54 protein-coding genes (1 of these 54 running past the window's edge) are annotated in these 57,671 nt (G+C 57.4%); 28 read left to right on the top strand and 26 right to left on the bottom strand.

What is annotated here, in order from left to right:
• From AC2D8P_RS07175 to AC2D8P_RS07140, 8 genes are all read left to right on the top strand, one after another.
• Window positions 1–840, top strand: partial view of a 2-aminoethylphosphonate--pyruvate transaminase gene (locus tag AC2D8P_RS07175; protein ID WP_484701589.1) — the 3' portion only. 333 nt of this gene lie to the left of the window's left edge; 840 of the gene's 1,173 nt are visible here — the last part of the coding sequence; its start codon lies off the left edge, out of view; the stop codon is at window positions 838–840.
• 21 nt (window positions 841–861) lie between these two features.
• Window positions 862–2,106 carry a phosphonoacetate hydrolase gene (gene phnA / locus AC2D8P_RS07170; protein ID WP_484701588.1) on the top strand — a complete coding sequence of 415 codons (1,245 nt, stop codon included), beginning with the start codon at window positions 862–864 and terminating at the stop codon, window positions 2,104–2,106.
• 13 nt (window positions 2,107–2,119) lie between these two features.
• On the top strand, window positions 2,120–3,568 hold the full coding sequence (gene phnY / locus AC2D8P_RS07165; protein ID WP_484701587.1) for a phosphonoacetaldehyde dehydrogenase: 1,449 nt from the start codon (window positions 2,120–2,122) through the stop codon (window positions 3,566–3,568).
• A gap of 79 nt (window positions 3,569–3,647) precedes the next feature.
• On the top strand, window positions 3,648–4,997 hold the full coding sequence (gene pbfA / locus AC2D8P_RS07160) for a (R)-1-hydroxy-2-aminoethylphosphonate ammonia-lyase (RefSeq protein ID WP_484701586.1): 1,350 nt from the start codon (window positions 3,648–3,650) through the stop codon (window positions 4,995–4,997).
• Entirely contained in the window at window positions 4,994–6,010 is a 1,017-nt protein-coding gene (locus tag AC2D8P_RS07155) for a 2-hydroxyacid dehydrogenase (RefSeq protein ID WP_484701585.1), read from the top strand. Before pbfA ends, AC2D8P_RS07155 begins: the two co-directional genes overlap by 4 nt.
• Window positions 6,011–6,113: 103 nt before the next feature.
• On the top strand, window positions 6,114–6,914 hold the full coding sequence (locus AC2D8P_RS07150) for a DeoR/GlpR family DNA-binding transcription regulator (RefSeq protein ID WP_484701584.1): 801 nt from the start codon (window positions 6,114–6,116) through the stop codon (window positions 6,912–6,914).
• A complete protein-coding gene (locus AC2D8P_RS07145; RefSeq protein ID WP_484701583.1) occupies window positions 6,911–8,584 on the top strand; it encodes a Na/Pi cotransporter family protein in 1,674 nt (557 codons plus the stop codon). The genes AC2D8P_RS07150 and AC2D8P_RS07145 overlap by 4 nt, the downstream gene beginning before the upstream one ends.
• Window positions 8,585–8,654: 70 nt before the next feature.
• A complete protein-coding gene (locus AC2D8P_RS07140) occupies window positions 8,655–10,166 on the top strand; it encodes a YifB family Mg chelatase-like AAA ATPase (protein ID WP_484701582.1) in 1,512 nt (503 codons plus the stop codon).
• On the opposite strand, the gene AC2D8P_RS07135 is transcribed toward AC2D8P_RS07140, so the two are convergent.
• The 4 genes from AC2D8P_RS07135 to rsmI form a co-directional block, all read right to left on the bottom strand.
• Window positions 10,135–11,079, bottom strand: coding sequence for an alpha/beta hydrolase (locus AC2D8P_RS07135; protein WP_484701581.1), 945 nt, complete (start codon window positions 11,077–11,079; stop codon window positions 10,135–10,137). The genes AC2D8P_RS07140 and AC2D8P_RS07135 overlap by 32 nt on opposite strands.
• Window positions 11,079–12,017, bottom strand: a complete 939-nt coding sequence (gshB, locus tag AC2D8P_RS07130) for a glutathione synthase (protein ID WP_484701580.1) — start codon at window positions 12,015–12,017, stop codon at window positions 11,079–11,081. The genes AC2D8P_RS07135 and gshB overlap by 1 nt, the downstream gene beginning before the upstream one ends.
• A gap of 73 nt (window positions 12,018–12,090) precedes the next feature.
• Window positions 12,091–12,444, bottom strand: a complete 354-nt coding sequence (locus AC2D8P_RS07125) for a YraN family protein (RefSeq protein WP_484701579.1) — start codon at window positions 12,442–12,444, stop codon at window positions 12,091–12,093.
• A complete protein-coding gene (gene rsmI, locus AC2D8P_RS07120; protein WP_484701578.1) occupies window positions 12,441–13,301 on the bottom strand; it encodes a 16S rRNA (cytidine(1402)-2'-O)-methyltransferase in 861 nt (286 codons plus the stop codon). The genes AC2D8P_RS07125 and rsmI overlap by 4 nt, the downstream gene beginning before the upstream one ends.
• Window positions 13,302–13,391: 90 nt before the next feature.
• On the opposite strand from rsmI, the gene AC2D8P_RS07115 reads away from it, so the two are divergent.
• The 3 genes from AC2D8P_RS07115 to murJ are packed head-to-tail and all read left to right on the top strand — an operon-like array spanning window position 13,392 to window position 18,866.
• On the top strand, window positions 13,392–14,561 hold the full coding sequence (locus AC2D8P_RS07115; protein ID WP_484701577.1) for a penicillin-binding protein activator: 1,170 nt from the start codon (window positions 13,392–13,394) through the stop codon (window positions 14,559–14,561).
• A gap of 1 nt (window position 14,562) precedes the next feature.
• Complete coding sequence (locus tag AC2D8P_RS07110; RefSeq protein WP_484701687.1) at window positions 14,563–17,337, top strand: [protein-PII] uridylyltransferase; 2,775 nt, start codon at window positions 14,563–14,565, stop codon at window positions 17,335–17,337.
• Entirely contained in the window at window positions 17,334–18,866 is a 1,533-nt protein-coding gene (murJ, locus tag AC2D8P_RS07105) for a murein biosynthesis integral membrane protein MurJ (RefSeq protein WP_484701576.1), read from the top strand. Before AC2D8P_RS07110 ends, murJ begins: the two co-directional genes overlap by 4 nt.
• Here the strand turns inward: murJ and AC2D8P_RS07100 are convergent.
• The 5 genes from AC2D8P_RS07100 to AC2D8P_RS07080 all read right to left on the bottom strand — a co-directional run bounded on the left by AC2D8P_RS07100 (window position 18,863) and on the right by AC2D8P_RS07080 (window position 23,858).
• Window positions 18,863–19,876, bottom strand: a complete 1,014-nt coding sequence (locus tag AC2D8P_RS07100; protein ID WP_484701686.1) for a GlxA family transcriptional regulator — start codon at window positions 19,874–19,876, stop codon at window positions 18,863–18,865. The two genes, murJ and AC2D8P_RS07100, sit on opposite strands and share 4 nt — an antisense overlap.
• Window positions 19,877–19,954: 78 nt before the next feature.
• Complete coding sequence (gene nhaC / locus AC2D8P_RS07095; RefSeq protein WP_484701575.1) at window positions 19,955–21,430, bottom strand: Na+/H+ antiporter NhaC; 1,476 nt, start codon at window positions 21,428–21,430, stop codon at window positions 19,955–19,957.
• 133 nt (window positions 21,431–21,563) lie between these two features.
• Entirely contained in the window at window positions 21,564–21,977 is a 414-nt protein-coding gene (locus tag AC2D8P_RS07090; protein WP_484701574.1) for a universal stress protein, read from the bottom strand.
• A 70-nt stretch (window positions 21,978–22,047) separates the two neighbouring features.
• Complete coding sequence (locus tag AC2D8P_RS07085) at window positions 22,048–22,971, bottom strand: DMT family transporter (RefSeq protein ID WP_484701573.1); 924 nt, start codon at window positions 22,969–22,971, stop codon at window positions 22,048–22,050.
• Window positions 22,968–23,858 (bottom strand): LysR family transcriptional regulator, encoded by an 891-nt coding sequence (locus tag AC2D8P_RS07080; RefSeq protein ID WP_484701572.1) that lies wholly within the window; start codon window positions 23,856–23,858, stop codon window positions 22,968–22,970. Before AC2D8P_RS07080 ends, AC2D8P_RS07085 begins: the two co-directional genes overlap by 4 nt.
• A 105-nt stretch (window positions 23,859–23,963) precedes the next feature.
• Here AC2D8P_RS07080 and AC2D8P_RS07075 point away from each other — a divergent pair, with 105 nt between their 5' ends.
• Together AC2D8P_RS07075 and AC2D8P_RS07070 are read left to right on the top strand one after the other, a co-directional pair.
• Window positions 23,964–24,545 carry an FMN-dependent NADH-azoreductase gene (locus AC2D8P_RS07075; protein ID WP_484701571.1) on the top strand — a complete coding sequence of 194 codons (582 nt, stop codon included), beginning with the start codon at window positions 23,964–23,966 and terminating at the stop codon, window positions 24,543–24,545.
• Between the two features lie 70 nt (window positions 24,546–24,615).
• Complete coding sequence (locus AC2D8P_RS07070) at window positions 24,616–25,089, top strand: hypothetical protein (protein WP_484701570.1); 474 nt, start codon at window positions 24,616–24,618, stop codon at window positions 25,087–25,089.
• A 108-nt stretch (window positions 25,090–25,197) separates the two neighbouring features.
• On the opposite strand, the gene AC2D8P_RS07065 is transcribed toward AC2D8P_RS07070, so the two are convergent.
• The 11 genes from AC2D8P_RS07065 to AC2D8P_RS07015 form a co-directional block, all read right to left on the bottom strand.
• Window positions 25,198–26,604 (bottom strand): PepSY-associated TM helix domain-containing protein, encoded by a 1,407-nt coding sequence (locus AC2D8P_RS07065; protein WP_484701569.1) that lies wholly within the window; start codon window positions 26,602–26,604, stop codon window positions 25,198–25,200.
• 59 nt (window positions 26,605–26,663) lie between these two features.
• Complete coding sequence (locus tag AC2D8P_RS07060) at window positions 26,664–27,110, bottom strand: DUF2946 family protein (protein ID WP_484701568.1); 447 nt, start codon at window positions 27,108–27,110, stop codon at window positions 26,664–26,666.
• A gap of 29 nt (window positions 27,111–27,139) precedes the next feature.
• The gene (locus AC2D8P_RS07055) at window positions 27,140–28,495 is read right to left on the bottom strand and encodes an NAD(P)/FAD-dependent oxidoreductase (RefSeq protein WP_484701567.1); all 1,356 of its coding nucleotides are present in this window, start codon (window positions 28,493–28,495) and stop codon (window positions 27,140–27,142) included.
• Between the two features lie 5 nt (window positions 28,496–28,500).
• Window positions 28,501–29,262, bottom strand: a complete 762-nt coding sequence (locus AC2D8P_RS07050; protein ID WP_484701566.1) for an NAD(P)-binding domain-containing protein — start codon at window positions 29,260–29,262, stop codon at window positions 28,501–28,503.
• Entirely contained in the window at window positions 29,262–30,761 is a 1,500-nt protein-coding gene (locus AC2D8P_RS07045; RefSeq protein WP_484701565.1) for an aldehyde dehydrogenase, read from the bottom strand. The genes AC2D8P_RS07050 and AC2D8P_RS07045 overlap by 1 nt, the downstream gene beginning before the upstream one ends.
• Before the next feature lie 5 nt (window positions 30,762–30,766).
• On the bottom strand, window positions 30,767–31,684 hold the full coding sequence (locus tag AC2D8P_RS07040) for a dihydrodipicolinate synthase family protein (RefSeq protein WP_484701564.1): 918 nt from the start codon (window positions 31,682–31,684) through the stop codon (window positions 30,767–30,769).
• Window positions 31,685–31,691: 7 nt separating this feature from the next.
• The gene (locus AC2D8P_RS07035; RefSeq protein ID WP_484701563.1) at window positions 31,692–32,402 is read right to left on the bottom strand and encodes a GntR family transcriptional regulator; all 711 of its coding nucleotides are present in this window, start codon (window positions 32,400–32,402) and stop codon (window positions 31,692–31,694) included.
• Between the two features lie 123 nt (window positions 32,403–32,525).
• Window positions 32,526–32,948, bottom strand: a complete 423-nt coding sequence (gene arsC / locus AC2D8P_RS07030; RefSeq protein WP_484701562.1) for an arsenate reductase (glutaredoxin) — start codon at window positions 32,946–32,948, stop codon at window positions 32,526–32,528.
• Between the two features lie 113 nt (window positions 32,949–33,061).
• Window positions 33,062–33,847, bottom strand: coding sequence for a carnitinyl-CoA dehydratase (locus AC2D8P_RS07025; RefSeq protein ID WP_484701561.1), 786 nt, complete (start codon window positions 33,845–33,847; stop codon window positions 33,062–33,064).
• Window position 33,848: 1 nt separating this feature from the next.
• Window positions 33,849–35,882, bottom strand: coding sequence for an acetate--CoA ligase family protein (locus AC2D8P_RS07020; RefSeq protein WP_484701560.1), 2,034 nt, complete (start codon window positions 35,880–35,882; stop codon window positions 33,849–33,851).
• Between the two features lie 3 nt (window positions 35,883–35,885).
• Window positions 35,886–37,049 (bottom strand): acyl-CoA dehydrogenase family protein, encoded by a 1,164-nt coding sequence (locus AC2D8P_RS07015; protein WP_484701559.1) that lies wholly within the window; start codon window positions 37,047–37,049, stop codon window positions 35,886–35,888.
• 125 nt (window positions 37,050–37,174) lie between these two features.
• Here AC2D8P_RS07015 and AC2D8P_RS07010 point away from each other — a divergent pair, with 125 nt between their 5' ends.
• The 9 genes from AC2D8P_RS07010 to AC2D8P_RS06970 all read left to right on the top strand — a co-directional run bounded on the left by AC2D8P_RS07010 (window position 37,175) and on the right by AC2D8P_RS06970 (window position 45,107).
• Window positions 37,175–38,080, top strand: coding sequence for a GlxA family transcriptional regulator (locus AC2D8P_RS07010; RefSeq protein ID WP_484701558.1), 906 nt, complete (start codon window positions 37,175–37,177; stop codon window positions 38,078–38,080).
• The gene (locus AC2D8P_RS07005; RefSeq protein ID WP_484701557.1) at window positions 38,077–38,682 is read left to right on the top strand and encodes a nucleotidyltransferase family protein; all 606 of its coding nucleotides are present in this window, start codon (window positions 38,077–38,079) and stop codon (window positions 38,680–38,682) included. The genes AC2D8P_RS07010 and AC2D8P_RS07005 overlap by 4 nt, the downstream gene beginning before the upstream one ends.
• Before the next feature lie 86 nt (window positions 38,683–38,768).
• Complete coding sequence (locus tag AC2D8P_RS07000) at window positions 38,769–39,566, top strand: S49 family peptidase (protein ID WP_484701556.1); 798 nt, start codon at window positions 38,769–38,771, stop codon at window positions 39,564–39,566.
• Window positions 39,567–39,738: 172 nt separating this feature from the next.
• A complete protein-coding gene (locus AC2D8P_RS06995; RefSeq protein WP_484701555.1) occupies window positions 39,739–40,698 on the top strand; it encodes a calcium/sodium antiporter in 960 nt (319 codons plus the stop codon).
• A 10-nt stretch (window positions 40,699–40,708) separates the two neighbouring features.
• Entirely contained in the window at window positions 40,709–41,479 is a 771-nt protein-coding gene (locus AC2D8P_RS06990) for an SDR family oxidoreductase (protein ID WP_484701554.1), read from the top strand.
• Window positions 41,480–41,796: 317 nt separating this feature from the next.
• A complete protein-coding gene (gene uvrC / locus AC2D8P_RS06985; RefSeq protein ID WP_484701553.1) occupies window positions 41,797–43,677 on the top strand; it encodes an excinuclease ABC subunit UvrC in 1,881 nt (626 codons plus the stop codon).
• A 71-nt stretch (window positions 43,678–43,748) separates the two neighbouring features.
• Window positions 43,749–44,414, top strand: coding sequence for a CDP-diacylglycerol--glycerol-3-phosphate 3-phosphatidyltransferase (pgsA, locus tag AC2D8P_RS06980; protein ID WP_484701552.1), 666 nt, complete (start codon window positions 43,749–43,751; stop codon window positions 44,412–44,414).
• Window positions 44,411–44,662 (top strand): molybdopterin converting factor subunit 1, encoded by a 252-nt coding sequence (gene moaD / locus AC2D8P_RS06975; protein WP_484701551.1) that lies wholly within the window; start codon window positions 44,411–44,413, stop codon window positions 44,660–44,662. The genes pgsA and moaD overlap by 4 nt, the downstream gene beginning before the upstream one ends.
• A 1-nt stretch (window position 44,663) precedes the next feature.
• Window positions 44,664–45,107: a molybdenum cofactor biosynthesis protein MoaE gene (locus tag AC2D8P_RS06970; protein ID WP_484701550.1), complete on the top strand. Its 444-nt coding sequence runs from the start codon at window positions 44,664–44,666 to the stop codon at window positions 45,105–45,107.
• A 13-nt stretch (window positions 45,108–45,120) separates the two neighbouring features.
• On the opposite strand, the gene AC2D8P_RS06965 is transcribed toward AC2D8P_RS06970, so the two are convergent.
• The 4 genes from AC2D8P_RS06965 to ubiA all read right to left on the bottom strand — a co-directional run bounded on the left by AC2D8P_RS06965 (window position 45,121) and on the right by ubiA (window position 49,767).
• Window positions 45,121–46,431 carry an FAD-dependent oxidoreductase gene (locus AC2D8P_RS06965; protein ID WP_484701549.1) on the bottom strand — a complete coding sequence of 437 codons (1,311 nt, stop codon included), beginning with the start codon at window positions 46,429–46,431 and terminating at the stop codon, window positions 45,121–45,123.
• Window positions 46,432–46,549: 118 nt separating this feature from the next.
• A complete protein-coding gene (locus AC2D8P_RS06960; RefSeq protein WP_484701548.1) occupies window positions 46,550–46,882 on the bottom strand; it encodes a hypothetical protein in 333 nt (110 codons plus the stop codon).
• Complete coding sequence (locus AC2D8P_RS06955) at window positions 46,869–48,740, bottom strand: OmpA family protein (protein ID WP_484701547.1); 1,872 nt, start codon at window positions 48,738–48,740, stop codon at window positions 46,869–46,871. Before AC2D8P_RS06955 ends, AC2D8P_RS06960 begins: the two co-directional genes overlap by 14 nt.
• Window positions 48,741–48,801: 61 nt before the next feature.
• A complete protein-coding gene (gene ubiA, locus AC2D8P_RS06950) occupies window positions 48,802–49,767 on the bottom strand; it encodes a 4-hydroxybenzoate octaprenyltransferase (protein WP_484701546.1) in 966 nt (321 codons plus the stop codon).
• Window positions 49,768–49,779: 12 nt separating this feature from the next.
• Here ubiA and AC2D8P_RS06945 point away from each other — a divergent pair, with 12 nt between their 5' ends.
• Genes AC2D8P_RS06945 through AC2D8P_RS06935 form a run of 3 tightly spaced genes read left to right on the top strand, consistent with a single transcriptional unit; the run spans window position 49,780 to window position 52,445 of the window.
• Window positions 49,780–50,505, top strand: a complete 726-nt coding sequence (locus AC2D8P_RS06945) for a 16S rRNA (uracil(1498)-N(3))-methyltransferase (RefSeq protein ID WP_484701545.1) — start codon at window positions 49,780–49,782, stop codon at window positions 50,503–50,505.
• Window positions 50,502–51,014: a hypothetical protein gene (locus tag AC2D8P_RS06940; RefSeq protein ID WP_484701544.1), complete on the top strand. Its 513-nt coding sequence runs from the start codon at window positions 50,502–50,504 to the stop codon at window positions 51,012–51,014. Before AC2D8P_RS06945 ends, AC2D8P_RS06940 begins: the two co-directional genes overlap by 4 nt.
• A gap of 60 nt (window positions 51,015–51,074) precedes the next feature.
• Window positions 51,075–52,445 (top strand): glutamate--cysteine ligase, encoded by a 1,371-nt coding sequence (locus AC2D8P_RS06935; RefSeq protein WP_484701543.1) that lies wholly within the window; start codon window positions 51,075–51,077, stop codon window positions 52,443–52,445.
• Between the two features lie 141 nt (window positions 52,446–52,586).
• Here the strand turns inward: AC2D8P_RS06935 and AC2D8P_RS06930 are convergent, their stop codons facing one another.
• Complete coding sequence (locus AC2D8P_RS06930) at window positions 52,587–53,915, bottom strand: uroporphyrinogen decarboxylase/cobalamine-independent methonine synthase family protein (protein WP_484701542.1); 1,329 nt, start codon at window positions 53,913–53,915, stop codon at window positions 52,587–52,589.
• 96 nt (window positions 53,916–54,011) lie between these two features.
• On the opposite strand from AC2D8P_RS06930, the gene AC2D8P_RS06925 reads away from it, so the two are divergent.
• Window positions 54,012–54,911: a LysR substrate-binding domain-containing protein gene (locus AC2D8P_RS06925; RefSeq protein ID WP_484701541.1), complete on the top strand. Its 900-nt coding sequence runs from the start codon at window positions 54,012–54,014 to the stop codon at window positions 54,909–54,911.
• Here AC2D8P_RS06925 and ubiG read toward each other — a convergent pair.
• Window positions 54,908–55,666 carry a bifunctional 2-polyprenyl-6-hydroxyphenol methylase/3-demethylubiquinol 3-O-methyltransferase UbiG gene (ubiG, locus tag AC2D8P_RS06920; RefSeq protein WP_484701540.1) on the bottom strand — a complete coding sequence of 253 codons (759 nt, stop codon included), beginning with the start codon at window positions 55,664–55,666 and terminating at the stop codon, window positions 54,908–54,910. The genes AC2D8P_RS06925 and ubiG overlap by 4 nt on opposite strands.
• A 64-nt stretch (window positions 55,667–55,730) precedes the next feature.
• Here ubiG and pip point away from each other — a divergent pair, with 64 nt between their 5' ends.
• Complete coding sequence (gene pip / locus AC2D8P_RS06915; RefSeq protein ID WP_484701539.1) at window positions 55,731–56,711, top strand: prolyl aminopeptidase; 981 nt, start codon at window positions 55,731–55,733, stop codon at window positions 56,709–56,711.
• A 154-nt stretch (window positions 56,712–56,865) separates the two neighbouring features.
• Window positions 56,866–57,480, top strand: a complete 615-nt coding sequence (locus AC2D8P_RS06910) for a CDGSH iron-sulfur domain-containing protein (protein ID WP_484701538.1) — start codon at window positions 56,866–56,868, stop codon at window positions 57,478–57,480.
• Window positions 57,481–57,671 lie beyond the last annotated feature (191 nt).

Raw genomic sequence — 57,671 nt, 5'->3', positions numbered from 1 at the left:
CACGTGGTGCTGGATAAAGGAGATTATCTGCCCCCGCGCGGCGAAGAGGTCGCGCAGATCCTCGCCGATGATCCCGCCATCACCCACGTGGTTGCCATCCATTGCGAAACCTCTTCGGGCATTTTGAACCCGGTTGAAGAGATTTCAGAGGCGACATACGCCGCCGGGCGCAAATTGCTGGTTGATTCGATGTCGGCCTTTGGTGCGGTCGAACTGAAACCGTCTGAAATCCGGTATGAGGCGATGGTCTCATCGGCCAATAAATGTATCGAGGGCGTTCCCGGTTTCGGCTTTGTCATCGCGCGCAAATCGGAACTTGAGGCCGCCAAGGGCAACTGCGCCTCGCTCAGTCTCGACGCCCATGCCCAATGGGCGCATATGGAAAAAACTGGCCAGTGGCGCTTTACCCCGCCCACCCATGTTGTTGCCGCCTTTCTGGAAGCCCTGCGTGGGCATGAGGCCGAAGGTGGCGTTCAGGGTCGTGGTGCACGCTACACCCGCAACCGTGATGTGATGGTGTCTGGCATGCGCGATCTGGGTTTTGAAACCCTGCTGCAAAACCGCTGGCTCAGCCCAATCATCGTCACTTTTTTCTGCCCGGAAAGCCCCGCTTTTGAGTTTGACCGGTTCTACGAGCTGATGAAGGACAAAGGCTTCATCATCTATCCTGGCAAACTGACCGTGGTCGACAGTTTCCGCGTCGGCTGCATCGGGCAGATGGATGAACATGTGATGCGTCAGGTTGTTGCTGCGGCTGCGGCGGCTCTGTCTGAAATGGGCGTCAACAGCGCCGCCCCCCCTGCTATCGCTTTAGAAGAACGCGCCAAATTGGCCGCTTGAGAGAACGAAGGAACTGTATTGATGACTATCCAATCCCCGGTCGTGGCCAACGGCCGCGCCTATGCCACACCCAAAACCTGCGCGATCGCGATCTGTCTGGACGGGTGCGAGCCGGAATATCTGGACAAGGCAATTGCCGACGGCCTGATGCCAACCCTGCAGCGGATGCGCGCAGAAGGCACCGACCGTCTGGCCCATTCGGTTGTGCCCTCCTTCACCAACCCCAATAACCTGTCCATCGCCACTGGCCGCCCACCGGTCGTGCACGGGATCTGCGGCAACTACCTGATCGACCCGGACACCGGTGAAGAGGTGATGATGAACGACGTGCGCTTCCTGCGCGCACCAACCGTGTTCAAAGCTTTCTATGACGCAGGCGCTCGTGTGGCCGTTGTCACCGCTAAGGACAAGCTGCGTGCACTCTTGGGCGCTGGTCTGGAATTTGGCGATGACCGCGCGATCTGCTTTTCGGCCGAGAAGTCGGACACATCGACTCAGGCAGAGCACGGAATGGCTGAAGGCAGCAAATGGTTGGGCATGGCGCAGCCCGAGGTTTACTCGGCTGAACTCAGCGAGTTTGTCTTCGCCGCTGGTGTGAAACTCCTGAAAGAATGGGCGCCGGACGTGATGTACCTGACCACGACCGACTATGTGCAGCACAAGTACAGCCCCGATCAGGCAGAGGCTAAATCCTTTTACGAGATGTTCGATCGCTACCTGACCGAACTGGATGCTCTGGGGGCCGCCATCGTTGTCACCGCTGACCACGGCATGAAGCCCAAGCACCACGCCGATGGGTCGCCCTCCGTGATCTACGTCCAGGACCTGATGGATGAATGGCTGGGCGAGGGCACAGCCCGCGTCATCCTGCCAATCACCGACCCCTATGTCGTGCACCACGGCGCGCTTGGCTCCTTCGCCACCGCCTACCTGCCCGAAGGGGCCGACCGTGACGACATCATGGCCAAACTCTCAAGCTATGACGCGATCACCGATGTCCTGACCAATGCAGAGGCGGTCGCCCGGTTTGAACTGCCCTCAGACCGGATCGGCGACATTGTCATGGTCTCTGGCGAAAACATCTGCATCGGCACGTCCGAACATCGCCACGACTTGGCTGCGCTGAATGAGCCTCTGCGCAGCCATGGCGGCCTGACCGAACAAGAAGTGCCCTTCATCTGCAACCGGGTTCTGCCCTTGCCGGAACGCCCGGTTCTGCGTAACTTCGATGCCTTCTTCTATGCAACCACCGCTGCGGCCCAATAAGATGGATGGATCAATGAACAAAACTGAAATTCGCAACGAAGGCATGCGCATCGGTGGAGAGATCGTCTTCACCGACGACGTGATCGAAGTCAAATATCCCTATACGGATGAGGTGATCGGCACCGTGCCTGCGGGCAAGGCCGAACATGCAAAACGCGCCTTTGAAATCGCCGCCAACTACAAATCCAAGCTCACCCGATATGAACGCAGCCAGATTCTGCAGCGCGCTGGCGAGCTGATTGGCGAACGTCGCGAGTATCTGGCCAAATGGCTGACGCTGGAACTGGGCATCTGCCACCAGCACGCGATTTACGAGACCAAACGCGCCCAGGACGTCTATCAATTCGCCGCCGCGCAGGCGCTGAATGATGATGGGGAGATTTTTTCCTGCGATCTGACCCATAACGGCAAGGATCGCAAGATTTTCACCAAGCGCGAACCTGTGGGGGCGATTTCTGCCATCACCCCGTTCAACCATCCCCTGAACATGGTCAGCCACAAAATCGCGCCCTCGATTGCCACCAACAACTGCATGGTGTGCAAGCCCACCGAACTGACCCCTCTGACCGCCATCGCATTGGCCGATATCCTTTACGAGGCCGGCCTGCCGCCAGAGATGTTCCAGATCGTGACCGGCTGGCCACAGGACATCGGCGAAGAGATGATGGTGAATGAACATATCGACATCATCACCTTCACCGGCGGTGTGCCCGTGGGCAAGCTGATTGCATCGAAGGCTGGCTATAAACGTCAGGCGCTGGAACTGGGCGGCAATGACCCGCTGATCGTCCTGAATGACCTCTCTGATGCCGATCTTGAAAAGGCCGCAACCATCGCTGTTGCAGGTGCCACCGGCAATTCCGGCCAGCGCTGCACGGCGATCAAACGTATCTTGGTGCAAGAAAGCGTCGCCGACAAATTTGTCCCGCTGGTTCTGGAAAAGGCCAAAAAGATCAAATTCGGCGACCCGCAGGACCCGGAAACCGAACTAGGCTGCGTGATCCATTCCCAGGCGGCGGAACTGTTTGAAAACCGTGTCTATCAGGCCGAAAAAGAAGGGGCGGAAATCCTCTACCACCCCGGTCGTCAGGGCGCCCTTTTACCGCCGATCGTGGTCGACAAGGTCCCCCATGACAGCGAATTGGTGATGGAAGAAACCTTTGGCCCGATCGTGCCCATCGTGCGCGTGCCCGACAATGACGATGAGGTCATGGCGATCTCTAACGGCACGCAATTTGGCCTTTCCTCCGGGGTCTGCACCAACGATCTGAACCGCGCCATTGCCTATATCAACGGGCTGGATGTCGGCACCTGCAACATCTGGGAACAACCGGGATATCGCATCGAAACCTCCCCCTTTGGCGGCATCAAGGATTCGGGCAATGCCGTCAAAGAGGGCGTCACAGAGGCGATGAAGTTCTTCACCAACGTGAAAACCTATTCTCTGCCCTGGCCCCGCTGATCCCAGCCAGACAGATTGTCCGGGCCGCTTCTGGCCCGGACCCAAAATATATAAAACGCCCAACAGGCGAGGTTTCCCCATGTCCACCCATACCGAAGGCGAATCCAACACCTCCGCCGCCCGCGCAGAATGGGCCGCACGAGAGGACAACGCCGCCACAAAATCCCTGTTGAAACGCGATGCGGATGTGTTTCTGCATCAGGCCCTGTCCTCGCCCTGCGTGTCGACCATTGCCAAGGCCGAGGGCATCTGGATCGAGGACACCTCGGGCCGCCGCTACATGGATTTCCACGGCAATTCCGTCCACCATATCGGCTATGGGCACCCGCGTCTGGTCCAGGCGATCAAGGATCAATTGGACGACCTGCCATTTGCCCCACGTCGTTTCACCAACGAACCAGCCGTGGCGCTGGCTGAAAAACTCACCGCAATAGCGCCCGGTGATCTGGACAAGATACTCTTTACCACTGGCGGGTCAGATGCCAACGAGGTTGCCCTGAAAATTGCCCGCGCCGCAACAGGCCGGTTTAAAACCGTCAGCTTCTGGGATTCCTTCCATGGCGCTGGATTGGGGGCCGCGTCGGTCGGGGGCGAGGCCACGTTCCGCAGCCATATCGCGGGCCCGCTGCTCCCCGGCACCGAACATGTCGCGCCCTTTGCCTGCTATCGCTGCCCCTATAACCACGCTGGCCCCGATGTCTGCGGGCTGGCCTGCGCCAAGATGGTCGAGTTTGCGCTAGAGCGCGAAGGCGACGTTGCCGCCGTTATTGCCGAACCGATGCGCGCGGTGCCTTACGTTCCGCCCCCCGGATTCTGGAAGGCCGTGCGCGAGGCCTGCAATCGTCACGGCGCCCTGTTGATCATGGACGAAATCCCCACTGGCCTTGGCAAAACCGGGCGCATGTTCGCCTTTGAACATGACGACATCATCCCCGATATCGTCACCATGGGCAAAGCGCTTGGCGGGGGCATCCTGCCCATCGCCGCCTGCGTTGCCCGGCGTGATCTGGACGTCTGCGGTGACTATGCCATCGGCCACTACACCCACGAAAAAAACCCGGTCACCGCCCGCGCCGCCCTGACCACGATCGAGATTATCGAGGATGAGGGTCTGGTCGACCGCTCCGCCGAATTGGGCGCCTATGCTATGGAGCGCCTGCAAAACAGCATCGGTGGTCTGCCGACAGTGGGCGATATCCGCGGTCGCGGCCTGATGTTCGGGATCGAGGTCGTTGAGGACCGCACCACCAAAGAACCGGGCAAGGACCGGGCAGAGAAAATATACTATGCCTGTCTAGAGGCGGGTCTTAGCTTCAAGATCTCCCAAGGCTGCGTTCTGACCCTGTCACCTCCTCTGACCATCTCTCGCGAGGATCTGGATCGGGCACTAACCATCGTCGAGGACGCCATTCGCGCGCATGCGGCATGAGGATCGTTCGCACAGATGCCGAACTGGCCTGCCCCCTGATCGATAAAACCCTGCGCGATTGGGGGCATGACCTGATCCTGCTGCCCGATGGTATTGCCGAGGACGCCCTGATCAACGCCACCCGCGACGCCGATCTGATCCTGATGTGCTACACGCCCATAACCGCGCGGGTGATCAACAGCGCCCCACGCCTCAGGGGCATCGTCAAATACGGGGTCGGAATCGACGCCATCGACATCCCCGCTGCAACCGCCCGCGGCATTCCCGTGGTCAACATCCCCGAATATGCCGAAGAAACGGTGGCAGAGGGCGCCTTTGCAATGATGATCGCCTTGGCCAAGCGGCTAAAATCCATTGGCAAGGCAATGGAACGCGACGGCTGGGTTTGGCCCGAAACCGGTTGGCTAGCCAGCGATCTGGCGGGCAAGACCCTAGGCATCGTCGGGGCCGGACGCATCGGTCAATCCATGGCGCGCATGGCCGGGGCCGGGTTCCGAATGTGCGTTCTGGGCTTTGACCGCAGCAAATCCGCCGATGATCTCGCCGCTTCTGGCATCCAGAAATGTGACGATCTGCACGCGATGCTGCGCGAATGCGATTTCATCTCGCTCCACGCCACCCTGTCTGCCAGCTCCCACCATTTGATCGGTCGGGCAGAGCTGGAGTGTTTGCCCGCCCATGCCATCGTGATCAATTCGGCCCGGGGCGCCCTGATAGATGAGGCCGCGTTGGTGGACAAACTGGTTGGTGGCCAATTGGGTGGGGCGGGGCTCGATGTATTTTCCACCGAACCGCTGAACCGCACCGATCACCTGCTCAGCCCGCTTTACGATCTGGACAATGTGATCCTGCACCCACATCTGACCTTCTTTACCCACGAGGCGATGGAACGCCTGGAACTGGAAGTGCTCGATCGTTGTCAGGAAATCCTGACAGGCCGCCCCGTCGAAGTAAAATCCCGCGACCCGCGCTTGCGCAGCCAGAAACACGGGGTCACCTTTCGGGATGAATGATTTTGCCTTCACGATAGATTTTCAGCATAAAAACACACAAAATCACACAAACGCTTATAGACAAGCGATCAAAATCCCGAATAATTGCGGCAAGGAGGCCCCGATGCCGCATCTGGAAAACCACGCGACCCACAGAGAAGTCGAACTTCTGGACACACTACGGTCTTTCGGTGGCTCCGCCCGAACATCCAACCTGGCAGAAGCGCTGAATGTCAGCGAGGAAACCATCCGCCGAACCGTCAAGGCATTGGCAAAATCCGGTCTTGTGCAACGGGTTCATGGCGGGGTGTATCTGTCCAACAGCGAGGCCCTGTCACCGGTCGGTGCGCGTATTAGCACCCGCTCTGCCGAAAAGGCCAAAGTTGCGGAAAAAGCGGCAGAGCTTATCCCCAACGGATCCTGCGTTTTTCTGGATGTCGGTAGCACGACAATCTATCTGGCGGAATGCCTTAGAAACCATCGCGATCTGACGGTGGTCACCAATAGCCTCCAGGTGGCTCAGATTTTTCTGAACTCCGGCAATACCCGCGTTTTCATGGCCGGTGGGCAGCTCAGCCTGGTTGAGGCCGGAACATTCGGCCCTGACACCATCGCCTTTGTCGAACGCTTCAACATCGACACGGCCGTGATCAGCATCGACGGGTTTGACGACACATCCGGCTTTCTGCTCTCCAGCCCGGCAGAGGCTGATCTGTCACGCATGGTCGCGTCACATGCCCGGCGAACCATCGTCATCACCGACACGATCAAGTTTGGCCAAAGCGCCCCGATCATCGCCTGCGACCCGACCGAAGTGGATATTGTCGTCACCGACAAGGCCCCCGGCAAATCCTTCCGGGCCTGCCTGACTGAATGGGAGGTAGAGCTGATCACCTTACCCAAGGACACAAAGACGAAATCATGATCATTCTGTCGTTCCTTTTCCAACTTTTTGGCGCCACGATGCTGCTGCTGTTTGCGGTTCGCATGGTGCGCACCGGGATTGAGCGGGCCTTTGGCGCCTCTTTCCGCCGGTTGTTGACCGCCAGCAAAACCCCGATCAGCCTCGCCCCTGTGGGCGTTGGTCTCGCGATTGTTTTGCAAAGTTCCGCAGCGGTTACATTGCTGGTGGCCGGGTTTGCCGGGTCCGGCGCGCTGGCCTTTGCACCGGGGCTGGCCATTGTTCTGGGCGGTGATCTGGGGTCTGCCCTGATCATTCAGATCCTGTCCTTGAAACTGGATTGGCTGATCCCGGTCCTTCTGACCGTGGGTGGCGTGTTTTTCCTGAAAACCGAACGCCGTCCGTTGCGACAAGCGGGCCGCATCATTCTAGGCGTGGCCTTTGTCCTGCTGTCCCTGCAGCTGTTGCGCGAAACCATGGAGCCCATCCGTGATGGCAGCTTCCTGCCCGCCGTGTCAGCTTATCTGGAACGCGATATCCTGACAGCCTTCATCACAGGTGCGGTACTGGCCTTTGTCATGCACTCGTCGGTCGCGGCGATCCTGATGTGCGTCACGATCGTCGCCATCGGGGCGCTGCCGGTCACAGTTGGGGCATCTCTGGTGATGGGGGCCAACCTTGGCTCTGCCATCATCCCAATCTGGCTCAGCCGCGGAATGGAACCAGAGGCCCGCCGCATCCCCCTCGCCAATCTTGTGATCCGGGGCAGTGCTGCCTTGGTTGTGTTGTTTCTTCTCAACAGCTTTCCATTGCTGGGATATCTGAACATCATGGGGGAGGCGCAGAGCCTCGTGAACCTGCATATCCTGTTCAATGCAGCACTCTTGTTGACCATCCCCTTCGTTGGCGTGCTAGAGGGGCCGATCACCGCCTTTCTGCCCTCTGCCGTCACACCAATGGAACAGCAAAACCCCTTGCACCGGTCGGTCCTGTCAGAGGCCGCGCTCAACTCCCCGCAACAGGCACTGGCCAATCTGCGGCGCGAGGTTTTGCGCATGGCTAGTATCGTCGGCGAAATGTTCAGCCCGGTGATGGAACTTTACACCTCTCATGATCCGAACCGGACTCAAGCCATCACCGCCCAGGATCGCATCGTCAATGCCGCATTGGATCAGGTACGCCGGTATTCCGCCGCCATGCCGCGCGACAAGATGGACAAGGCGCAGCGCAAGGAATTGCGCGCGCTCGTCGATTACGCCATCGCGTTGGAGGCTGCGGGCGACATCATCGTCAAACGCCTGCTGCCCCTGACCGAAGAATTACACCACAAAGGCCACCGCTTCAGCGCCTCTGGCCGTGGGGAATTGCAGGATATTCACGAACGTGTCGCCGCCAATTTGGCAACGGCAACAAATGTCCTGATCAGTTCGGATGTCGAAAGCGCCCGGTTGTTGCTGGAAGAAAAGGCCGAAATGGGCCGCCTGGAACGCGCCAGCCGCAAAAAACACCTCAAACGGCTTAGCGACAATGATGCCGACAGTTTTGCCTCCAGCGATATTCACCTGGAAACTGCCTATTCACTGAAAGAGTTCAATTCCTGGATCGTCACCGTCGCTCATCCCATTCTGGTGCGAGAGGGGCAATTGCTGGAAACCCGCCTGATTCAGGACATGGAACCTGAACAACCGTCTTAACTGGCACTTGTTTACCCTTCATTAACCATCTTCCCGTCATCACTGAACCAGTAATCTGGAAGGAGGCGGAATGGTCGCCCGTGCCTATACCGTTGCCTTTGACGGCATTGACCCCCGCGAGGTAGAGGTGCAATGCGCCACCGCACCGGGTTTGCCGGGCTTCTCGATCGTCGGCCTGCCGGACAAGGCAGTCAGCGAGGCCCGTGAACGGGTGCGCGCGGCACTTTCGGCCATGTCCATTGCGCTGCCCTCAAAACGGATCACGATCAACCTGTCGCCCGCCGATTTGCCCAAGATCGGGTCACATTTTGACCTGCCCATCGCTCTGGCCCTGCTGGCCGCGATCGACATCATTCCCAAAGAGGATATCGCCCAGACCGTATCCCTGGGGGAGCTGTCCCTGGATGGCAGTCTGGTACAGGTGGCCGGTGCCCTACCCGCCGCCATGTGGGCTGGCGAAACCAACCGCGATCTGATCTGCCCGAAACCCTGCGGGGCAGAGGCCGCCTGGGTCGACAGCACCCGCGTCCTTGCAGCCACATCCTTGCTGGAAACGATTCAGCATTTCACCGGCCAATCACCGCTTGCCCCGGCCACGCCCGGCGAGGTGCGCACCGACCCCGGTGATCGCGATTTTCGCGATATCAAGGGGCAGGAACGCGCCAAACGAGCCTTGGAAATCGCTGCCGCTGGTCGGCATCATGTGCTTTTCACCGGGCCGCCGGGGGCCGGTAAATCCATGCTCGCCGCCCGCCTGCCGGGCATCCTGCCGCCCCTATCCCCGGCCGAGGCGCTGGAAACCTCGATGGTGCATTCGCTGTCTGGCCTGTTGGATGAGGGCGGCATTTCCCGCACACGCCCATTTCGCGAACCCCATCACACTGCATCGATGGCCGCGATTGTCGGTGGTGGGCGCGGGGCGAAACCCGGGGAAATCTCACTCGCCCATAACGGCGTGTTGTTCATGGACGAATTTCCCGAATACAGCCGTGCCGTTCTGGAAACCCTGCGCCAGCCGATTGAGACAGGCGAGGTCGTCGTCGCCCGCGCCAACGCCCATATCCGCTATCCCTGCCGGTTCATGCTGGTCGCCGCCGCCAATCCCTGCAAATGCGGGCAGTTGACCGACCCGGATCGCGCCTGTTCCCGCGCGCCGCTCTGCGGTGACGATTATCTGGGCCGCATCTCTGGCCCGCTGATGGATCGCTTTGATTTGCGGATCGAGGTTCCACCAGTGGCCTTCACCGATCTCGACCTGCCCGACAGTGGCGACAGTTCAGAAACCATCGCCGCGCGGGTGACCCAAGCGCGCGACATTCAGTCGGCAAGGTTCACCGCCTCCCCCAACCTGCGCGTCAATGCCGATGCTGAAGGTAAGATGTTAGAGGATATCGCCACCCCCGACACAGAAGGCCGTGACCTGCTGATCCGGGCCGCCGACCGGTTCAAACTGTCGGCTCGCGGCTATCACCGCATCCTGCGCGTGGCCCGCACCATTGCCGATCTGGATGGGGTGGCGCAGGTCGCCGCCCCCCATGTGGCAGAGGCGCTCAGCTATCGCCTTCCGGGCTCAGCGGGGTAAGCACAGCTGCGGCAAATTCTGCTGCCCGCGTCAGCAGTGCATCGGCCTCTGGCAGCACCCCGTAAAACAGCGGCAGTACATGCGGCGCATCAGGGGCGACATCCAGCGTGACCTCACCCCCCACCGCCCGCAGCCGGTCTGCCATACGCAGCGCGTCATCGCGCAACAGCTCGGTCTCACTCACACTCAACCAGACAGGTGGCGGGTTTTCCCATTCGGCGAAAAGCGGCGACAGGCGCGGATCGCTTGGGTCCGTGTCCCCCGCAATGGACGCAACCAGCGCGGGCGCCTTGCTGGGTGGAAAAATCACATCGCGATCGGCATTTTCGCAAAACGATGCCCCGCTCAAGGTCAGATCGGTCCAGGGCGACATCAGCACCGCACCCGCAGGTTGTTCCCCCCGCGCGCGCAAATCGGCCAACAAGGCCAGGGCCAACCCACCCCCCGCACTGTCCCCGGCCACAACCAGACTGCGCGCCGCATATCCCAGATCACCACGCAACCCATCCCAAACCGCAACCGCATCTTCAAACGCTGCCGGGAAGGGATGCGCGGGCGCCAACCGGTAATCGGGGGCAATCACCCGATGCCCGGATCGCAAGGCCAGTTCCCCCAAAATTCCACGATAAAGTCGCGTGTCACAGGCGATATACCCACCGCCATGAAAGAAAACGATCGCCTTGGATCGGCTGGCATTTGGCGGTGCAAAAACCCGAACGGCAATGTCCCCACCCGGCCCCGGCAAGGTGAACTCCGTCTCGCTCACCCCCTTTGGCACCCGCCCAAGATAAGACAGATACTTGGACGCCTCCGCCGCCGTCAGATCAGGACGTTTCAACATAGACAAAAGCGGTTTTAACCCAAAGCGCAGGGCCGCATTGACGACCGACAGGCGAGAGGACGGCCGCACCATCAGCCGCCCCGTTTCGCCTCGATCGCCTGCCAGATCTTTTCGGCAACATTGATGCCGTCAAAGCGTTCAAGCTCCTGAATGCCGGTGGGGGAGGTCACGTTGATCTCTGTCAGGTAATTACCAATCACATCGATGCCCACGAAAACTTGCCCCTTTTCCCGCAACAGCGGGCCGATACGGTCACAAATCTCGCGGTCCCGATCGCTCAGCTCAACCTTTTCGGGTCGTCCGCCCACATGCATGTTGGATCGCGTCTCTCCCTTGGCAGGCACCCGGTTGATCGCGCCCACTGGTTCGCCATCCACCAAAATCACCCGCTTGTCGCCCTTGGACACATCCGGCAGGAATTTCTGTACGATCAGCGGCTCGCGGCTAAAGCCGGTGAAGAGCTCATAAAGCGATGACAGGTTGCTATCGCCATGGGTCAGGCGAAACACCCCCGCACCGCCATTGCCGTAAAGCGGTTTCAGGATGATATCCCCGTGTTCCTCTTTAAACGCGCGGATCGTGGTCAGATCACGGGCAATGGTGGTTGGCGGCGTCAGGTCCGGAAAATCCAGAACCAACAATTTTTCCGGGTAATTGCGCACCCAGAACGGATCATTGACCACCAGCGTATCGGGGTGGATGCGATCCAACAGATGCGTGGTGGTGATGTAGAACATGTCAAAGGGCGGATCCTGGCGCAGCCAGACAACATCCATTTCCGACAGGTCTATTTCCTGAACCTCGCCCAATGTGACGTGATTGCCGATCTCGCGGCGCACTTCCATCGTCTGTGCCCGCGCCACAATCCGGCCACCCGAATAGCTCAGCGCCTCTGCCGGGTAATACCACAGTTGGTGACCGCGCGCTTGCGCCTCTTCGGCCAGACGAAAGCTGCTGTCGGCGTTGATATCGACCCCGGTGATCGGGTCCATCTGAAAGGCGATTTTCACGGGGCCTGTCCTTTGTTGTGCTAAACTCACTGCCCTACATGGACGATCCCCTGCCTCTGTTCAATGCCCCGCATCAATGACCAAAGGCATTTTCGATAATCTCCACCACCCCGGCCCCATCCACCAGCGCCACATCAAACCGCGCCTGGGTTAACTGGCCCCGAGGCTCTGTCGCCAGAAATTCAGAGGCACTGGCATATATCCGCGCCATCTGGCGGGGCTGCAGGCGCGCGGCCGCCAGATCGCGAGAGCGGCTTTTTTTAACCTCGACAAACACCAAACCATCCCCGTCCTGCAGGATCAGGTCAATCTCGCCGCCCTGTCCCCGCCAGCGGCGTGATCGGACCTGCAGGCCGGCTTGCAAATAGACACGTTCCACCGCCGCCTCTGCCGCCAACCCTGCGTGATAAGAGGTCTGCCCGCTCACCCGTCTTTGCCCAGGGCCAATGCCGCCTGATAGACCTGACGACGCGGCAGGCCCAGATCGGCGGCCACCTGTGCGGCGGCGTCTTTGACACTCATCTCTGCCATGGCCTGTTTCAACGCAGCCTCCATATCGCCTGCATCTGCCTGTCTTGCCTCGGCCTTTTCCACCAGAACCACGATCTCGCCTTTGACGGACCGATTGGCAAACTCCGCCTCCAGTTCCGCGAGCGTCCCGCGCGACACTTCTTCGAACTTCTTGGTCAGCTCCCGGCACACCGCCGCGCGTCGGTCGCCCCCGAAAGCTTGCACCATCTCGGTTAACAATCTCTGAACCCGCTTGGGCGAGTCATACAGCACCACGGTCGCCGCCTGCCCAGACAGATCATTCAAAAACGCCAGCCGTGCCGATTTGCCGGACGGGGGAAAGCCCGCAAATAAAAACCGATCCGTGGGCAGACCGGCAATGGTCAGGGCGGCAATCATCGCCGATGGTCCGGGGGCAGAGGTCACCGGCACCCCCGCCGCAATCGCCGCCCGTGACAACGCGTAACCGGGATCTGACACAAGCGGCGTTCCGGCCTCTGACGCATAGGCCACGGACCGGCCCGCCACGATTTCCTGTACCAGACGTTCTGCCACGGAACCCGCACTGTGATCGTGATAGGCGATGAGCTTGCGCTCCCCCAGCGGCACCCCGTGAATATCCATCAGCTTGCGTGCGGTTCGGGTGTCCTCCGCCGCGATGATATCGGCAGAGGCCAGCACATCCAGCGCCCTCAATGTGATGTCACGCGCCGCGCCAATTGGCGTCGCCACGAAATACAGCCCCGCAGACAATGTCACTTTCTGGGCGTTCACGACGCACTCCTTATTTCTGATCGTTTACACTTTGGCTTCAAGCGCCTACTCTGCCCGGGCTTCACCCGAGGTTCAAAGATTAGGTATCCTATGTTTGCTGTTTTGACGTTTACCCGCAAGTCGCTGACGCAGATTGTGGTTGGTCTGGGGCTTGTTATTCTGGCCGCCTGTCAACCGATATCCACCGGCGGACCGTCCCTGAACCCGCAAAAACCTGTGCCAGTGGCGCTTTTGGTGCCGATGGGATCAGAAAATCCCGGCCATTTGGTCCTGGCCCAAAGTCTGGAAAACGCCGCCCGATTGGCCATTGCCGATCTTGATGGGGTCACGATTGACCTGCGCGTCTACCCGACCAACGGTCAACCTGAACAGGCTGCCGATGTCGCACGCCGGGCGGTCAGCGATGGCGCCCGCATCCTGCTTGGCCCGGTTTTCGCCGAATCCGCCAATGCCGCCGGGCTGGCCGTGGCTGGGCGCGGGGTGAATGTACTGTCCTTTTCCAACAACACGGAAATTGCCGGTGGCAATGTCTTTGTTCTGGGCAACACTTTCCGAAATACAGCCAATCGACTGGCGCAATTCTCAACGTCACAGGGGCGTGGCAATGTGCTGATCGTCCATGGTGAGGATGTCGCCGAAACCATCGGGCGCGATGCGATCCTGAATGCCGTCGGACGCGCCGGGGGACAGGTTGTCGGGATCGCCTCATTCCAACTCAATCAAACCGATCTGATTAATGCCATTCCAACAATTGCCGAACAGGTGGACACCACAGGCGCAGATTCGGTCTTTTTCACCTCTGGCACCAACGGGGCCATTCCGATCCTGACCCAATTGCTAAAGGAAAACGGCGTCGACCCGTTGGAAACCCAATATATCGGCCTGCGCCGCTGGGATGTGCCGGTGTCGGCCCTGGCGTTGCCCGGGGTTCAAAACGGCTGGTTCGCTGTACCAGACCCGTCGCTCAACCAGTTGTTTAGGGATCGCTATATGGCCGCCTATGGCACACCGCCACATACGCTGGCTGGTCTGGCCTATGACGGGATCGCCGCGATTGGGGCCCTGGCGGCATCCGGCCAATCGGACGCGCTGACCGTCCCGGCCCTAACACAAAGCTCTGGCTTTGCCGGGGTCAATGGCGTCTTCCGACTGCTCAGCAATGGCACCAACGAACGTGGATTGGCCGTGGCCACAATTATCGACAGTCAGGTTGTCGTGATCAGCCCAGCACCCAGAAGTTTCCCCGGTGTCGGTTTCTGACATAGGGGCGGTCCCTCCGCCGCTTCTGTTGCCGTCTGATCTGCTCTGCCCGGCAGAAGAAATATTTGATATCGCCGCTTTTGGCGAGGCTGTGTTGCGACATCATCAGGCAGGCGAGGCCCCGCGCACCCAACGCAGCGAAATCGTTGCCCTGCTCAACGCGTCACGCAAATCCGGCCTTCAGGCGATCCGGGACGCCTTTGAAAATGATCCGCTGAACGCCCGTGGCGCCACGCGCGCCTATACCTATCTGACCGATTGTCTGGTGAATTGCGCCTTTTGGGCGGCGACGGAACTGCTGCATCCGCTGGCCAACCCGACTGAGGGCGAACGCATCGCTGCTCTGGCAGTCGGCGGTTACGGCCGCGCCGAAATGGCCCCGCATTCCGATGTCGATCTGCTGTTTCTGACGCCTTATAAAATCACCCCCTGGGCCGAGAGCGTGATTGAAAGCATGCTTTATATCCTGTGGGATCTGCGCCTGAAAGTCGGTCATGCCAGCCGTACGATTTCTGACTGCACCAACCTGGCCCGCGAAGATTACACCATCCGCACGGCCCTGCTGGAACATCGCTACCTGATCGGAGACGCCGATCTGGCGGTTCAATTGGATGACAGGCTCTGGTCGCGGGTTTTTGACGGCACCGCCGCCGAATTTATCGAGGCCAAACTGGCCGAACGTGAAACCCGCCATGACAAACAAGGCGGCCAGCGCTACGTGGTCGAACCCAATGTCAAAGAGGGCAAGGGTGGCCTGCGTGATCTGCAGTCACTCTTTTGGATCGCAAAATATGTGCATCATGTGCGCAATATTTCCGAACTGGTGCCCCTGAATGTCTTTCGGCCCGAAGAATTCAAGGCCTTCTACAACGCCGAGTTTTTCCTCTGGGCGGTGCGCTGCCATCTGCATCTGATCACCGGGCGCGCCATGGATCAACTGACCTTTGATCTGCAGGTCGAGGTCGCAGGGCGCATGGGATATACCGATCATGACGGTCGCCGCGGCGTGGAATATTTCATGCAGGACTATTTCCGTCATGCCACCACCACCGGTGATCTGACCCGCATTTTCCTGACTCAGTTGGAAGCCATCCATGTCAAACAAGCCCCTGATATTCTGGGCCTGTTTCGCCGGAAAAAACGCCTGAAACCGGGCTATAAACTGGTCCACAACCGCCTATCCATCAAAGATAAGGCCACGTTTCTGTCCGACAAGGTGAACCTTTTGCGCTTGTTTGAGGAAGGCTTGCGCACCGGCTATCTGATCCACCCGGATGCCATGCGCCTGGTCAAGGCCAATCTCAGGCTGATCGACCAAGGCATGCGCAAGGATTCAGAGGCGCGGCGCATTTTCCTTGATCTGCTGCTAAAGCACGGCAATCCCGAACGCGCGCTCAGGCGGATGAACGAGCTGGGGGTACTGGCCGCCTTCATCCCCGAATTTGAACCGATCGTCGCCATGATGCAGTTCAACATGTATCACGCCTATACGGTTGATGAACACACGATCCAATGCATCGCACAATTGGCCAAGATCGAGAAAGAAGAACTGGTCGAGGACCTGCCCATCGCTTCTGGCATCCTTAAGGAAGGTGTCAATCGACGGGTGATCTATACCGCCCTTCTGGTCCATGACATTGGCAAGGGCCGGGACGAGGATCACTCGATCCTTGGCGCCAGAATCTCGCGCAAGGTCGCCCCGCGTCTGGGGTTGAGCGAGGCTGAGGCCAAAACCGTCGAATGGCTGGTGCGCTATCACCTGTTGATGTCTGACATGGCGCAAAAGCGTGATGTATCTGATCCCCGCACCGTACGCGAATTTGCCAAATTGGTGGGCACCAAGGACAAGCTGAACCTACTAACGGTACTGACGGTCTGTGACATTCGCGGTGTCGGCCCTGATACCTGGAACAACTGGAAGGCCATGTTGATCCGCAACCTCTATCGGTCCACCGCAGCAGCGCTTGAGGATGGGATAGAGGCGCTCAACACCACAATGCGTTCAGAGCAGGCCAAACAGGCCCTGCGCGACCGCCTGCGCGACTGGTCTACCAAAGATATCAAGGCAGAGCTCGCCCGCCATTACGGCGCCTACTGGCAAGGCTTGCGCACCGATGAACACGCGGTTTTTGCCCGGCTTTTGCAAGGTCTGGACGCGGATGAAATCCGCATGGATCTGAAACCCGATCTGGATCGTGATGCCACCCGCGCCTGTTTCGCACTGGCCGATCATCCCGGTATCTTTTCGCGCCTTGCTGGCGCATTGGCACTGGTCGGGGCCAATGTTGTGGATGCACGCACCTATACGTCCAAGGATGGTTACGCCACCCCGGTCTTCTGGGTGCAGGATGCAGATGGTCATCCCTACGATGCTGAACGCCTGCCGCGGCTCAAACAGATGATCGACCGAACATTGAAAGGCGAAGTCGTCGCCCGCGACGCCCTGAAATCCCGCGACAAGATCAAAAAACGCGAACGTGCCTTCCGCGTTCCAACCTCGATCACGTTCAACAATGACGGATCCGATATCCACACGATTATCGAGGTCGACACCCGTGATCGCCCCGGTCTTTTGTATGATCTGACGCGCACGCTGGCGGCATCCAATGTCTATATCGCCTCTGCTGTAATCGCGACCTACGGCGAACAGGCGGTTGACAGTTTTTATGTCAAAGACATGTTTGGTTTGAAATTTTACTCTGAATCCAAACAGAAAACACTGGAAAAACGCCTGCGTGATGCAATCCGCGAAGGTGCGGAAAGGGCCGCATCATGAGGCTCGCATCCGGGTTCTTCACCGTTGGCATGTGGACGCTTCTCAGCCGTATTCTGGGCTTTGTGCGCGACGTGCTGATTGCCGCGTGGCTGGGCACCGGGCCCACCCATCAGGCCTTTGTCGCGGCCTTCACCCTGCCCAATCTCTTTCGCCGCTTCTTTGCAGAAGGCGCGTTCAACATGGCCTTTGTGCCGATGTTTTCCAAAAAGCTCGAAGCAGATGATGATCCACAGGGTTTCGCCCGCGATGCCCTGTCGGTACTGGCCGCGATCCTGATCGTGCTGACCCTGATCGCGCAGATCTTTATGCCGGCACTGATCTATGCCCAAGTGGCCGGTTTTGCGGGGACCGAAAAATTTGACCTCGCCGTGGATTTCGGGCGCGTGGCCTTCCCCTATATTATCTTCATCTCCATCGCCGCCCTTCTATCGGGGGTTCTGAACGCCGCTCGCCACTTTGCCGCTGCTGCGGCCGCGCCCGTTCTGCTGAACGTGCTCTTTATCGGTGCGATCACATGGGCCGGGATCAGTGGCTGGGACGTGGGCCGCGCCCTGATCTGGACAGTCCCCGTGGCCGGGGTCGCCCAAATGGCGCTGGTCTGGGTGGCGGCCAAGCGCGCGGGCTTTGACATCCGCCCCCACTGGCCGCGCTGGACACCGGAACTCAAACGCCTCGCGATCATCGCCGCGCCTGCGGCCCTTGCCGGGGGCGTGGTGCAGATCAACCTGATTGTCGGGCGACAGGTTGCCAGCCAATTCGATGGTGCTGTGTCCTGGCTCTACAATGCCGATCGGCTGTATCAGTTGCCTTTGGGCGTGGTGGGCATTGCCATCGGCATCGTGCTGTTGCCAGAACTGTCGCGCCGCCTGCAGGCCGAAGATACTGATGGCGGCCAACATGCTATGAGCCGTGCCGCAGAAATGGCCCTGATCCTGACCCTGCCCTCGGCTGTTGCCCTGTGCCTTGTCCCGCAGCCTTTGGTCGAAGTGCTGTTTGAACGCGGTGCCTTTACCGCCGATGACACCGACAAGACCGCGCTGGCCGTGGCAATCTACGGGTTGGGTCTGCCTGCCTTTGTGCTGCAAAAGGTCATACAACCCCTCTATTTCGCGCGCGAAGACACCAAAACACCGTTCCGTTATGCGGTGATTGCAATGCTGATCAACGCGGCCATCGCCATCGGGCTGGCCCCGGTGATCGGCTATGTTGCCGCCGCTGTGGCCACTACGCTGGCAGGCTGGGCGATGTATGTCCTGTTGTGGTTGGGGGCGCGGCCTATGGGCCAGGCTGCCCGCGCAGATGCCAGACTGCGGCGCAAGATCTGGCGCATCATCGCGGCGTCGAGCCTGATGGGGGCGGTATTGGTCGCCATGATGCTCTTGATCGGCCCAATGCTGGGCCTGCCGGGCTGGCGCTATCTGGCGCTGGCATTGCTGATCCTGTCCGGCATGATCAGCTATGCCATTTTCGGCCGAATGCTGGGCGCCTTCCGCCTGTCCGACCTGAAATCCAGCCTGCGTCGAAACTAGCTGTCTTCCCCCCAACCCTTGCGAAAGGCATGCGGTGACATTCCGTATTTCTGCCGAAACCGCAGCCCCAATTGCGACCGGCTGCTGAACCCGGTTGCCACGGCAATCTCCGTCACTGTCATGTTGGTCTGGTTTAAAAGCGCATGCGCCCGCGCCAGCCGCAGATCGAAATAAACCTGATTGGGCGACAGGCCGACATAACGTTTGAACAGTCGCTCCAGTTGCCGCCGCGAAATGTCCAGTTTGCTTGCAAGTTCGGCAATATCCAGCGGCTCTTCCAAGTTCTCGCTCATGAATTGCAGCGCCCCGATCAGATGCGGATTGCGACTGCCCAGCGCCACCGCATAGGCCGATTTCTGTGGCGCCTTGTCCGGGCCGCTACGGCCATGAATGCACATATCAGCCACGATGATCGCCAGTTGCTTGCCATGATCCTCTTCGATCAGGCGCAACATCATATCGGTAGAGGCATTGCCCCCACCACAGGTCAGAATCGAATCGTCCAGCTCAAACAGATTGGGCGACGGGTGCAGATCGGGGTAAAGCTCGGCAAAGGCGGGCTGGTTTTCCCAATGCAACGTGAACCGCCGGCTTTTCAAAAGCCCGGCCGCGGCCAGCGCAAAGGCACCTGTGCAAATCCCCCCCATTTTGGTCCCAAAAGTCCGTTGACGGCTGACCCACTGGGTCACTCGCGGTGTCTGCACAACCGCCGGATCATTGCCGGAACAGACAAACCCCGTCGCCTGACGCGGCAGGTCGGTCATCGCTGTGTCAGGGACGATCTGAACGTTGTTGGAACAGACAATCGGGCGCCCATCCTCGGTCATGGTGAACCAACGATACAGCTCTCGTTTGGTGACCTGATTGGCAATCCGCAGCGGCTCCAATGCGGCGCTGAATGCCAGCAAGGTCAGTTGCGGCTGCAACAGGAAATAAAATTCCCGCGGCGGGCCGTCATAATCGACCCGAAAGCTTGCTGCGCCTCTGGGAATGAACCGTCCTGATTCCATATCACTGTCTACCATGAAAATTTGCCAATGGTGTTATATGGCTGGGCGCTTAACACGCCCAGCCAATAGATGCGTGGATCAAGCTTTGGCAAGATCCAAAGTTTCTTCCTGCGTTTGTGACCAGGAACGGATCTCTTCGTCACTCGCCTTGGGTGAAAACAACCCGGTCATAGCGTAGAAAATTCCGATCACCGGTGACAACCAACAGGCAAAGGCCAGCGGGATATACAGCAGGTTCTCGAAATTACCATCGGCAATGCCCAGGCCCAGCGCCGTGATCACAAACGCTCCACCGGCATTCCACGGGATCAGCGGGGATACCAGCGTTCCGCCTTCCTCGATCGCGCGCGACAGGTTCAGCGTTGAATAGCCCATGCCACGGTAAACCGGCGCATACATACGGCCCGGCAAGGCAATGGACAGATAGGGATCCCCTGCAACCGTGTTGGTCGCTATCGATGTCAGGATCGCAGAGGTCTGAATACCAGCAAAGGTTTTCACACGGGCAATGATCACCGCAATGATCGCCTGCAGACAGCCCACACGTTCCAACGCGCCGCCAAAGCCCAGCGCCAACAGAACCAGTGAAATCGTCCACATCATCGACTGGATGCCCCCACGGTTCAGCAGCGGGTCAATCTCTGCCACACCCGTGTCGACGGAATAGCCGCTATTGGCAAAGGTAAAGGTCTCATGCAGCGTCGCGCCCTGGCAAAAGATCGCCATCAGGCCACCGACAACAGCACCCGCAAACAGCGACGGGATTGGTGGCTTTTTCATGACCGCCAAAATGATGACCAGCAGTGCCGGCAACAGCATCAGCGGCGAAATCCAGAACGCCCCTTCCAGCGCGTCTGTGATCACCTCGATCCGCTCAAACGACACTTGCGAGGTATCAATCAGGGTAAACCCAACCACGAAATAGATGGTCAATGCGATCAGCATCGATGGCACTGTCGTCGGCAGCATATTGCGGATGTGGTCAAACAGATTGGTCCCTGTCACCGCCGGGGCCAGATTGGTTGTGTCCGACAGGGGGGAAATCTTGTCACCAAAAAACGCGCCCGAAACGACGGCACCCGCAGTCCAATACATTGGGATGCCAAATCCGGCACCAATACCCATCAGGGCCAAGCCAACCGTACCAGTCGTCCCCCAGGACGTGCCAAGCGAAACCGATACGATCGAACACAAAAGCATCCCGGCAGCCAGGAACATTTCCGGCGACAGGATCTTCAGCCCGTAATAGATCAGCGTCGGCACTGTCCCTGACGCAATCCAGACCCCAATAATCATCCCGACCGTGATCAGGATCGATACCGATGGCAACGAAATGTTGATGACGTGAAAAACGCCCTCTTCGATATTTGGCCACTTGTGACCCAGCTTCAGACCCACCAACGCGGTTATCGCGATCCCGATCGCCAGCGGAATATGCGGTGTGAAATCCCCAAAGTAAAACAACTGGATACCCAGAACCAGCAATGTCAAAACGATCGGGACAAGCGCCAAACCAAAGCTTGGTTGGCGTATTCCGTCCTGTGAAACGGCCATTGTCTTCTCCTCGTGCATCGTGGCGCACTGTGCGCTCACTCATGCACGACGTGATAGCTGGCCGCGTCCCCTTCGGGCGGAGTCGATTTACGCCGGGTAGGCTGGGGTTTGCGACATTTTTGCCTGTGGCCGACTATCTCACAACGAAAACCGACACTTTTGAATGTGCCGCCAGATGGCCGGCATGGGACCCGAACACATATTCCGACAATCCGGGCTGGTGCGATCCCACCACAACCAGATCGGCACCGGTCTGTTCTACAGCTTTCAAAAGCAGGCCATCCAACTCTGCAGCCGGGTCGACCGAACTGATATTATGGGCCTCTACCTTGATACCCTTCTCAGTCCCCAAAGCCTCTGCATAGCTTTCCAGCTTATTGCCGTAGTCTGTTGTTCCATGGGCCAGCGCCGTGGGAATACCGCCGCTGACACTGACCAAATGCAGATCGGAACCGTAATGTTTGGCCAGATCACAGGCCGTAGACACCGCCTTGCTGATTGTATCCTCGTGCAACAGGTCAGCAGGTAACATGATCGTTTTATACATCGCCTTCTCCTTTTCTGATGCCGTGCGCGCCCAATATATAAAAGCTTGAAAAGGCACGCCTTGTTCCAGATCAGGAGGAAGTGCTGACCTTTTTCACCGAAGGCACATCATCGGAACGCACCTCTTTCAGAAGCAACAGCAAGGCCAGAACAATCGGAACCACACCCGCCAGAACGCGCAGGGCGGGCAACCCATCGCCCAGCGCCACCTGCCAACCAATCACCCAGACCGGCACCAGATAGGTATAGGCCATGACCTTGGCGGCAGGCAGACGCAGGGTCGCAATCTGAACCAGCCAAAAAGACACCGCCGTCGCAAACACCGTCAGATAGGCGATGGTGGCCCAAACAAGCGGCGACAGGGACAACCAGTCTGTCGCGATCAGAGCGGGCCAGGCATAGATGGACAAAAGAACCGTTCCCCCCACCAGCGTCCCAAAGGTAAAGACAACCGCAGGCTCCCCACGATTAAGCCGTCGCACCATCGGGGTGTAAATCGCATGTGACGCGCACCCGATGAAAAAGATCAGTTCCCCCCGGCCGATATCCAGCCGCAACAGGGCATCAATATCAGCGCGAAAAATCACCCAAAGGGCGCCAATGGCCCCGATAGACAGGGCCAGCGCCATGCGTCCGGTCATGATCTGCCGCAGCAAAATCCAGCCAAACAGGCCCGACATGACCGGGGTCATGGTGAAAACGGCAGAGGTTGAAATGGGCGGCGCGGTTTTCAGCCCTTCGAACATCAGCACGAAATAGATGGCAAACAATCCGCCCAGCACCCCATAACGCCACGGCGCCTGCCAAGCCGTCTGTGTCGCAGCCCCGACCGCGACAGACACCACCCCCATCAGCACGGCCGCCAGCGCCATGCGCATAACCGTCAACGCCGCTGGATCAATCTGATTGGCAATCAACGACCCCAGGCTGAAAGACCCGGCCACAAGCGCGGAAAACACCAACATCGCCAGATGCCCCCGCAGGGACGGGCTCATGGTTTGCACCCTTTCAACCAGCCCTTTGCCTCGTCTTTCAGGAATTTCAAAAAGGTTTGCACTTTCAGGGTGCGGTGCAAATCTACATGGGTCACCAACCACAGCTTGGTCCGCCACTCTTCGCGCGGTGGCAGGGCCTGAACCAGATTGTCGTGTTGTGCGGCGGAAAGTTCGGTCATGAACCCCATGCCGACACCACCAGCCACCGCCATTTCTATGGCGCGGAAATCGCTGGCCCGGTAGATCACATCCTTTTCACTCACATGCTCATCCAGCCAGCGATAAAATGGTGCCCGTTTGATCCGGGCATCACCTGCCACAAACTTATGCCCGGCCAGATCATCCTCCGATGCGGGAAGCCCGTTTTTCGCGACATAGTCCTCACTGGCATAAAGCGCGATACACTGGGACAACAACGGCTGCACCACATTATCCGGTTGATCCGGGGCCTGCCCGGCCCGAATGGCTACATGCGCCTCCCCATATTCCAGTCGGAACAACCGTTCGCCGGTCAGGTATTGGATGCGGATGTCGGGATGCTTGGCCTGAAACGCGATCAGAACCGGCGCGATCATGGGCGTCATCGCCTCAAGCGAGGTCACGATCAAATCGCCCGCAACCGTTTCCCCCTGCCCGCGGATGCGCCCCTCCAACTGGCTGAACTGGTCTGACGTTGCCTGGGCCACCAGCAGCAGATCGCTGCCGGCCTCGGTGGGCGTGTATCCCCGCGCATGACGTTGAAACAGCTTTGCGCCCAGCCGCTCCTCCAGCGCATCAATATGGCGGATCACTGTCGCATGATGCACGCCCAGAACCTCTGCCGCACCGCTGACCGTGCCCATTCGTGCCACGTGATAGGCCGTGCGAATTTCATCCCAGTTCTGCATCTCTACCTCATGTGCAAATTTCAACACTAACTGTTGGAAAGTAGCAATTGTGTTCAATTGTGCAATGGCTAAATGTGAAGCAGACCCAATTGATAGGATAGAACAATGACCCGCAACATCCTCCGCCTTGACGCCTCCGCCCGCAAATCCGGCTCCGTCAGCCGCGATCTGACCGATAAAATCATTGCCCGCTTCGGCGATACCGACGTCACAACCCGCGACCTGACAACCGCCCTGCCGCAGATTGACGAGGCCTGGATCGGCGCCAACTTCACCCCCGCTGATCAACGCAGCGACGATCAAAAGGCTCTGTTGAAACTTTCCGATGATCTGGTCGCCGAACTGCAAGCCGCAGACACCATCGTGATCGGCCTGCCGGTGTATAACTTTACGGTTCCCGCCGCGCTGAAGGCCTGGATCGACCTGGTGACCCGGGTTGGCATCACCTTTCAATACGGTAAAACCGGCCCGGTTGGCCTGCTGTCGGGCAAACGCGCCATTATCGCCATGGCATCGGGTGGCACAAAGGCCGGATCGGATATCGATTTCGCCTCCACCTATCTACGCCACATCCTGGGCTTTAACGGCATCACCGATGTCGAACTGGTGGCCGCCGACGCCGTGTCTGTCAATGCAGAGGCAACGCTGAAAGCCGCCAATGACGCGGTCGAGGCTCTGGCCGCCTAAAGCACCCAATCGTTCACGAAATTGTTGGGGGGTCTTGCCCCCCACGTTCGGGTCTGGTCATTCTGGACCTATGAAGATCTCACATGATACGCCCGACCTGCTGATCCTTGATGATATCCCCTGGATCATGGGTCTTTTAATGGCAGGGTTTATCCTCGCCTTCGTCGGTCCCGGCACCCTGATCATTCTGAACGGGGAATGGCAGGGTGTCATGCTAATCGGCGTCGGGGGCGGCATCGGGGCACTGGCCTTTTATGGCTTTGTCCGCCGCACACAACTGGTGTTGGATCGCATCAACGGCACCGTCGCGCTGCGCACCCGTAACCTGCGCGGCTATACCGAACGGGTTTTTGACCTTTCTGATGTGTCCCGCGCGCGGCTTCAGGCCCATTACAGCGACAGCAGCAAAATGCACCGCCTGGCGATCGAGGTCACAAACGGCCCTGATCAGGGCGTTCACCCTGTCACGCCTGTCTATTCCGGTGGCAACGGCCCTCACAACGCAGAAGCTGTGATCAATCTCTGGCTCAAAAACAGCCGCTAAACCGTTCGCTTCAATACCTTGGGGTGAATTGGCCATCGGCCAAGAGGGGCAAGGCCCCTTCCCCCCGGCCATCGCAGGCCCGGTCACCCGGGCCTGCAACTGTTCAGATCACGACAGCGCCCGTTTCAGGCGCGGCAGGTTCGACAGGATCAAGACATCCAGCGTCAGAACCGCCAAAATCGTCAACCCCGTCAGGGGGAAAGCCAACGACAACAGTAACGCCAACAGCGCGGCGCCTTTCCAGAACGGCAGGTCGGCAGGCACTTGGGGCGCCACCAATCGGCCAGCCTGTGCCGGGCGTCGCTTCAGCCACATCAACACACCAGATACCGAAAGGAAAATCACCGACAGGCAGAACACCGTGTTCAGGATCAGGTTCCACAGCCCCATCAAACCCATGTGAAACGGGATGCCAACGGCCATGCTTTTACCCATCAGCGAGTAATCCTCATACCCCACATTGGCGAGGATCTTGCCGGTATATTGATCCACATGCACGGTGCGATCAGCGGTGGGCGTGGTGGAATCGCTGCTCATACTGTCCTGATTGATGGTCCAGACACCATCGTCACCACGCGGATAGGCCACCCGAAAGCGACCCTCCAGCCCCAGCGCCCGCCCCAACCAGACAAGGCTGTCTATACCGACCGCTTGCCCCTCTGGCACTCCGGCAATCCCGGCCTGGGATCCAGAGGCCGGCATCAGGGTCTGCTCCAACGTCCAGGGCACATCATTGGTGGCCCCGTGATTCATGGTGGCATGAACACTGTCAGACAATGGAACATTGTCCCATTTTTCGGCCGGAAAGCTTGACCAGGCCTGAACGAACTTACCGCCCCAGACCCCGGCCCAGGCCAGACCGGAAATCAGAAAAACGATCAAAAGCGCCGACATCCAAAACCCGATCACCGCATGAAGGCTCTTCCACAAAGATCGCCCGCGCGCCCGCAAATCCGGCAGAAACGCACGGCGCAGATTGCCCCGTGGCCACCAGATATATAGCCCGGTCACCACCATGATCAGGGCAAGACCCGCGGCGATTTCAATCATCCGGTCCCCGGTCACCCCGATCAGCAGGGTAGAATGGATATTGTCGGCCAGATCATACCAACCCGACCGCCGTGACCAGCTGTCGATAATGGTGCCGCTATAGGGATCAACCGCCACCATGCGCTGCCCCCGGTCGGTGGCAATGCGAAACACCGTCGCCAGATCAGCGGCCTTCGGCCCGATCCATTCGACCACCGTTCCGGGCACAACGGCTTGTGCGGCTTCGGCCTGGGCAGACACCGGCAGGGCCTCACCGGCGATGGTGACGGCGATCTTTTCGCCGTCGCGGCCATCGAACTGAGTGATGAACATCATCATCAACCCGGTCACGGCCAGCATGATCATGAACGGGATCACATAAAGCCCCGCATAGAAATGCCACCGCCAGGCGGCAATATAGAATTTTTGCGACAGATCCCCTGCCGCGGGCGCAGATGCGCCCTGCTGTTCGGTTACACTAACCATTTGGAAAATCTCCATATCTGACACACCGCCCCAAGGCGGCTAATTTTGGTTGAAAGTTGTCAGATAAGAGAGGGCGGCGCGCGCGCTTCGGCCACCTGATGGCGGCGCGCAGGCTGGTAATTGGCCAGAACGACGAACGGATGCGCCACGCGCCGGGGCAGACGGATCATCTGACCGTGCTCTGGCAGATCGACAAGGGCGGTCAGACTTAGCAGACCAAAGGGGCAGGGCCCGGCATCAACCCCGTGATGCGATGGGCCGCCCTCTGCCGGGTCCATATCGGGCGTGACAGTGATTTCCTGAACCCCGTGGCCCGTACAGATCACGATGGTAAATGCGCCAGATTCGTCCTGACCCGGCATGTATCCCGCAGGCAGCAGCGACCACAGCACCAAGGGCAGTATCAGGATCACCGTAACAGCGGCCCTGAACACCCGTGTCGCTTTTAAAACTGATCTTTGACGCCCCATATGGCGCTGAATGTCACAGGCCCGATCGCCCTGCAATGTACAAATTGTCCCAGTCTGAGACGGGGTTATTCCGCCCCGGCGCGATGCTCTTTCCAGCGCAAATAGACATTCGCACCGATCGATGAAAACGGCTCTGGCGGCAGCTTTTCAGGCGCGGATTCGCGGGCGAAATGACGGGTGATGTCGCTCTCCTGCCCGCTGGCCAACTCTGCCACACCCATTCCGGTCATGGTGCCTCGCGCCGTGCCCAGACCGTTCTGGCAACAAGCGGCAAAGACATTCGGCGCGACCTCCCCCATGATCGATACGGAATTGCGACTCAGGCACAGATGACCAGCCCAAGCATATTCCATCCCCAGCCCCGCCAATTGCGGAAAACGCGCATCAAACTTTTCGCGCATCACTTCGCGGGCGCGCCTTAGATCACGGGCATAGGATTTCATCCCCGGCCGGAACACCGCACAGGTCCGGGTGATGATCCGGTTGCCGCCCTGCGCCGTATCGATCCGGCGCATCGTGGTGCCCATCGGGTCTGACGGCGTCACGCCCCAGCGGCTGGTCCCACCCAGCACACGCAGGGCATCGGCATCCAGATCAGGCGTCATTGTGGCAAACAGGAAGATATGCATCAGACGGCGGCGGGCAAATCCAAAACTTTCCAGATGGCCGTTATTGGCCAGAATGATCTTGCCCGCACTGACCAGCCCCTTGGGTGTCATGATCCGGTACCTGCTACCGACTTGCTCAAACCTCTGAACTGGCGAGTTTTCAAAGATATCCGCCACCGGGGCCAGCCCCCCAGCCAAAGACCGGATATAGCCCGCAGGCTGCAACACACATGTACCCGGCGTGTACAGGCCCGACACGTAATACGGGCTGCCAGTCAATTCCCGCATCGCTTGCGCATCCAGCGCCTCTGACGGTTCGCCCAGACTGGCCAGATGTTCGGCATAGCTTTTGTTATGGGCGTCCCCCGCCGCACTGGCCGCACCATTGACCTTGCCCACCGGGTCTACATAGGCCGGGTTGATCCCGTATTCCTCTGCTGCATCGCGGGCAAAGCCAATCGCCATGCGGTTCAGCGCGATGATCTTGCGATCGCCGTCTGCCCCGTCCTGCCCCGCATAATCGCTTGATGACAGATCATGCGGCAGATCAATCATAAAACCGGAATTCCGCCCGGCGGCGCCCTCGGCCAGACGCCCGGCCTCCAAAACCACGATACTGGCACCGGGGTTCAACTGGGCCAACCGTCGCGCAGCGGATAGGCCCGCAAACCCACCGCCGATAATAGCAAAATCGGCGGTGATATCCGCCTCCAACACCCGCGCTGCGGGCTGCGGGCCCAATATCGCATTCCAGGCCGCCGGCCCGCGATGAACCGGCAGGCGTTTGGCGCGAAAACTGTTCTGATCGCTCATCTTGGTCAGTCCGGCTTGTTCAACTTGCACTCAATGGCATCCATCACGGCGCGTACAGCGCGCATTGCGCCACCATCAGATAGGCCCTCAACCATCATCAGGCTTAGCGATGCCTCCGTCGCGAGCGCCTCTTTCTCCGCGCGCAGACTTCCAGCGGTCTTGTCCATTGTTGCCAGAAACCCGGCCAGCAATTGCGTGGTGTAAAGCTCCGCTCCACCCGCATCCCCGGTTTTTTGGGCCAGCCAATCCGCCCCGGTTTCCAGCATCGCCAAAATGCCCGGCACCAGCGCGCAGATGGCAAAATGGCTGTTCAGCGCCGCCTCTGACGCCACAGGGATCACCGGGTTATCCGCCCCAAACAATGGCTCCAGCGTCCCCCCATGCGGATAAACCGCCAGCGGGCAGCCCCCGGCCTCAACATAGCCCAGCGGAATGGTGATCGAGATATCGGTGGCAGGCGCACACCAGGCACGCAGCTGAGCTTCTGTCACCCCGGCCATGACCGACACAACCTGTTGATAGGCCCGAAAGTGCAACCCGTTGATCGCCGCCTCGGCATGCTGGGGTCGCACACATAAAAAAACGATCTCTGATCCATCAATGACAGATTGGTTCGGGGCGACGGTAATCGCCTCAAACCCTGCGGCCAGCCCCGCCGCAACATCGGCGTTTCGTTCCGACACCAAAACCGCGTGGCCGGCACGGGCCAGATAGCGCGCCATCGGTGCCGCAATATGCCCGGTTCCGATGAACCCGACCCGTGCCATCAGTCCACAGCCTCATCCGCATCATCGGCCAGATCGATCCAGATTGTTTTCAACTGGGTGTACTGGTCATGGGCATGAATAGAATTGTCGCGCCCGCCGAACCCGGATTGTTTATAGCCGCCAAAGGGCGTTGTGATATCCCCCTCGCCAAAGCTGTTCACGGTCACTGTTCCGGCCCGAATGGCCCGCGCCCCACGAATGGCGCGTTTGACATTGGCGGTAAAGATTGACGCGGCCAGACCGTAATCCGTGTCATTGGCAATCGCGATCGCCTCGTCAAAACCCGACACCTCGATCACCGACAGAACCGGGCCAAAAATCTCCTCCCGCGCCAGTTTGTGATCATTGCCAGGGATTGAAAAAACCGTGGGCTCGACATGGGTACCGTGATGGGTCTTGCCACCAAAGATCACGTCGCCGCCCTGATCCAGATAGGAACAGACTTTGCCGAAATGAGCCTCTGACACCAACGCGCCGATCCGCACCTCCGGGTCCAGCGGATCACCGACCACCCAATGTTTGGCATGTTCCTTGATCCGCGCCAAAAGCGCGTCTTTCACATCCCGATGCACGATCAGACGGGAAGCGGCCGAACAGTTCTCCCCCATGTTCCAGAAAGCACCGTTGACCACGTGTTGGGCCACGACATCCAGATTTTCCGCGTCATCCATCACCACGCAGGGGTTCTTGCCACCCATTTCCAGCACGACCTCTTTGGCATTCGATTCCGCCGCATAGGTCAGAAAGCGTTTGCCGGTCACGGTGGACCCCGTAAACGACACCATGTCGATATCCATATGCCGCCCGATGGGCTCGCCCACCTCAGCCCCGCCGCCGGGCACGATATTCAGAACCCCCTTAGGCAGACCCGCCTCTGACGCCAATTCGGCAACCCGCAGCGCGGTCAGGCTGGTCTCCTCGGCTGGTTTCACCACGACTGAGCAGCCCGCCGCCAGCGCCGGGCCGATTTTCCACGCCAGCATCAACAACGGGAAATTCCACGGCAACACCAGGCCCACAACCCCGATTGGTTCGCGCACCACCATGGCGATGTGATCGTCCGAGGCCGGGCTGACCTGATCATAAATCTTATCAATCGCCTCGGCATGCCACTTGATGCAGTGAATGGTTTCCGGGATGTCCACGGTTTCGCAATCATAGATCGGCTTGCCGCTATTGACAGCCTCCATCACCGCCAATTCGCGGGCGTTCCGGGTCAACAGTTTCGCAAATCGGATCAGAACACCCTTGCGCTCTGACGGGTGCAGGCGGCTCCAACGCCCATCATCGAACGCCTCCCGCGCCTTTGTCACGGCAAAATCCACATCCTCAACCCCGCAGGCGGCGATATCGGCCAGCTTTTCACCCGTGGCCGGGTTTACGGTGGCAAAGGTCTTGCCCGAAGCCGCCGGGCGATAGCCCCCATCAACAAAGGCAGAGGTCGGAAACGCCAGATCAGCAGCGATGGCCTTGTATTCGTCTTGTGTCAGCAGGTCCATGTTCCTCACCCCTCTGCCTGAATGTCAGCGATTGTCTTTTTCAACACACGCACCACCTGTTCCAGCGCGCGCTTGTCGTCCTTGTTCAACGCGCGCAATGGCGGGCGCATCGGGCCGGTGTTGATCCCGTTCAGATCGACGCCGTATTTAATCGTCTGAATGAACTTACCACCCTGTTCCAACACCCGCATCAGGGGCAGCAAGGCCGACATGATCCGCCGCCCCTTGGTGAAATCACCCTCGACCATGCAAGCGTTGTAAAGCGCAAGATGTTCATCCGGCAGGAAATTCGATCCACCACAGACCCAAAACGGCGCCCCCCAGGCGAAAAACTCCAGCGCCTGATCATCCATCCCGCAGCCCAGCGCGATATGCGGATAATCCCGTGCCAGCAGATGCACCCGGTTGATGTCACCAGAGCTTTCCTTGATCCCGCAGAAATTGCGGCTGCGACCAACGCGATCCAGGAACTCCTCGCCCATCATGGTCCCGGTACGATGCGGATAGTTATAAAGCATGATCGGCAGATCTGCCGCCTTATCAATCGCCAGAGCATTCAGTGCGTTTTCCCGGTCTGTCGGCACTGAATAAGACGGGCTGGCAAGCAGTAACGCATCGGCCCCGATCTCTCTTGCACCAATGGCCAACGCGATCGAATCCGGCGTCATCATCGCACCGGTTCCCACCACCAAAGGCACCCGACCCTTGATCCGATCCTTGGTAAACTTCGCCACCTCAATCCGCTCTGTCACGCTCTGGGCATAGTTTTCCCCGGTCGACCCGCCGGAAATCAGCCCATGCACGCCAGCGGCAATCAGGCTTTCGATCACATCGGCCAGCCCATCCCAGTTGACGCTCAGGTCTTCATTGAACGGGGTCACGACAGGCGTATAGATCCCTTCAAACTTGAATATCGGTGTCATTTGATCCTCATGCTGGGGTTTTGCGGGCCGGATTCCCCATTGGGATATCCAGGCCCGCAGGCATTACAAAAAGTTCGATCCGGTCGCGCGACAGGTTCCAATGATCAATGGCCAACCTCCCGGCGGCCTGTTCATCACCGGCCTCAATGGCGGCGATGATTTCATCGTGATGACGGGCTGCGGTTGAAACATTCTGCGCCATCTCTTCGTCGCGCGGCGCATAAAATGTCATCGAAATCCGCGCGTGATCAATCAACAGCCGCCGGAAACTGGGCAGCAGATAGGTGTTGGCGGCCATGTCGCCAGTGATTTCATGAAACAGGTTATTGGCCAGCGCCCGATCTGCCCCGCCGCCCCGGTGAAGCGTTCCCTTGAACAGCTCCTGCGCCTCTTTCAATGCCGTGATCTGGTCGGGCCGGGCGTTTTGGGCAGCCAGTCGCAGGATCGCGCCATAGATCATCGGGGCAGCCAGGAAAAACTCCCGCAATGTCGTGTGGGTCATTTCTGAAACCCGCGCACCCCGGTTTTCCCGCAGGTCAACATACCCTTCCCCAGCCAGACGGCGCAGCACTTCGCGCAGGGGCGTGCGCGACAGCCCGAACTCGTCGCTCAGGCTGGCCTCATCCAGATCCTGCCCCGGGCGCAGGCGCAGGGTCAGGATGGATTGCTTCAAATATTCATAAAGCGTGTCTTTGGGGTTCTGAGTTTCAGATTTCATAATCGCATGGCCAAGGTGATTCCATGGCCTTGTATCATATGTGTATACGAAATGTATACAATCAATGCCGTCGCAATACCGACAAAATACCGACGTTCTGCAGACAGCCGAATTTCAGGGATATCAACCGGGTCGGCGCCCGTTCTGATCGACAATAATCTGACCATCTTCCTTAACAATCGGCCCGGGTGGCAGCCTGTCCAACAGGTCCAGAACCACCTCTGAGGGGCGGCACAGGCGCACCCCTTTGGGGGAACAAACAATCGGGCGATTGACCAACACGGGATGTTCCAGCATCGCCTCCAACAGGGTTTCATCGCTAACAGACGGGTCCAGCAATCCCATCTCCTCCGCCGGGGATTTGGTGGTGCGAAGAGCGGTGCGTGGTGTCAGCTCAGCAGCCGCAAACAACGCTTGCAATTGCGGCCGGGTCCAACCGGTTTTCAGGTATTCAATAATGGTTGGCTCCGTGCCCGAAGCGCGAATAATCTCCAGAACATTGCGCGAGGTTCCGCAGTCAGGATTGTGATGAATGACGATCGGCATAGGGTCCCCTCATGGCGTTTCGGCTTGAAATACAAGGGGTTTGTAACAGGAAAACAAAAAACGCCCATCAAATTGATGGGCGCTTTGTCAGGTTGGGTCAGGGCAGTGAGAGCTTAGCGCCCCTTCCAGACCGGATCACGTTTCTCAGCAAAAGCGCGCGCGCCCTCCAGCTGATCCTCACTGGTATAAAGCCTCTCGACCGTGCCAAACTGACTGCGGGTGATCTTGTTCATCGCATCCTGGAATTTCATATCCTCAGCCTCGCGCACGATCTCTTTGATCGCGGCATAGACCAGCGGCGGGCCGCTCTCCAGCAAACGCGCCAGGTCCCAGGTCTTGTTCAGCAGATCCTCCTGCGTGGTGATTTCCTTAACAATGCCCCAGCGATGCGCCTCTTCCACATCGAACCAACGGCCCGTTAACAAAAGATCCATCGCCACGTGATAGGGAATACGCTTCGGCAGTTTCACACTCGCCGCATCCGCAACCGTCCCCGACCGAATTTCCGGCAGGGCAAAAGAGGCATTTTCCGACGCCATGATTAGATCGCAAGAAATGGCCAGTTCAAAGCCACCACCACAGCAAATCCCGTTTACGGCAGCAATCACCGGCTTGTTCAGGCGCGGCAATTCCTGGATACCGCCAAAGCCGCCAACACCGTAGTCACCATCAACGGCGTCGCCATCGGCAGCTGCCTTCAAGTCCCAGCCGGGGCAGAAAAACTTGTCGCCCTCAGCCCGTAGGATCGCCACGCGCAGGCTGTCGTCATCGCGAAATTCGCGAAAAGTTTCGCCCATGATCCGGCTGGTTTCCAGATCAATCGCGTTGGCCTTTGGGCGATCCAACGTGACCTCAAGAATGGCACCTTCGCGGCGTGTTTTAATCGGTGTATCGGTCATATTACTCTCCTGTCACGATCAGCGCGTCAGCCGCCACTGCACCGTTGGTTCCGCATAAAAGCGGATTGATTTCAACCTCTTCCAGCTGTCCTTGCCGCGCAATCACATAGTCCTGCAAGGCCATGACTGCATCCAGAATGGCACCCCGGTTTGCCGCAGCAGCCCCCCGGTATCCGTTCAGAACCTTGTTGATTTTCAACTTGTTTAAAGTGTCATCAACCGTGTCACGCGATGTCGGGATCAGAACAGAGGCGCGATCTTCCAAAAGCTCGGTCAAAACTCCGCCAGCAGCCAGCGTCAGAACATATCCATGGGCCGGATCCAGAACCACCCCAACCAACAGTTCGGCCACCGTTCCGTTGATCATTTCTTCGATCAGGAAGCTGTCTGTCGGCATCGCCTCCGCTGCGCTTTGCACCGCTTCGGCGCTGGTCAGATTCAACGCCACTGCCCCTGCCTCAGTCTTGTGGGCAATGCCCCGGCCCTTCAGAACCACCGGAAACCCGATTTGTGTCGCAGCAAGCGCAGCCTCGGCAACGCTTTCAGCCTCTGCTGATTGCGGTACCCGCACGCCATGCGCAGATAGCGCCGCCTTGGAGTTTGCTTCGGTCAGGGTACATGAACTGGAAACTTCCTGGGGCAACAGAACCGGCTCTGCCGGCACCTTTGACTGCCCCAGCCAAGCGGCAATCTCAATCGCCTTCAGCGCCTCATCCAGCCCGCACATCGGTGCAATATCCGCTGCCAGCAACCTGTGGCATTCATGCTCAGGCATGTTTTCATGTATTGTCGCAATCAGCGCCATCGGGGTGGATTTATCCTTGCGCGCACGCAGCGCGCCGGTTGTGACATCATACCAATCTTTGGGCGTACAACGGTCCTCTCTCGGGTAGTCTAGGATAATCACGCCAAGGGCCAGATCCGGATCCATCATCGCGGTAAACGTGTTACCCAGGGCATTCGCATCACGCCAGATATACGTATGATAATCCAGCGGATTGTTCAGCGCCACCATTGGCCCAAGCGCGGCACGCAGGTCCGTGTGCTGCCGATCTGACAGCGGGGGAAACTCAATCTGCATGCCCACTGCCGAATCCGCAATCAAACTGGCCTCTCCACCGGAGCAGGACATCGAGGCAATTTTGTTGGATTTCAGCGGCCCTGTGACATGCAAAAGCTTCAGCGTTTCCAGAAAATCCGGGATCGAGTCGACCTGCGCAATTCCCAATCGCGAAAGAAACGCACGCGATCCGGCATCGCTCCCGGCCAAAGAGGCGGTGTGAGAAATCGTAGCTGCTTGCGCATGTTCAGATTTACCGACTTTCAGCGCAATGATCGGTTTGCCCAGCGCGCGCGCTGTTGCAGCCAATTCTTCATATCCACGGATATCACCGATACCCTCAATATGTAGGCCCAACGCCGTAACCCGCGGATCGGCCAACATCGCTGCACCAATCTGCGGCAAGCCGGTTTGCGCCTGATTGCCTGCTGCGGACAAATAGGCAATCGGCACCCCACGGCGCTGCATCGAGATGTTCATCGCAATATTTGAGGACTGACTGATAATCCCAACGCCGCTGTCCACATGTGCGCCACCATGCTGATCCGGCCACAGGGCTGCACCGTCCAGATAGTTCACGAAACCATAGCAGTTGGGGCCGACCAGGGTCATATCGCCCGCAGCCTCAAGCAGCTGTTCCTGAAGGCTGGCGCCAGAGGCGTCCTCGGCCTGTGCTTCGCGAAATCCGCTGGCAAGACAAACGACGCCGCCTGCCCCCAGCTCTGCCATTTCACCCACAGCCTCAATCGTTAGATGGCGGTTTACGGCGATATAGGCGGCATCGGGCACGCCCGGCAAATCGGCGGTGCTTTTATAGGTCTTTTCCCCCTCAAACTCGTCCCGTTTGGGATGAACCGGCCAGATCTCGCCCTCAAAACCGATGCTGCGGCTGTTTTTGATAATGTTTCTGCCCCATTCACCACCGCCAACAAGCGCGATGGATTTTGGACGCAAGAGTTTGTCCAAACCTGACACGTGTTATCCTCCCAGCGGACGCAACATTTCGCGGCTGATGATGTGCCGCTGAATCTCTGATGTACCTTCCCAGATACGCTCAACCCGCGCATCGCGCCAGATCCGTTCCAGAGGCAGCTCATCCATCAGGCCCATTCCGCCGTGAATCTGTATCGCTTCATCTGCGACCATGGCCAGCATTTCCGTAGCTTTCAGTTTGGCCATGGACATGTCGGTTTCTGTGACCGTGCCCTGATCAAACTTCCAGCCTGCTTCCCATGTCAAAAGATTTGCGGCCTTCAGCTCTGTCGCCATATCGGCCAGTTTGAACGAGATGCCCTGAAATTTGGAAATCTGCTGACCGAACTGTTTGCGCTCTGCGGCATATTCCACAGCATGCTGCAACGCGCGTTCGGCGCGACCCAAACAGGTGGCAGCGACTTGCAGGCGGGTTGCCCCGAGCCATTCATTGGCAACATGGAAACCCTTGTGAACCTCGCCCAGAATTGCAGATTTAGGCAAGCGGCAGTCATCAAACTCCAACACACCGTTGGAATAACCACGGTGGCTGACATTGCGATAGCCGTCGCGCACAGTGAACCCCGGCGTGCCCTTGTCCACAAAAAACGCTGTGATCAGTTTCTTTTTGCCACGCGGCGTTTCCTCTTCCCCGGTCGCCATGAAGACGATGGAGAAATCAGCAATATCGATATGGCTGATAAAGTGTTTGGTGCCGTTCAGGATAAAATCATCCCCGTCTTGGCGCGCTGTCGCAGACATACCACGAAGGTCAGATCCCGCCCCCGGCTCGGTCATGGCAAGGCTGTCCCACTTTTCGCCGCGGATACAGGGGAACAGATATTTTTCCCGTTGCTCATCCGTCCCGGCCAACAGGATGTTTGATGGGCGGGCCACGCCTGTCCAGTGCAAGGCATAGTTGGCCCGGCCCAGTTCTTTTTCATACATCAGCCAGGTCAGCGTATCGAGCCCGGCACCACCGACCTCTTCGGGCATATTGGCCGCATAAAGACCCGCCTCTATCGCTTTGGCCTGAATTTCTTTGACGACATCCATCGACAGATGGCCAGATCGCTCAACTTCAAGCTCATGCGGGTAAAGTTCATTCTCAACAAAACTGCGAACGGTCGAGACAATCATCTCTTGTTCTTCGGTCATCCCAAACTGCATCTCACTCTCCTCCGAAGGACATGGGTTTGGGGGATCGCTATCAGATATTGCAGAGCCACAATATGCAGGTTATGCAAATATTCATGCACATTTCGTTCAAAAAGCACTCCCCAGGCACCCAGAAAGTGGCGGTTCTTCTGTTTAATCGCTTCTCTAACCATTGCCTGGCCAATCTTGTTGAACCAATGCGTGCCGTGAACTCTCTGACCGGGCAAAAATCCTATGATTGGCAGTTTGTCACGCTGGACGGAAAGAAAGTTGAATCCTCCAGCGGCCTGCCCATTCTGCCGGATTGTGCATTGTCCCGCGCTGATCCAGGTGAGCTTGTGTTCGTGATGCCCAGCTATGATCAGAAAGACTATGCCACGCCGATCTGCCTAAGCGCCCTGCGGTCTGCGGCGGCGCGGTTCAAAATCGTTGCCGGACTCGATACCGGAAGCTGGCTGATGGCGGCAGCCGGGCTGTTGAACGGTCATCCGGCCACCATTCATTGGGATGCGATCGAGGCCTTCTCTGAAACCTTCCCCGATGTCGAGGTGCAGAGAAAGAAGTACGTGATTTCGGGAAATCGTATCACTTGCGGCGGTGCGATGACCACGTTCGACTTGATATCCAAACTGATCGGTGATCGGTTCGGAGAGGTCATGCGCCTTGAAGTTTCGGCCTTTTTCCTGATGGACGGCACCGCCCCCGGGAACGCAGCTTCGCCCATCAGGTCCCGATCACGATTGGTGAACGAAGCCGTATCCGTGATGCAAAGCAGCATAGAGGAACCGCTGCCCATTTCGTCATTGGCCAAAAGATTGAACTGTTCTCTGCGTGATCTGGAAAACCGGTTTCAACAGGAACTGGCGACGTCCCCCCGTGCCGTCTATCGACGGCTTCGCCTGAGTGCCGCCCGCAGATATGTAGAATCATCAACCTATCAAATCGCCGAGATTGCGCTGCGCTGTGGATACAAGGATGCCAGCGCCATGACACGGGCCTTTCGCAGTGAATTTGGCGTCACGCCACGGGATGTCCGAAAGTGACGGGCAATGGCGTATACATCATTGTCTTGGCTGCCGGGGCCTCTCGTCGCATGAGGGGGGCCGACAAGTTGGTGCAGACTGTGGATGGACAGCCCTTGTTGCGGCGCTGTGTCGAGCGCGCACTGGCCAGTGCCGCCCTAGGGGTTCACGTCGTTTTGCCAAGCAACAACACCGCACGCATTAAGGCGCTTTCTGATCTGCCGATCGTTAGCGTCCTTAACCAAAACAGCGACAAAGGGCTTTCGGCATCCGTAACTTGCGGCATCGAGAGTCTACCAAAAAATACCAAAGCGGCCATCATGCTTCCTGCAGACATGCCTGATATTGCGCCCGAGCACCTCAACCTACTGATTGCCGAATGGCAGCGCAGCGAGGAGATCATCAGGGCAACAACCGAAAATGAGACCGCGGGAAACCCGGTTTTGTTTCCGCGCAAATACTTTGAAGCGCTTCAAACATTGGAAGGCGATAAGGGCGCACGTGATTTGCTAGTGCAGTTGTCTGATCAGATCGAATATGTGGAGTTGCCCGGTCAGGTCGCCCTGACCGATCTGGACACACCAGAGGATTGGGAAGCATGGTTTCGGCGCAACAAGTCCTAATTTTCCGGATCTCGGGCAGACCATAGTTGCCATTCATTTGATACTAGCCCTTGTTCCACGGTGAGCCACATTCTACATGGCACTTCATGAAGATGCGCATCCCATTTAAAAAAACCCGCCCTTTGGTCAATGTGATCCGTCTTGCGGGGGTCATCGCCGCGGGCAATCGCGGGGCATTGAATGACGCAAAACTGGCCCCACTGATCGACCGCGCATTCAAAAAGGGTGATCCAAGTGCGGTGGTTCTGGAGATCAATTCACCCGGTGGATCACCTGTACAATCGTCGTTGATCGGGGCCCGCATTCGCCGTCTGGCGCAAAAACACCAGATTAAGGTTTATGCGTTTGTCGAGGATGTCGCGGCATCGGGCGGATATTGGTTGGCTTGTGCCGCTGACGAAATCTGGGTTGATCACAGTTCAGTCGTAGGATCCATTGGGGTGATTTCATCCGGTTTTGGCCTGGATGAGTTTATCACTCGTCACGGAATATCCCGCCGCGTTCACACCGCCGGAAAATCGAAATCCATGCTCGATCCGTTCCGTCCGGAAAACCCAGAAGATGTCGCCAGATTAAATCACATGCTAGAGCAGATTCACGTGAACTTCAAAGAGCACGTCACAGCTCGCCGTGGGGATCATCTGAAAAACGATGCCGATCTTTTCACCGGGGATGTGTGGATTGGGCAGCAATCTGTTGACCAAGGTCTGGCAGATGGTGTTGGAAATCTTGTACCCAAGATGCAGGATATCTGGGGGGACAACGTTCGGTTTCGGCATTTTGGCCCCAAAAAAGGTCTGTTGTCGCGATTTGGGTCGCAAATGTTTTCAGATGCAATGACTGAGGTAGAGGAGCGTGCGGAATACGCACGCTTTGGCCTTTAGATGATCATTAAAGCGGTCACAGTATTTCTGATTGGCATGGCGGTCTTGGCTATGTTCGGCCGCTTTCGCTTTCCAGGCCAAACGCAACTAGAAAACCGCAAATGCAAAAGCTGCGGTCGATACAAGCTGGGCCGTGGGCCCTGCACGTGTCAAAGCGACAAGGGCTAATGCAATGATCGATTGGCTGTTTGTCGGGCTTGGGTTGCTAATCTTACTTCTAGCCGGTGATGTGCTGGTGCGGGGCGCCGTCAATTTATCCCTGCGTCTAGGTATTCCGGCATTGATCGTCAGCCTGACGATCGTGGCGTTTGGGACATCTGCGCCAGAACTTTTGATCGCCATACAGGCAGTACACGAACATGCGCCTGGAATTGCGCTTGGGAATGTGGTTGGCTCCAATACGGCCAATATTTTGATGGTGCTGGGCATTCCCGCGATCATCTCTGGCTTGCGATCGTCCGAATGCGATACCCGCAAAACCTATATCTTTATGATTATGGCAAGCGTTCTGTTTATCGGCTTGTGTGCATTGGGTCCGTTGACCTGGATTCACGGGCTCATACTGCTCAGTGTTCTTTTCCTATTGCTGACAGATCAGGTTCGCGCTGCCTTTGTCCATCGCAATGGGGCCAAACCCTGTGGACCTGATGTCGACTCTGAAGAGGTCGAAGGCGCCGATCCAAGTATGAGCTGGATCAAGATCGGGATCTTTCTGACGTTGGGCCTGATCGGCCTGCCATTGGGTGCCGATCTTTTGGTTGATGGAGCTGTGAATGTGGCCCGCACCTTTGGTGTGAGTGAAACGGTGATCGGCCTCACATTGGTGGCAATTGGGACATCACTTCCCGAATTGGCGACCACTGTCATGGCGGCCATGCGCAGACAGGCGGATGTGGCGTTGGGCAACGTTATTGGGTCGAACATGTTCAATCTGTTGGCCATTATCGGAATCGCAAGCATTGTCGGTGATATTCCCGTTGATCCTGAGTTTCTGGTCTTTGATCTGTGGGTTATGCTGGGTGCATCGCTATTGCTGGCACCATTTGTATTCAAGGGCTGGAACCTCACCAAGCGATGGGGTGTGGTTCTGTCTGCTCTTTATGCGGTCTACATCCTGGCAGTTTTGAACTAGCGGGGCATTCATGCGCAAACGGGCTTTGGTCACCGGCGCTGCTCGCCGGCTTGGCCGGGCCATGGCAGTGCATCTTTCAAAACGTGGCTATGATGTTGCGATCCACTATTCCAGTTCTGAACATGACGCCGCCTCGCTTGTTCGCGAGATTGAAGGCGTGGGAACACAGGCCGTCGCAATTCAGGCCGATCTTTTGAATGAAAGTGAAACTCAGCCTCTTGTGACCATTGCGAGTGAGGCTTTGGGTGGGCCACTAGATTGCCTGATTAACAATGCGTCCATATTCGAAGATGACCGCCTTGAAACCGCGACCCGTGAAAGTTGGGACCGGCATATTGAATCAAACCTGCGCGCGCCGTTCGTTCTGATCCAGAACTTTGCCAAACAGGCCCCATCTTTGAACTATGACGTGCATGGGGAGCCACATGCACAGGCTCTGGTCATCAATATGCTGGATCAACGGGTTCATAATCCGACCGAAATGTTCATGAGTTATACCATCGCCAAAATGGGGCTATGGGCACTGACACGAACAGCTGCGCAAGCCTTGTCGCCATCCATTCGCGTTAACGGAATCGGACCAGGGCCCACATTGCAAGGGGCCCATCAATCAACAGCGCAGTTTACCCAAGAACGAGCCAGCACGATTTTGCGCCGAGGCGCCTCGCCAGAGGATATATGCGCTGCTCTCGATTATTTTCTGAATGCGCCAACTGTGACCGGTCAACTGATCTGCCCGGACGGAGGGCAGCACCTGACCTTCAATTGTCCGACATTTTGATGTTCAAATCGCCAAGTACCGGAATGCATACTCATTGGTTGAGTTTTGCACGGCTCACACCACCGTCACATTCCTGTTACCATTTCTTCAATAAAATCAGTCGTTTGCCAATATGGCATTTTTTTACCATTTGTTTTCAAATGGTTACAATTGTGCCTATTTTTTAGGCACTTCGATGAACTGGCCAAAAAACAACGGAAATTTCTGAATGGCAATAACTTGTCACCAGACTTATCCACAAGAACCGTGGACAGCTTTTCTCTTGCCACTGGCGCATTAAGATTGCAGCAGTTCAGAGAATCACGCAGTTGAGCAGTATGACCGACACGCCTTCAAACACAGACGAGCAAGTTCCGCTGACGGGGCATGATTGCGTTCAGTCATATCTCCGATCACTGGACAACTCTCCGGGTGTGTATCGAATGCTCGATAACCGTGGTCGGGTGCTGTATGTCGGCAAGGCGCGGAATCTGAAGAAGAGGGTGGCCAATTACGCAAAGCCTTCGGGTCATTCTGCGCGGATTGCGAAGATGATTTCTGAAACCACCAGTATGATGTTTTTGACCACGCGCACAGAAACAGAAGCGTTATTGCTGGAACAAAACCTGATCAAACAACTCAAGCCGCATTACAATGTGCTGCTGCGCGACGATAAGAGCTTTCCGAATATCCTGGTTGCCAAAAATCATTCGTTTCCGCAGATCAAAAAACATCGCGGCGCAAAGAAGGAAGCAGGGGATTACTACGGGCCCTTCGCCAGTGCAGGCGCGGTGAACCGGACGCTCAATCAGTTGCAAAAAGTATTCCTGTTGCGAAATTGCTCTGACGCAATGTTCGAGAGCCGAACCCGGCCCTGCCTTCTGTACCAAATCAAACGTTGCTCTGGGCCTTGTGTCGGTAAAATCCGTGAAGCAGACTATCGCATGCTTGTTGAAGACGCCGAGCGGTTCTTGACGGGCAAATCTACACATGTCCAAGCAGATCTGGCGCGCGAAATGCGGACCGCCTCAGATGCGATGGAGTTTGAGCGCGCCGCAACATTGCGGGATCGTATAAACGCGCTCACCCAAGTCCAGACGGCTCAGGGGATCAACCCACGCGGCGTGGCAGAGGCCGATGTGATCGCGTTGCATCTGGAGGGTGGGCAGGCTTGCGTGCAGGTGTTCTTTATCCGTGCCCACCAGAACTGGGGGAACAAGGATTTCTATCCCCGCACCGGGGCCGGCGCCGAGGCCAGCGAAATCTTGCAAGCGTTCATTGGCCAGTTCTATTCGACCAAAACACCCGCACGGCAATTGTTGCTGTCACATCCCATTGAGGAGAATGAACTCGTACAGGATGCGCTTAGCGAACAGGTGGGCCGTCGTGTTCAAGTCGCGGTTCCGTTGCGCGGTGAAAAGGCAGAGTTGGTCGCAGGCGCGGCCCGAAATGCCCGGGAAAGCCTCGCCCGGCGGCTGTCTGAAACAGCCACCCAAGCCAAATTGCTGCGCGGTTTGGCAGAGGCTTTTGATCTGGAGGAGGCCCCTGACCGTATCGAGGTTTATGACAACTCTCACATTCAGGGCACCAATGCCGTCGGCGCAATGATAGTTGCGGGGAGAGATGGCTTCATGAAAAGCCAGTATCGCAAGTTTAATATCAAGGGTGAGGATCTGACCCCAGGGGACGATTTCGGCATGATGAAAGAGGTCCTGACCCGGCGGTTCAAACGGCTGTTAAAGGAAGATCCTGACCGGCAGAACGGCACCTGGCCCACACTGTTGTTGATTGACGGCGGCGCCGGTCAGGTCAGTGCTGTTGCAGAGATAATGGCAGAACTGGGTGTCGAAGACGTTCCCATGATCGGGGTCGCCAAAGGCGTCGATCGCGACCACGGCAAAGAGGTGTTCCATCGGACGGGCACGCAACCCATCGCCCTACGACGCAATGATCCGGTGCTTTATTTCATCCAGCGACTACGGGATGAGGCACACCGCTTCGCAATCGGAACGCATCGCGCGAAACGGGCCAAAGCAATCGGGGCAACTCCGCTTGATCAGGTGCCCGGGGTTGGCGCAACACGCAAGCGCGCATTGCTGGCCCATTTCGGCAGCGCCAAAGCAGTCTCACGCGCCAATTTGGCTGATTTGAAGGCTGTAGATGGTATCTCCCATGCGTTGGCTGAAACCATCTATGGCTATTTTCACGAATCTGGTTAAAGCGTCGATTTTCGGCCGTAGGAGCCGCGCTCTCTCTTCCCCCTGACCAGACAACGGGTTAGGAAGGGGTCATGACATGGAACTTGCCCAATATCCTGACGCTTCTGCGTCTTCTGGCAGCGCCCGGCGTGGCGGTGATGTTTCTCTACTTCGCGCGCCCCTGGGCGGATTGGTTCGCTCTGATCTTGTTCTTATGCGCTGCCATTACTGATTTTCTGGATGGCTATCTGGCCCGTGCCTGGAAACAGGAAAGCCGCTTTGGCGCGATGTTGGACCCGATTGCCGACAAGGCCATGGTGGTCATCGCCTTGATGGTCATCACCGGGTTTTCAGGGATGAACCCCTGGTATCTTTTGCCGGCCACTGTGATCATGTTCCGAGAGGTCTTTGTCTCTGGCCTACGGGAGTTTCTGGGGGATCAGTCGAAACTGCTGCAAGTCACGAAATTGGCGAAATGGAAAACCACCGCCCAAATGATTGCAATCGCGGTTTTGTTTGCCGCCGGGGTTTTTGAACACAATATCATCGAACGTACCATCGGCATGGACAACTCCATAATCGAGGGGATCATGTCCGGCGCCATCCCGGATGAGGTCGGGCTGCATTTCAACGCCATGATGTGGAAGATCACTTGGTGGGGCGGCGTCGTTTTGCTGTGGCTCGCTGCAGCTCTTACATTGTTGACCGGCTGGGATTATCTGAGCAAAGCAATTCCATATCTTCGAGATGATAAATGACGGTAATGGTGCTTTACTTCGCTTGGGTCAGGGAACGGATCGGCATGCCGAAAGAGGCGGTTGAAACCTCTGCCCAAACGGTGCGGGAGCTGGTCGAGGAATTGCGCAATCGTGAGCCTCGCTATACCGCCGCGTTCGAGGATCTGTCTGCCCTGCGTGTGGCCGTCGATCAGGATCTGTCGGATTTTGACGCCTCAATCTCTGGCGCGCGCGAAGTCGCTTTTTTCCCACCTATGACCGGGGGCTGAGATGGACATTCGCGTCCAATCTGATCCCTTCGATTATGGCGCAGAATGCGCTGCATTTGCAGATCGGGCCGACGGGGCTGGTGCTATCGTCACCTTTGCCGGGATTGTACGCAACAACGAAGCGGGCACGCTCGACCGGATGGAGATTGAGCATTACCCCGGCATGACCGAAAAAGCGCTGCAGAAAATAGCCGCAGAGGCCATGGAACGTTGGCCATTGTCCGATAGCCTGATCATCCATCGCCACGGCCCCTTGCACCCCGGCGATCAGATCATGATGGTTGCCACCGCCTCGCGTCGTCGCGCAGCGGCGTTCGAGGCCGCCGCGTTTTTGATGGATTACCTGAAATCCCGCGCCCCGTTCTGGAAAAAGGAGTTCACCTCCGACGGGGCCGAATGGGTGGAAAGCCGCGACGAAGACGAGGACGCTCTGGACCGCTGGTAGTCCGGGATTTCTCTCAGCCTGTCAAAGGCGCGCCGCCCAATCCCCTGACCCCTTGTGCCTGTAACGATGTGACCAGTTCATCAGTGTCTACTTTCTGGACACTGACCCCATCCCGTAGCGCCAGCATTGCTGCCGTCGCCGTTGCTTGACCCATGGCCATGCATTGCGGCATCCCCCGGACAGAGGCAAAAGCCGTGGCATCCGCGGAAATGATCCGGCCCGCAAACATCAGGTTTTCAATCTGTTTGGGGACTAAAGAGCGGAACGGAATCGTGTAATAACCGCCATCCTCTACCATCGCATCATGGGTCATTTTGTCAGAGGCACGCATCACATCATCGATCGGGTTGTCGCACGCCACGATGCCATCGGGAAACTTCGTGCCGCGGGCCAAATCCTTCCCGGACACCTGATACACTCCTTCCAGTTTGCGAGTTTCACGAACACCAACCGTCGGGCCCAGATAGATCATGCGGGCATTTTCAAATCCCGGCACGTCACTACGCAAAAATTCCGCCAGTTGATGGCACCGACGTCGTCCTTCCTGTGTTGCCCGGGTCACGTCTTGGGGATCGGTTCCATCAACCCCGCGGATCACGACAGAGTTGCAAAACACAGTGTCGCGGTGAAACCCCTTCATCAGGTAAAGCTGATGCAGATGTTCGTGCAATCGGCCCTGCGCAATACCTTTGGCGGCATAGCGTCGAAAATAGGGGTCATCTTCGGCAAACACCCGATCCCAGTCGGCATCAATCATCAAAAAGGACAACGTCACGCCCATCATGTTGCCGCGCCCATCCCCCAGAGTATAGGGCACACCTGCATGGGCGGATATGTCACCGTCGCCCGAGCAATCGATTACAATCTGCGGGCGCACAGACTGTTCCCCATGACGATCATGATATCGAACCTCGGCAATTCGGTCCCCGTCCATTTGAGGCACAGTTGCTATCGAATTCAGGTGAACCTTAACATTGGCCTCTTCCAGCATCTCGAACATGGTTAGCGTTGCAATGTCATGATCATATTGAATTTCAGGGCCGAAATTGGCCAATGCGCAGGGCCGCTTTGCCGCCATTGGCGGATCCATCCGATATAGCCTGTCTGCCAGCTCCTCCATCACACCGCCGATGATGTGATCGCATGGATAGGCCGCCCCCCAAGGCATCCCTGGGCAAAAGGCCATGACACCGCCAACTTTTGAACTTGCCTCCAAAAGCGTAACTCGCAAACCCAGCCTTCCGGCCGTCACAGCAGCACCAAAGCCTGCTGTTCCGCCGCCGACAACCAAAACATCTGTCTCGTGTACGGTGCTGTGTGTCACGTCTAACTTTCCTGTTCTGTTTGGGCACCAGACTGAAAGGCGAGTTCGAACACGTCTGTTCTGTCTGCGACCCCTTCGCTGCCTAGATTCGATTCACAGGACTGATTTTGTTTGCGGGTTAGCTTTGCCCGATATTGTACTTTCCGATGTAATCGCGCAGCTGGTCCGTCTCCGCCCGTGCATCGCGCAGACCTTCCATCGCGGCGGCAAGTTCTGCTTGGGTTTGGTTCAGCTGATTGGTTGCGTCTGCGTCGCGCTGATGCATCGCTCTGATTGCTTCATCTCGCGCTTCTTCTGCCTCATGCAACGCCTGCGCCATCTTATCCAATTCCCCCATGTCGCCTTGAGCGACGCGAACAAACCTGTGAATGACCCAATGCGCGAACCAGCCCAACAGGAAGGCAATAAACAGGATGATTGCCGTGGTCAGAATAAATTCAGTTCTGTTCATCTTGCACCTCAGTCTGGGCATGTTCGTCAACATCTACGGCGTCTGGAATCAGCGTAAATGTTATGCGCCGATTGGCCTCTCTGCCCGCTTCCGTTTTGTTGTCAGCAATTGGCTGGGTTTCCCCGTATCCTTTCGCTGAAAATTTGCTGGTAAGTACGCGGCGCGCCAGTAATGCATTCAATACCGCATCTGCGCGCGCCTGACTAAGAGACTGATTCATGGTTTCGCGCCCCTGGCTGTCAGTGTGTCCACCAATTTCCATGGCAACATGCTCACATTCACGTGCCTGGTCAGACAATTCCTTTAGAACGCCACCCGCATCTGCAGAAATATCGGCAGAGCCTGGATCAAAGCTGATTTTGTTGCTTTCCAGAATGGCGTTGATATTTGCCACGCATTCATCTGGCGTTGGGATACTTGCCAGCGGATCGAGCTTCTCGACGTAGTGCACATCAATCGAAAAACTCTGCGCTTCGCCCAGCTTATCTGAAAGTATCCGAGATATCTCTGCTTTGGCATTCTGATGTCCGGTGGCGCCACGGACTAAGACATGATCGCTTTGAACCACGACCTGGCCGTTGGCCAATAGGCTCATTGCCTCTAATCCCGCAAGCACACGAACGGGCCAACCGGACGGTAAGGTCGGGTCGAGCGTGGTTGCCGCATAGACATTATCCATTCCAAACCGGCTATGGGCGTAGCTTTCGGTAGCCGTTCGAAACAGTTCATCGCTGACTCTACCACGAAGTTGAACCAGCCCTTCTGGGCTGAGTGTCGCCGAAAACTCCAGTGGGCCCGTTGTTTCGCCATCTGCTGTGTCTTCCATCGGTTGAGGCAAGACTGCATGCAAGGAAAACAGGTCGGGCAGATCGGCCTCCAGCTCTGCGCTCACACGTTCAAACAAAGCAGGCGGTGTGCCTTTCGCCGCAATCAATGTCACATCTGCATTTGAAAATGTCACGGAACCCGCGCCAAGTTCTGCCAGCGCGCCGATCGCCCTCTCGACGGCGGCGCCCCAGCTTGCCGATGGCTGACCCAGTCCAACTGTGCAGCTTGCTTCTTCGCTCAGCCCCGCTGCTTCTGCCGCGCGCAAAATACGTTCACCGGTGGTTTGGCTGTCTGCAGAACAGGCGTCAAACCTGCCACGTCCATCTTCGATAAGATATCGAAGCGTGAACGGTGTGATGACCGGGCGCGGGGCTGACAGGTCCAACATCAAATCCAGGCGTGGCGGCGCGCTGTTCAAGAGCTTGTCTTGCAGCTGGGAGCGGCTTTCGATACTTTCTGTTACCGCAGTCACAGTCACCACCCCTGGAAGCACCGATATTTTTGAACGCGGCAGGACGGACAGTGCTTCCAACGCATAAGCCAACGAAACATCCCATTGCTCGGGCAGCGGAAAATCGGCTGTCTCAACCAAATCTGTGACTTTCACACCTTCTGAAATGTCCTCCAGCGCAGAAAAAAGTGCCGCCCGGTCACTTTGCAGTGGGATCAGACCGATGACGGAAATTCCGCTGTCATTGCGCAAAATCTCGACATTGAATTCTGGCGGGATCAGGTCTGCAACCGCCTGCACATCCATGGCGTCAATTACGCGGTGCGCATCTACAACTTCACCAGCTAAAGAAAGAGCCTGAAACCGCTTCGCCTCTGTCGGGGCTGTCCCCGTCAAAATCAACCGAAGACCGTCAACTGTCACAGATGCCCAAGCCGCATCATGGGCGACCAATTTCTCGGCCACTGCGATACGCGACGCCTTTTCAATCCGCTCTACAGTCGACACAGCAACCAATATTGACAGCAGCGCCGCTAACCCGAACGCAAGCAATGCTATCATTGTGACAGAGATACGCATGCCTCTCCCTTTTGGGTCATGTGCTTTGCGATTGTCTAAGCCGATGACGACCTGGGTGCAATCACACGATCAATGCCGCGGCGAAAAACAGCACAGGGATCAACCCTGCATTCCGGTTCGAACGGAAAAGACGCATACAGACATCAGGATTATCGATGTCCAGCGCACGCAACTGCCAGACCAGATGCCACCCCATTGCCCAAGGGCCGCCCAGTGCGATGACCAGAACCAGAACCGACACCGCCTCTGTGAGGGCGAGTATGACAGCAAGACCCATCACCACAACGACACCCACCAAAAACCGGCGCAACCAGACAGGCGTATTATGCTCAAACAGCCGTGCGGTGGATTTGACCCCGATCAGCGCATCATCCTCTTTGTCCTGATGGGCATAGATCGTGTCATAAAACAGCGTCCAGAACAGCCCAGCCAGATAAAGCGCAACGGCGGGCCATTCCAACTGCCCACGATGGGCCACCCAGCCCACCAGCGCGCCCCAGTTGAACGCGATCCCCAAAAACAGTTGCGGCCACCAGGTGAAGCGTTTTGCAAAAGGATAGATCACGACCGGAACCAGCGAAACGATCCCAATTACAATCGTCGCCATGTTAAACGTCAGCAAAATCACCAATCCGATCAGCGCCTGCGCCGCCAGCCAGATCAGCGCCTGCACCACGCTCACCTGACCTGCGGCCAAGGGTCGGGACTGTGTGCGTTCCACCTGTGCGTCGATCTTGCGATCGGTAATGTCGTTCCATGTACATCCCGCCCCGCGCATCACAAAGGACCCGATCCCGCAACCGATAATGATCCACAGATCGAACAGTCGGAGCCCATCCAGCGCCATGGCCAGCGTCACGCCCCACAGACACGGCAAGAACAAAAGCCACGTTCCAATTGGGCGATCCGCGCGTGATAAGCGCAGATAGGGGCGCGACCAGGTAGGCGCCCGATGATCTACCCAGTTGCCTTTATAAGCGTCGGCAACCTGTCCATGTGGCGCTGGCGTTTCCGGGGGTTGGGACATATGGTCAGCCTCATGACAAAAGCAAAGATCAGGCTCTATGTAGTTCACCCGCTAGGGGTGGGGCAATCGGTTCCTGTAAACCGCGATCAAGCCCATTACCTGTTTGGCGTCATGCGGCAGTCGGCGGGCGCTTTTATTGTTCTGTTCAACGGTCGCGATGGTGAATTTCTGGCGCGCATTGAAGAGGCCGGTAAGCGCGCCGGGCTATTGATCTGCGTAGAGAAAACGCGCGCCCTTCAAATGCCGCCTGATCTTTGGCTTCTCTTTGCGCCGATCAAGAAAGCGCGAACCGATTTCATCGTGGAAAAGGCGACCGAAATGGGCGCGGCGCGCATCTGCCCTGTGCAAACAGACTTCACCAATTCAGAACGCATCCGTCGCGACCGTTTGCAAGCACACACCGTCGAAGCCGCCGAACAATGCGGTGGCACCTTTGTGCCTGATGTTGCAGATCTGGAAAAGCTATCTAGCGTTTTGTCGAAATGGCCCGCTGACCGCCAATTGATGTTTTGCGATGAAACCTTGGCCGGTGCCAAAGAAGTTCTGAGCTCTGCCAGTGGGGATAAATGGGCCATTTTGATCGGTCCCGAGGGAGGGTTTTCTGACGCTGAACGCAAGCGATTGCACGATATGTCCAACGCCCATGCCATCAGCCTGGGCCCGCGCATCCTGCGTGCCGATACCGCCGCCGTTGCGGCCATGACAGTGTGGCAACAGGTGCTAGGCGATTGGGCATGAGCTTTATTCGGCCCGAAGTGCGGCTTGTGCTGCATCAATGGCGCGATGCGATCATAGGTGGCGTCGTCGTCGCGACCGGTACGTATTGGAGCTTTTCCGCAGGCCCAATCCTGCGCTGGGTCGCGGTGTTGATGATCATCGTAGGCGGCGCAATCCTATGGGAAGGCATCAGGCGAGCGCGTCTACCACGTGCGGGCGGTGGCGCAGGTGTGGTGCAGGTGGACGAACGGCAGATCACCTATCTGGCCGCAGAGCAGGGTGGGATTATTTCTATCGACGATCTGATACGTGTCGAAATCCACACCTCAGGGAAAGGGTTTGACTGGTTGTTTCAGTCTGCAGGAATGTCCCTGCTTCGCATCCCCGGCGATGCTGAGGGCGCGGATACGCTCTATGATGCATTGGCCGCCCTGTCTGGCGCAAACATCGATCTGGTCACCGAGGCCAGCGCCTCAAATCACCGTGATATTTTTCTGATTTGGCAACGCGACAGACGCGCCCTCCATTGACTTCCACGACAAATCAAATCACCTGTGGGATGGAAGTAAGCAACTTGCGGAGCCAGCACCATGTCCATCCCTCAGTCCGGCGGCGGGCCGATCGAGCGCTATGAGCAGATGGCCGGATATCTGGCCGACGGCTGCAAACCTCGCGACGAATGGCGCATCGGAACCGAGCATGAAAAATTTGGATACTGCAAAGATTCCTTGAAGCCCCTTCCATTCGAAGGGGAGCGTTCAATTGTTGCGGTGCTAAGTGGCTTGCGGGACCGGCATGGTTGGTCAGAAGTGCGCGAAGGCGGGCATCTGATCGGCTTGGAGAAAGACGGTGCTAATGTCAGTCTGGAACCGGGCGGGGCCCTGGAGTTATCGGGCGCTCCGTTGGAAACCATTCACCAGACCTGCGACGAGGTGAACACCCACTTGGCCGAGGTGAAATCGATCGCCGATGAAATCGGGGTTGGGTTTATTGGTCTGGGGGCCGCTCCGATTTGGGAGCATGAAGAAATGCCCCTGATGCCAAAGGGGCGCTACAAGCTGATGGACGCCTACATGCAACGCGTCGGCACAATGGGCACCACCATGATGCGTAGAACCTGTACAGTGCAGGTCAACCTCGATTTCGGGTCAGAGACCGACATGGTACAAAAGCTGCGTGTGGCAATTGCCCTGCAGCCTATTGCAACGGCTTTGTTTTCGAATTCTCCCTTCTTTGAGGGCAAGCCAAACGGCCACAAAAGCTGGCGTGCGCGGGTCTGGCGCGATCTGGATGCGGACCGGACCGGCATGATCCCGTTTATCTTTGAGGACGGGTTCGGCTTTGAACGCTGGACGGAATATGCGCTCGATGTGCCGATGTATTTTGTCTATCGCGACGGCAAATATATCGACGCCCTAGGCATGTCATTCAGAGACTTCCTGAAGGGCCAACTACCTGCTTTGCCAGGGGAAAAGCCAACTTTATCCGATTGGGCGGATCACCTAACGACCCTGTTCCCTGAGGCGCGGATCAAGAAGTTTATCGAGATGCGGGGCGCTGATGGGGGGCCGTGGCGCAGGCTCTGTGCGCTGCCCGCCTTTTGGGTCGGGTTGAGCTATGATCAGGCGGCGCTGGATGCGGCGTGGGATCTGGTGAAGGGCTGGGACGCTGAGACCCGCGAAGCCCTGCGTGTGGCTGCGTCGGTTGACGGGCTTCATGCCGAAGTGAACGGTTTGAAAATGCACGATCTGGCGCGCGAAGTCATTGATATTGCTGAGGCCGGATTGAAATCCCGCGCCCGTCCTGGCGCCGGGGGATTGGTTCCAAATGAGACGCATTTCCTGAATGCGCTGCACGAAAGCCTGGAGACAGGACAAACGCCTGCCGATGAGTTGCTGGAACACTATCACGGCGATTGGGGCGGCGACCTGACCCGAATTTACCGGGAATACAGCTACTAGACACTGCGCAAACCCCAGAAAAACAGACCTCTGTATCGCGACTGCATTACGTCGGTATTGCGTCGGTGTGAATCTTAAAAACTGGGCGCACCAACTTAAACTTAGTGATCCCCGCCATTTTCAGGCGGAGAACGCTTTGGATCAGTACTTTCCGTTTTGCAAAGCAGTGCGAACGATAACTTCCATCAATTCCAGGCTGGATTCGGAACTGACATCTTCGAAATAGATGGTGCCGGGCCAGGGCGGCATGCGGTTGTCATATCCGTTACTCCGGATTGATCGCGCCACTTCTTTGACGGCCTCCAGGTCATCTGTGGCCACTTGATGGAGCGCTATTTTAGCGGCTTCGATATCTGAGACACTGTTCCGGTCGATCTGCGAGGACCCTACCCCGGCATAGAGCGGCACATTCAATTCAATCGCCTTGTCCCGGTAATAAGACACCGGCACCCGGTCATCGTGCAGGCGCTGAACATAATCGCGGCAAACGGAATGTTTGGCCCTTGTCAAATCATCAAGCGTCACTGGGGCTTCTGGTGTTTCTGGGGCTGCGCCACTGCGGGCGTTACGACGGTTTTTCTGCCGCGCCTGGGTCACGTAATCCCCGCGATAGTTCGCGTCATAAACACGATGCCCCCAAGGTTCACCTTCGGCCAAATAGCGGATCGACGCGATGGAAATGTCACGGCAGTTTCTGGGCCCGATAAAAAATGGGGAGCCGGAAGCATCTGACATTTCAATCCACGCATTGGGGAAACGAGCGACAAAATCATCGATCCACGGACGCAAAACAGTATCTGACAGATGATTTAGCAGCTCCAATGCAAAGTCCGGTTCATGCACCAAAGCGGCCAGCAGAGGTTCCTGACCAAACGTATCCGCCGCCAGGCTGTATGGCGCGCTAAGATGCAGAACCGGCTCCAACCCTGTCAGGTCAACATAGACCTGCGCCATTTCTTTGATCAGTGCCGGAACGCCGGTGCTGAAATCCGGGGTGAAGGCCTGTTGCCAATTGTCCCGATTAAGCAGCATCTCATCCGGATCAGAGCCCGGGGGAAATTTATCAGGATACATCGTGCATTGGCCCATCGTCTCCGCCGTGAAGGCGTAGACCGGCCAACTGAGATAAAGCTTGTTCATGCCCAAGAGCCGCCGCGTCATCAGTGTAGTGCGCACATATCGCGCCGGATCACCCTTGTAGAACTCGGCGGAATCATAGCCAAAGAGATCGTGCATGAATGTCAGTGACAGCAGGTTGATGGACCCACCAACATGGATCGCATCGTCGGGACCGGGCCAGGCAAAATTCTGGTCATACTTGCCGTCAACCGTTTCTGCCAGAAACTGCGCCAGTTCTTCCCGCCGATCATTGGCACCGCTTTGCCAGGATTTCAGCAGTTCTATTCCATTGGGAAATGACAGCAATTCATGATCGAACGCTGCATCCGAGATATGCAAAGCCTGAGTCATCTTTCGATATGCTCCAAAATATACTGACTCTATCATAATTTCACAAATTCGATTTATAAACTTGGAATAAATTCATAAGTCACATAAAATTATTATATGAATCGTCCACGAAATATATTCCCGATCCTGAACGCAATTTATGTGTTTGAAGTGGCCGCGCGAGAGCTGAACTTTACCCTTGCTGCACAAAAGCTGGGGATGGCGCAACCGTCCGTCAGCCGCTTTATCGCAAAGCTGGAGGATCATTTGGGCGTTGCCTTATTTGACAGGCATCGCCGCCAGCTTGCCCTAACGGATGCTGGCGCTGCGCTCTATGCGGCGACAGAACTGGGGCTGGGGCATATCCGGTCGGTTCTTGAGGAGTTTGAACATCGCGCGGATAACAAGCAGTTGGTCATCGCCTGCACTCATGGGTTTGCACATATGTGGATCGTGCCACGCATTCGGCATCTGAGGGCGCTATTGCCGGGATGGGATATTCTGCTGTCAACGTCAGAGCAGCCACAGGCAACAGATTTTGACGCGGCCGATATTGTCATCCGCTTTGGTGACGGGAACTGGCCAGACGTGCACAAGACACCATTGTTCAGCGAGGAGGTCTTTCCAGTTTGCGCACCACAATTCGCCCGTGAACACGGGCTGTTGTCTGGGCCCCAATCCCCGGGTGATCTGACGATGTTACCCTTAATTGTTCAGGATCATGGTGAATATGGTTGGCTGGATTGGAGGGGTTGGTTTGACGCCTTCGGTGTTGCAGTTCCCCACTTGCCAGAACCTCATCCGGTGCCAAGTTATCATTTCGTCTTGCAAGCCGCGACAGAGGGCGCAGGGATTGCCCTGGCCTGGCAGGATCTGTTCGAACCCTATCTGTCTAATGGCTGGCTGGTGGAATTGCCGGATATGCGCGTCAAGACCAGCAACGGCTATTTCGCGCTTTATTCCGCCGAACACCCGCAGGCGGGGATTATTGAGCGGTGGCTGCGGGGCAACTATTAGGTCGGTTTAACACTCGCCGTAACATAGTTCACCGATAGGTCGCGGTCGGAGAGGGACCAACTCCAGGCGATGGGGTTGAAGACAAACCCTTTTTTGTCCACTGGATTGAGCCCTGCGATGCGGATCAGATCGTAAAGCTCATCCGGTGTGATGAATTTCTGCCAATCATGGGTGCCTTTGGGCAGCCAGCGCATGATGACCTCTGCCCCAATAATCGCCATGGCATAGCTTTTGGGATTGCGGTTAATGGTCGAGGCGATCATCAGACCACCGGGTTTTAGAAGATCAGCGCAGGCATTTGTATAGGCTTGCGGGTCGGCGACATGTTCGACCACCTCCATATTCAGGACTACATCAAACTGTTCGCCATCGGCGGCCAGCGCTTCTGCGGTGACGTTGCGGTAGTCTATGTCCAGCCCGGATTGCTGGGCATGCATCTGCGCCACCGGGATATTGCCCGCCGCCGCATCCGCCCCCACAACCGTGGCCCCCAACCGGGCCATAGGTTCTGACAAGAGCCCGCCACCACAGCCGATATCCAACAGGCGTAGCCCATCAAAGGGCAGACGATCATTCAGGTCGCGATCGAATTCCATCCCGATCTGGGTCGTGATATAATCCAGACGGCAGGGGTTGAGCATATGAAGCGGTTTGAACTTTCCGTTCACATCCCACCATTCGGCTGCCATGGCTTCAAACTTGGCCACCTCTGCCGGATCGATTGTGCTTCTGATATCACGATCTGTGGGTTGCATTTAGCACTCCATATGGTTTTGTGGGGCCGCGAACTCGGCCCTCCCGGCGAGATATAGGGGTTTCATGGACAAATACGCAGGTCAACACAACACAGGCCAGAAACTTTTCCCGCCCTATGAGCCATATGATCGCAGGATGATGGCCACGGGCGACGGGCATCAGATCTATGTGGAACAATGCGGCAATCCGCAGGGTATTCCTGTTGTGGTGTTGCATGGCGGCCCCGGCGGCGGCTGCAGCCCGACCATGCGGCGCTTTTTCAACCCCGATATTTACCGCGTGGTTCTGTTTGATCAGCGCGGCTGCGGCCGGTCCAAACCCCACGCCAGCGTTGAAAACAACACCACATGGCATTTGGTAGGCGACATAGAACGCATTCGGGAACTATTGAGCATTGACCAATGGATCGTGTTTGGCGGCAGCTGGGGTGCGACCCTGGCGCTAATCTATGCGCAGGCACATCCGGATCAGGTTCGGCACCTGGTACTGCGCGGTGTGTTCCTGGCAACCGAGCCCGAACTGGATTGGTTCTATGGGGGCGGCGCGGGTCGGTTTTTCCCGGAATTGTGGAAAAAGTTCACGTCCGCGATCCCGCAGGAGGAACAGGATGATCTGATCGCCGCATATCATCGGCGCCTGTTTAGCGACAATCCAGCCAGTCACATGAAGTTCGCCCAGATCTGGGCCGGGTGGGAAAATTCGCTGGCCTCAATCGATTCCAACGGGCAGGCACAGACGGCACCATCGCAATATGCGCTGGCCTTTGCCCGGATCGAAAATCACTATTTCATGAACCGTGCGTTTTTGAACGATGAGCAGCAGATATTGTCAAATATGGACCGGATCGCGCAGATCCCAGGGCATATTGTTCAAGGCCGTTTTGATATGGTGTGCCCACCCGCATCCGCGGTGGCACTGGCAGAAAACTGGCCCGCGGCACATCTGCAGATGATCCCTTTGGCGGGTCATGCCCTGTCTGAGCCCAAGATCACCTCTGCCCTGGTGACGATCATGAATGACCTGGCGCTGAACGCGGCCCAATAGGCTGCATTGGCAACTGCCTCTGACAGCAAACATGCCACCCTAAGTGGCACGTGTTATCAATGATTTCTGCGCCTCGGGTTGGCCATTCATCACCAAGGTTGACCGGACCCGCCCCTCCGCGCCAAACTGGGCATCAGGCATACCGGGGGGAACCATGCCAGAACGTAGTAAGATTATTGCCCGTGAAAACGGTGCGCTTGTTGTAAAGAACGCCCAATCCATGCAGACAGAGGCCGGTGAGGCGTTGGAGGTAAAGCCTGCCATGGCGCTGTGCCGATGCGGCCATTCGGCGAACAAACCCTATTGCGACGGTAGCCACAAAAGGGTTGGATTTCGGTCATCCGGAGGAGAGCCCGCAGGCAGTGACCGGGTGATCCATTACGAGGGGCTGAACGCCACCGTCACCTATAATCCGCGACTGTGTTCGCATGCCTCGGAATGTGTGCGCATCGCCGTTCACATTTTCAACCCCGCCGCCCGGCCCTGGGTGCAGCCGGACAATGGCAATCTGGCGGAACTGGAAGAGGTGGTCACCGCCTGCCCATCCGGCGCGCTGGCCTTTGAAGGACCAGATCATCGGATCCCAGATCGCCCCACCATAACAGTGCAGGAAGACGGGCCCTTTTGGGTGCAATATGCAGATATCGACGCCCCGGAACCGGGCCTGGATGCCAGCGAAGACAAATATGTTCTCTGCCGCTGCGGAATGTCCGGCAACAAGCCCTATTGCGACGGCACCCACAGCGATAAAGGGTGGAAGGACGAGTGAGCGGCGACCGCATTCGACCTGTGCAGTGTCATGATCTTCTAAGTGGGCTTTGAATCCGAAGCAGGCCTAGGGCCTGTTAACACTACCGTCTGATGCCCGCTTCTGCTAAACCATTGTTATGAATGAGATAACAGAAAAGCAGTACGCGTTGATTGAGCCTTATCTTCCGGTTCAGCGCGGGAATGTACGGG

The sequence above is a fragment of the Roseovarius sp. YIN77 genome (assembly GCF_057219155.1).
The sequence above is the reverse complement of the archived record's forward strand: the minus strand, read 5'-3'. Positions and strand labels throughout refer to the sequence as shown.

What these genes read in the sequence shown, in the direction of transcription:
- phnA (WP_484701588.1), top strand. Translation starts at nt 862, where the DNA reads ATGACTATCCAATCCCCGGTCGTGGCCAACGGCCGCGCCTATGCCACA.
- phnY (WP_484701587.1), top strand. Translation starts at nt 2,120, where the DNA reads ATGAACAAAACTGAAATTCGCAACGAAGGCATGCGCATCGGTGGAGAG.
- pbfA (WP_484701586.1), top strand. Translation starts at nt 3,648, where the DNA reads ATGTCCACCCATACCGAAGGCGAATCCAACACCTCCGCCGCCCGCGCA.
- AC2D8P_RS07155 (WP_484701585.1), top strand. Translation starts at nt 4,994, where the DNA reads ATGAGGATCGTTCGCACAGATGCCGAACTGGCCTGCCCCCTGATCGAT.
- AC2D8P_RS07150 (WP_484701584.1), top strand. Translation starts at nt 6,114, where the DNA reads ATGCCGCATCTGGAAAACCACGCGACCCACAGAGAAGTCGAACTTCTG.
- AC2D8P_RS07145 (WP_484701583.1), top strand. Translation starts at nt 6,911, where the DNA reads ATGATCATTCTGTCGTTCCTTTTCCAACTTTTTGGCGCCACGATGCTG.
- AC2D8P_RS07140 (WP_484701582.1), top strand. Translation starts at nt 8,655, where the DNA reads ATGGTCGCCCGTGCCTATACCGTTGCCTTTGACGGCATTGACCCCCGC.
- AC2D8P_RS07135 (WP_484701581.1), bottom strand. Translation starts at nt 11,079, where the DNA reads ATGGTGCGGCCGTCCTCTCGCCTGTCGGTCGTCAATGCGGCCCTGCGC.
- AC2D8P_RS07115 (WP_484701577.1), top strand. Translation starts at nt 13,392, where the DNA reads ATGTTTGCTGTTTTGACGTTTACCCGCAAGTCGCTGACGCAGATTGTG.
- murJ (WP_484701576.1), top strand. Translation starts at nt 17,334, where the DNA reads ATGAGGCTCGCATCCGGGTTCTTCACCGTTGGCATGTGGACGCTTCTC.
- AC2D8P_RS07100 (WP_484701686.1), bottom strand. Translation starts at nt 19,876, where the DNA reads ATGGAATCAGGACGGTTCATTCCCAGAGGCGCAGCAAGCTTTCGGGTC.
- nhaC (WP_484701575.1), bottom strand. Translation starts at nt 21,430, where the DNA reads ATGGCCGTTTCACAGGACGGAATACGCCAACCAAGCTTTGGTTTGGCG.
- AC2D8P_RS07090 (WP_484701574.1), bottom strand. Translation starts at nt 21,977, where the DNA reads ATGTATAAAACGATCATGTTACCTGCTGACCTGTTGCACGAGGATACA.
- AC2D8P_RS07085 (WP_484701573.1), bottom strand. Translation starts at nt 22,971, where the DNA reads ATGAGCCCGTCCCTGCGGGGGCATCTGGCGATGTTGGTGTTTTCCGCG.
- AC2D8P_RS07080 (WP_484701572.1), bottom strand. Translation starts at nt 23,858, where the DNA reads ATGCAGAACTGGGATGAAATTCGCACGGCCTATCACGTGGCACGAATG.
- AC2D8P_RS07075 (WP_484701571.1), top strand. Translation starts at nt 23,964, where the DNA reads ATGACCCGCAACATCCTCCGCCTTGACGCCTCCGCCCGCAAATCCGGC.
- AC2D8P_RS07070 (WP_484701570.1), top strand. Translation starts at nt 24,616, where the DNA reads ATGAAGATCTCACATGATACGCCCGACCTGCTGATCCTTGATGATATC.
- AC2D8P_RS07065 (WP_484701569.1), bottom strand. Translation starts at nt 26,604, where the DNA reads ATGGTTAGTGTAACCGAACAGCAGGGCGCATCTGCGCCCGCGGCAGGG.
- AC2D8P_RS07055 (WP_484701567.1), bottom strand. Translation starts at nt 28,495, where the DNA reads ATGAGCGATCAGAACAGTTTTCGCGCCAAACGCCTGCCGGTTCATCGC.
- AC2D8P_RS07050 (WP_484701566.1), bottom strand. Translation starts at nt 29,262, where the DNA reads ATGGCACGGGTCGGGTTCATCGGAACCGGGCATATTGCGGCACCGATG.
- AC2D8P_RS07045 (WP_484701565.1), bottom strand. Translation starts at nt 30,761, where the DNA reads ATGGACCTGCTGACACAAGACGAATACAAGGCCATCGCTGCTGATCTG.
- AC2D8P_RS07040 (WP_484701564.1), bottom strand. Translation starts at nt 31,684, where the DNA reads ATGACACCGATATTCAAGTTTGAAGGGATCTATACGCCTGTCGTGACC.
- AC2D8P_RS07035 (WP_484701563.1), bottom strand. Translation starts at nt 32,402, where the DNA reads ATGAAATCTGAAACTCAGAACCCCAAAGACACGCTTTATGAATATTTG.
- arsC (WP_484701562.1), bottom strand. Translation starts at nt 32,948, where the DNA reads ATGCCGATCGTCATTCATCACAATCCTGACTGCGGAACCTCGCGCAAT.
- AC2D8P_RS07025 (WP_484701561.1), bottom strand. Translation starts at nt 33,847, where the DNA reads ATGACCGATACACCGATTAAAACACGCCGCGAAGGTGCCATTCTTGAG.
- AC2D8P_RS07015 (WP_484701559.1), bottom strand. Translation starts at nt 37,049, where the DNA reads ATGCAGTTTGGGATGACCGAAGAACAAGAGATGATTGTCTCGACCGTT.
- AC2D8P_RS07000 (WP_484701556.1), top strand. Translation starts at nt 38,769, where the DNA reads ATGAAGATGCGCATCCCATTTAAAAAAACCCGCCCTTTGGTCAATGTG.
- AC2D8P_RS06995 (WP_484701555.1), top strand. Translation starts at nt 39,739, where the DNA reads ATGATCGATTGGCTGTTTGTCGGGCTTGGGTTGCTAATCTTACTTCTA.
- AC2D8P_RS06990 (WP_484701554.1), top strand. Translation starts at nt 40,709, where the DNA reads ATGCGCAAACGGGCTTTGGTCACCGGCGCTGCTCGCCGGCTTGGCCGG.
- uvrC (WP_484701553.1), top strand. Translation starts at nt 41,797, where the DNA reads ATGACCGACACGCCTTCAAACACAGACGAGCAAGTTCCGCTGACGGGG.
- pgsA (WP_484701552.1), top strand. Translation starts at nt 43,749, where the DNA reads ATGACATGGAACTTGCCCAATATCCTGACGCTTCTGCGTCTTCTGGCA.
- moaD (WP_484701551.1), top strand. Translation starts at nt 44,411, where the DNA reads ATGACGGTAATGGTGCTTTACTTCGCTTGGGTCAGGGAACGGATCGGC.
- AC2D8P_RS06970 (WP_484701550.1), top strand. Translation starts at nt 44,664, where the DNA reads ATGGACATTCGCGTCCAATCTGATCCCTTCGATTATGGCGCAGAATGC.
- AC2D8P_RS06960 (WP_484701548.1), bottom strand. Translation starts at nt 46,882, where the DNA reads ATGAACAGAACTGAATTTATTCTGACCACGGCAATCATCCTGTTTATT.
- AC2D8P_RS06955 (WP_484701547.1), bottom strand. Translation starts at nt 48,740, where the DNA reads ATGCGTATCTCTGTCACAATGATAGCATTGCTTGCGTTCGGGTTAGCG.
- ubiA (WP_484701546.1), bottom strand. Translation starts at nt 49,767, where the DNA reads ATGTCCCAACCCCCGGAAACGCCAGCGCCACATGGACAGGTTGCCGAC.
- AC2D8P_RS06945 (WP_484701545.1), top strand. Translation starts at nt 49,780, where the DNA reads ATGACAAAAGCAAAGATCAGGCTCTATGTAGTTCACCCGCTAGGGGTG.
- AC2D8P_RS06940 (WP_484701544.1), top strand. Translation starts at nt 50,502, where the DNA reads ATGAGCTTTATTCGGCCCGAAGTGCGGCTTGTGCTGCATCAATGGCGC.
- AC2D8P_RS06935 (WP_484701543.1), top strand. Translation starts at nt 51,075, where the DNA reads ATGTCCATCCCTCAGTCCGGCGGCGGGCCGATCGAGCGCTATGAGCAG.
- AC2D8P_RS06930 (WP_484701542.1), bottom strand. Translation starts at nt 53,915, where the DNA reads ATGACTCAGGCTTTGCATATCTCGGATGCAGCGTTCGATCATGAATTG.
- AC2D8P_RS06925 (WP_484701541.1), top strand. Translation starts at nt 54,012, where the DNA reads ATGAATCGTCCACGAAATATATTCCCGATCCTGAACGCAATTTATGTG.
- ubiG (WP_484701540.1), bottom strand. Translation starts at nt 55,666, where the DNA reads ATGCAACCCACAGATCGTGATATCAGAAGCACAATCGATCCGGCAGAG.
- pip (WP_484701539.1), top strand. Translation starts at nt 55,731, where the DNA reads ATGGACAAATACGCAGGTCAACACAACACAGGCCAGAAACTTTTCCCG.
- AC2D8P_RS06910 (WP_484701538.1), top strand. Translation starts at nt 56,866, where the DNA reads ATGCCAGAACGTAGTAAGATTATTGCCCGTGAAAACGGTGCGCTTGTT.